The 56,470-nt window shown below is 64.9% G+C and carries 55 protein-coding genes, 2 tRNA genes and 1 riboswitch (2 of these 58 running past the window's edge); of the genes, 24 read left to right on the plus strand and 33 right to left on the minus strand.

The features are described from left to right. Positions 1–121, plus strand: partial view of a succinate--CoA ligase subunit alpha gene (gene sucD, locus RFM41_RS16970; protein WP_320248266.1) — the final stretch only. 779 nt of this gene lie to the left of the window's left edge; only the last 121 of its 900 coding nucleotides appear in the window; the start codon falls outside the window, past its left edge; the stop codon is at positions 119–121. 152 nt (positions 122–273) lie between these two features. On the opposite strand, the gene RFM41_RS16975 is transcribed toward sucD, so the two are convergent. Continuing rightward, positions 274–358: transfer RNA gene (locus RFM41_RS16975), tRNA-Leu, on the minus strand. A 182-nt stretch (positions 359–540) separates the two neighbouring features. Between RFM41_RS16975 and lipB the strand changes: the two genes are divergently transcribed. After that, a complete protein-coding gene (gene lipB, locus RFM41_RS16980) occupies positions 541–1,284 on the plus strand; it encodes a lipoyl(octanoyl) transferase LipB (protein ID WP_320248265.1) in 744 nt (247 codons plus the stop codon). Between the two features lie 216 nt (positions 1,285–1,500). Here the strand turns inward: lipB and RFM41_RS16985 are convergent, their stop codons facing one another. The 24 genes from RFM41_RS16985 to RFM41_RS17100 all read right to left on the minus strand — a co-directional run bounded on the left by RFM41_RS16985 (position 1,501) and on the right by RFM41_RS17100 (position 26,699). Beyond that, entirely contained in the window at positions 1,501–2,754 is a 1,254-nt protein-coding gene (locus RFM41_RS16985; RefSeq protein ID WP_320248264.1) for a site-2 protease family protein, read from the minus strand. 555 nt (positions 2,755–3,309) lie between these two features. Further along, positions 3,310–3,462 (minus strand): hypothetical protein, encoded by a 153-nt coding sequence (locus tag RFM41_RS16990; protein WP_320248263.1) that lies wholly within the window; start codon positions 3,460–3,462, stop codon positions 3,310–3,312. Between the two features lie 122 nt (positions 3,463–3,584). Beyond that, a complete protein-coding gene (locus RFM41_RS16995) occupies positions 3,585–4,265 on the minus strand; it encodes an ABC transporter ATP-binding protein (protein WP_320248262.1) in 681 nt (226 codons plus the stop codon). Then, positions 4,265–5,551, minus strand: a complete 1,287-nt coding sequence (locus RFM41_RS17000; protein WP_320248261.1) for a lipoprotein-releasing ABC transporter permease subunit — start codon at positions 5,549–5,551, stop codon at positions 4,265–4,267. Before RFM41_RS17000 ends, RFM41_RS16995 begins: the two co-directional genes overlap by 1 nt. Continuing rightward, entirely contained in the window at positions 5,551–6,876 is a 1,326-nt protein-coding gene (gene proS, locus RFM41_RS17005) for a proline--tRNA ligase (RefSeq protein ID WP_320248260.1), read from the minus strand. The genes RFM41_RS17000 and proS overlap by 1 nt, the downstream gene beginning before the upstream one ends. 574 nt (positions 6,877–7,450) lie before the next feature. After that, positions 7,451–7,735: a DUF1467 family protein gene (locus RFM41_RS17010; RefSeq protein ID WP_320248259.1), complete on the minus strand. Its 285-nt coding sequence runs from the start codon at positions 7,733–7,735 to the stop codon at positions 7,451–7,453. Further along, positions 7,732–8,136 (minus strand): methylmalonyl-CoA epimerase, encoded by a 405-nt coding sequence (gene mce, locus RFM41_RS17015; protein ID WP_320248258.1) that lies wholly within the window; start codon positions 8,134–8,136, stop codon positions 7,732–7,734. The genes RFM41_RS17010 and mce overlap by 4 nt, the downstream gene beginning before the upstream one ends. A 127-nt stretch (positions 8,137–8,263) precedes the next feature. Beyond that, positions 8,264–9,934 carry a ribonuclease J gene (locus tag RFM41_RS17020; protein WP_320248257.1) on the minus strand — a complete coding sequence of 557 codons (1,671 nt, stop codon included), beginning with the start codon at positions 9,932–9,934 and terminating at the stop codon, positions 8,264–8,266. Positions 9,935–10,026: 92 nt separating this feature from the next. Continuing rightward, positions 10,027–10,848: a biotin--[acetyl-CoA-carboxylase] ligase gene (locus RFM41_RS17025; protein ID WP_320248256.1), complete on the minus strand. Its 822-nt coding sequence runs from the start codon at positions 10,846–10,848 to the stop codon at positions 10,027–10,029. 4 nt (positions 10,849–10,852) lie between these two features. Next, entirely contained in the window at positions 10,853–12,289 is a 1,437-nt protein-coding gene (gene nuoN / locus RFM41_RS17030) for an NADH-quinone oxidoreductase subunit NuoN (RefSeq protein ID WP_320248255.1), read from the minus strand. 14 nt (positions 12,290–12,303) lie between these two features. Continuing rightward, entirely contained in the window at positions 12,304–13,809 is a 1,506-nt protein-coding gene (locus RFM41_RS17035; protein ID WP_320248254.1) for an NADH-quinone oxidoreductase subunit M, read from the minus strand. Further along, the gene (gene nuoL / locus RFM41_RS17040; RefSeq protein ID WP_320248253.1) at positions 13,809–15,782 is read right to left on the minus strand and encodes an NADH-quinone oxidoreductase subunit L; all 1,974 of its coding nucleotides are present in this window, start codon (positions 15,780–15,782) and stop codon (positions 13,809–13,811) included. The genes RFM41_RS17035 and nuoL overlap by 1 nt, the downstream gene beginning before the upstream one ends. A gap of 11 nt (positions 15,783–15,793) precedes the next feature. After that, positions 15,794–16,102 carry an NADH-quinone oxidoreductase subunit NuoK gene (gene nuoK / locus RFM41_RS17045; protein ID WP_320248252.1) on the minus strand — a complete coding sequence of 103 codons (309 nt, stop codon included), beginning with the start codon at positions 16,100–16,102 and terminating at the stop codon, positions 15,794–15,796. A gap of 1 nt (position 16,103) precedes the next feature. After that, a complete protein-coding gene (locus tag RFM41_RS17050) occupies positions 16,104–16,724 on the minus strand; it encodes an NADH-quinone oxidoreductase subunit J (protein ID WP_041007645.1) in 621 nt (206 codons plus the stop codon). 127 nt (positions 16,725–16,851) lie between these two features. After that, a complete protein-coding gene (gene nuoI / locus RFM41_RS17055; protein ID WP_040982026.1) occupies positions 16,852–17,343 on the minus strand; it encodes an NADH-quinone oxidoreductase subunit NuoI in 492 nt (163 codons plus the stop codon). Then, positions 17,343–18,386: an NADH-quinone oxidoreductase subunit NuoH gene (gene nuoH, locus RFM41_RS17060; protein ID WP_217569188.1), complete on the minus strand. Its 1,044-nt coding sequence runs from the start codon at positions 18,384–18,386 to the stop codon at positions 17,343–17,345. The genes nuoI and nuoH overlap by 1 nt, the downstream gene beginning before the upstream one ends. Positions 18,387–18,388: 2 nt before the next feature. Further along, positions 18,389–20,470, minus strand: coding sequence for an NADH-quinone oxidoreductase subunit NuoG (gene nuoG, locus RFM41_RS17065; protein WP_320248251.1), 2,082 nt, complete (start codon positions 20,468–20,470; stop codon positions 18,389–18,391). Between the two features lie 74 nt (positions 20,471–20,544). Next, positions 20,545–21,228 (minus strand): helix-hairpin-helix domain-containing protein, encoded by a 684-nt coding sequence (locus tag RFM41_RS17070; protein WP_320248249.1) that lies wholly within the window; start codon positions 21,226–21,228, stop codon positions 20,545–20,547. Between the two features lie 76 nt (positions 21,229–21,304). Beyond that, on the minus strand, positions 21,305–22,609 hold the full coding sequence (gene nuoF, locus RFM41_RS17075; RefSeq protein ID WP_320248247.1) for an NADH-quinone oxidoreductase subunit NuoF: 1,305 nt from the start codon (positions 22,607–22,609) through the stop codon (positions 21,305–21,307). A gap of 10 nt (positions 22,610–22,619) precedes the next feature. Continuing rightward, positions 22,620–23,951 (minus strand): NADH-quinone oxidoreductase subunit E, encoded by a 1,332-nt coding sequence (locus RFM41_RS17080; RefSeq protein ID WP_320248245.1) that lies wholly within the window; start codon positions 23,949–23,951, stop codon positions 22,620–22,622. Then, entirely contained in the window at positions 23,952–25,142 is a 1,191-nt protein-coding gene (locus RFM41_RS17085; RefSeq protein ID WP_320248243.1) for an NADH-quinone oxidoreductase subunit D, read from the minus strand. Positions 25,143–25,151: 9 nt separating this feature from the next. After that, the gene (locus RFM41_RS17090) at positions 25,152–25,757 is read right to left on the minus strand and encodes an NADH-quinone oxidoreductase subunit C (RefSeq protein WP_320248241.1); all 606 of its coding nucleotides are present in this window, start codon (positions 25,755–25,757) and stop codon (positions 25,152–25,154) included. A gap of 4 nt (positions 25,758–25,761) precedes the next feature. Beyond that, positions 25,762–26,343, minus strand: coding sequence for a NuoB/complex I 20 kDa subunit family protein (locus tag RFM41_RS17095; protein WP_015317338.1), 582 nt, complete (start codon positions 26,341–26,343; stop codon positions 25,762–25,764). Beyond that, positions 26,334–26,699: an NADH-quinone oxidoreductase subunit A gene (locus tag RFM41_RS17100; RefSeq protein WP_040982049.1), complete on the minus strand. Its 366-nt coding sequence runs from the start codon at positions 26,697–26,699 to the stop codon at positions 26,334–26,336. Before RFM41_RS17100 ends, RFM41_RS17095 begins: the two co-directional genes overlap by 10 nt. A 335-nt stretch (positions 26,700–27,034) precedes the next feature. Between RFM41_RS17100 and RFM41_RS17105 the strand changes: the two genes are divergently transcribed. The 8 genes from RFM41_RS17105 (at position 27,035) to RFM41_RS17140 (ending at position 37,170) form a co-directional block, all read left to right on the plus strand. Beyond that, positions 27,035–28,234: a winged helix-turn-helix domain-containing protein gene (locus RFM41_RS17105; protein ID WP_320248239.1), complete on the plus strand. Its 1,200-nt coding sequence runs from the start codon at positions 27,035–27,037 to the stop codon at positions 28,232–28,234. A gap of 29 nt (positions 28,235–28,263) precedes the next feature. Beyond that, positions 28,264–28,467, plus strand: a riboswitch (cobalamin riboswitch). A 40-nt stretch (positions 28,468–28,507) separates the two neighbouring features. Further along, complete coding sequence (locus RFM41_RS17110; RefSeq protein WP_320248237.1) at positions 28,508–28,933, plus strand: DUF1636 family protein; 426 nt, start codon at positions 28,508–28,510, stop codon at positions 28,931–28,933. A 2-nt stretch (positions 28,934–28,935) separates the two neighbouring features. Continuing rightward, positions 28,936–29,973 (plus strand): cobalamin biosynthesis protein CobW, encoded by a 1,038-nt coding sequence (gene cobW, locus RFM41_RS17115; RefSeq protein ID WP_320248236.1) that lies wholly within the window; start codon positions 28,936–28,938, stop codon positions 29,971–29,973. A gap of 18 nt (positions 29,974–29,991) precedes the next feature. Next, on the plus strand, positions 29,992–33,495 hold the full coding sequence (gene cobN, locus RFM41_RS17120; protein WP_320248235.1) for a cobaltochelatase subunit CobN: 3,504 nt from the start codon (positions 29,992–29,994) through the stop codon (positions 33,493–33,495). Then, entirely contained in the window at positions 33,492–35,021 is a 1,530-nt protein-coding gene (cobG, locus tag RFM41_RS17125) for a precorrin-3B synthase (RefSeq protein WP_320248233.1), read from the plus strand. Before cobN ends, cobG begins: the two co-directional genes overlap by 4 nt. Further along, complete coding sequence (locus tag RFM41_RS17130) at positions 35,022–35,654, plus strand: precorrin-8X methylmutase (protein ID WP_320248231.1); 633 nt, start codon at positions 35,022–35,024, stop codon at positions 35,652–35,654. Further along, entirely contained in the window at positions 35,651–36,409 is a 759-nt protein-coding gene (locus tag RFM41_RS17135) for a precorrin-2 C(20)-methyltransferase (protein WP_320248229.1), read from the plus strand. The genes RFM41_RS17130 and RFM41_RS17135 overlap by 4 nt, the downstream gene beginning before the upstream one ends. Further along, complete coding sequence (locus RFM41_RS17140; protein WP_320248227.1) at positions 36,406–37,170, plus strand: precorrin-3B C(17)-methyltransferase; 765 nt, start codon at positions 36,406–36,408, stop codon at positions 37,168–37,170. Before RFM41_RS17135 ends, RFM41_RS17140 begins: the two co-directional genes overlap by 4 nt. Here the strand turns inward: RFM41_RS17140 and RFM41_RS17145 are convergent. Next, a complete protein-coding gene (locus tag RFM41_RS17145) occupies positions 37,134–37,901 on the minus strand; it encodes a cobalt-precorrin-6A reductase (RefSeq protein ID WP_320248226.1) in 768 nt (255 codons plus the stop codon). The two genes, RFM41_RS17140 and RFM41_RS17145, sit on opposite strands and share 37 nt — an antisense overlap. A 1-nt stretch (position 37,902) precedes the next feature. Between RFM41_RS17145 and cbiE the strand changes: the two genes are divergently transcribed. The 7 genes from cbiE to cobT are packed head-to-tail and all read left to right on the plus strand — an operon-like array spanning position 37,903 to position 44,341. Beyond that, positions 37,903–39,144, plus strand: a complete 1,242-nt coding sequence (gene cbiE, locus RFM41_RS17150; RefSeq protein ID WP_320248224.1) for a precorrin-6y C5,15-methyltransferase (decarboxylating) subunit CbiE — start codon at positions 37,903–37,905, stop codon at positions 39,142–39,144. Beyond that, positions 39,141–39,641 (plus strand): cobalamin biosynthesis protein, encoded by a 501-nt coding sequence (locus tag RFM41_RS17155; RefSeq protein ID WP_320248222.1) that lies wholly within the window; start codon positions 39,141–39,143, stop codon positions 39,639–39,641. The genes cbiE and RFM41_RS17155 overlap by 4 nt, the downstream gene beginning before the upstream one ends. Beyond that, positions 39,638–40,402 carry a precorrin-4 C(11)-methyltransferase gene (gene cobM / locus RFM41_RS17160; protein WP_320248221.1) on the plus strand — a complete coding sequence of 255 codons (765 nt, stop codon included), beginning with the start codon at positions 39,638–39,640 and terminating at the stop codon, positions 40,400–40,402. Before RFM41_RS17155 ends, cobM begins: the two co-directional genes overlap by 4 nt. After that, positions 40,399–41,214 carry a uroporphyrinogen-III C-methyltransferase gene (cobA, locus tag RFM41_RS17165; RefSeq protein ID WP_320248219.1) on the plus strand — a complete coding sequence of 272 codons (816 nt, stop codon included), beginning with the start codon at positions 40,399–40,401 and terminating at the stop codon, positions 41,212–41,214. The genes cobM and cobA overlap by 4 nt, the downstream gene beginning before the upstream one ends. After that, entirely contained in the window at positions 41,211–42,527 is a 1,317-nt protein-coding gene (locus RFM41_RS17170) for a cobyrinic acid a,c-diamide synthase CobB (RefSeq protein ID WP_320248216.1), read from the plus strand. Before cobA ends, RFM41_RS17170 begins: the two co-directional genes overlap by 4 nt. Beyond that, positions 42,524–43,291 (plus strand): adenosylcobinamide-GDP ribazoletransferase, encoded by a 768-nt coding sequence (locus tag RFM41_RS17175; RefSeq protein WP_320248214.1) that lies wholly within the window; start codon positions 42,524–42,526, stop codon positions 43,289–43,291. Before RFM41_RS17170 ends, RFM41_RS17175 begins: the two co-directional genes overlap by 4 nt. A gap of 24 nt (positions 43,292–43,315) precedes the next feature. Further along, on the plus strand, positions 43,316–44,341 hold the full coding sequence (gene cobT / locus RFM41_RS17180; protein ID WP_320248212.1) for a nicotinate-nucleotide--dimethylbenzimidazole phosphoribosyltransferase: 1,026 nt from the start codon (positions 43,316–43,318) through the stop codon (positions 44,339–44,341). A 135-nt stretch (positions 44,342–44,476) separates the two neighbouring features. On the opposite strand, the gene RFM41_RS17185 is transcribed toward cobT, so the two are convergent. Continuing rightward, positions 44,477–45,418: an AraC family transcriptional regulator gene (locus RFM41_RS17185; protein ID WP_320248211.1), complete on the minus strand. Its 942-nt coding sequence runs from the start codon at positions 45,416–45,418 to the stop codon at positions 44,477–44,479. Between the two features lie 207 nt (positions 45,419–45,625). Here RFM41_RS17185 and RFM41_RS17190 point away from each other — a divergent pair, with 207 nt between their 5' ends. Together RFM41_RS17190 and RFM41_RS17195 are read left to right on the plus strand one after the other, a co-directional pair. Continuing rightward, positions 45,626–46,756, plus strand: coding sequence for a methyltransferase (locus RFM41_RS17190; RefSeq protein WP_320248210.1), 1,131 nt, complete (start codon positions 45,626–45,628; stop codon positions 46,754–46,756). 30 nt (positions 46,757–46,786) lie between these two features. Beyond that, positions 46,787–47,314 (plus strand): c-type cytochrome, encoded by a 528-nt coding sequence (locus RFM41_RS17195; RefSeq protein WP_430691524.1) that lies wholly within the window; start codon positions 46,787–46,789, stop codon positions 47,312–47,314. Positions 47,315–47,585: 271 nt separating this feature from the next. Here RFM41_RS17195 and RFM41_RS17200 read toward each other — a convergent pair. Both RFM41_RS17200 and RFM41_RS17205 read right to left on the minus strand, forming a co-directional pair. Continuing rightward, a tRNA-Lys gene (locus RFM41_RS17200) sits at positions 47,586–47,661 on the minus strand. Positions 47,662–47,766: 105 nt separating this feature from the next. After that, entirely contained in the window at positions 47,767–48,669 is a 903-nt protein-coding gene (locus RFM41_RS17205) for a PhzF family phenazine biosynthesis protein (protein ID WP_320248209.1), read from the minus strand. Positions 48,670–48,802: 133 nt separating this feature from the next. Between RFM41_RS17205 and RFM41_RS17210 the strand changes: the two genes are divergently transcribed. From RFM41_RS17210 to RFM41_RS17220, 3 genes are read left to right on the plus strand one after another with little or no spacing between them, the layout of a single operon-like run. Then, positions 48,803–50,089, plus strand: coding sequence for an efflux RND transporter periplasmic adaptor subunit (locus tag RFM41_RS17210; protein ID WP_320248207.1), 1,287 nt, complete (start codon positions 48,803–48,805; stop codon positions 50,087–50,089). A 4-nt stretch (positions 50,090–50,093) separates the two neighbouring features. Next, entirely contained in the window at positions 50,094–50,801 is a 708-nt protein-coding gene (locus RFM41_RS17215; protein ID WP_320248205.1) for an ABC transporter ATP-binding protein, read from the plus strand. Then, positions 50,798–52,015 carry an ABC transporter permease gene (locus RFM41_RS17220; protein ID WP_320248203.1) on the plus strand — a complete coding sequence of 406 codons (1,218 nt, stop codon included), beginning with the start codon at positions 50,798–50,800 and terminating at the stop codon, positions 52,013–52,015. Before RFM41_RS17215 ends, RFM41_RS17220 begins: the two co-directional genes overlap by 4 nt. Positions 52,016–52,085: 70 nt before the next feature. Here the strand turns inward: RFM41_RS17220 and RFM41_RS17225 are convergent, their stop codons facing one another. Continuing rightward, on the minus strand, positions 52,086–52,802 hold the full coding sequence (locus RFM41_RS17225) for a hypothetical protein (RefSeq protein WP_320248774.1): 717 nt from the start codon (positions 52,800–52,802) through the stop codon (positions 52,086–52,088). A 5-nt stretch (positions 52,803–52,807) separates the two neighbouring features. Beyond that, on the minus strand, positions 52,808–53,920 hold the full coding sequence (locus RFM41_RS17230) for an endonuclease/exonuclease/phosphatase family protein (RefSeq protein WP_320248201.1): 1,113 nt from the start codon (positions 53,918–53,920) through the stop codon (positions 52,808–52,810). Positions 53,921–54,086: 166 nt separating this feature from the next. On the opposite strand from RFM41_RS17230, the gene RFM41_RS17235 reads away from it, so the two are divergent. Both RFM41_RS17235 and RFM41_RS17240 read left to right on the plus strand, forming a co-directional pair. Beyond that, positions 54,087–54,662: a BA14K family protein gene (locus RFM41_RS17235; protein WP_320248199.1), complete on the plus strand. Its 576-nt coding sequence runs from the start codon at positions 54,087–54,089 to the stop codon at positions 54,660–54,662. Positions 54,663–54,840: 178 nt separating this feature from the next. Further along, positions 54,841–55,125 carry a PilZ domain-containing protein gene (locus RFM41_RS17240; RefSeq protein ID WP_320248773.1) on the plus strand — a complete coding sequence of 95 codons (285 nt, stop codon included), beginning with the start codon at positions 54,841–54,843 and terminating at the stop codon, positions 55,123–55,125. A 278-nt stretch (positions 55,126–55,403) separates the two neighbouring features. Here the strand turns inward: RFM41_RS17240 and ilvC are convergent, their stop codons facing one another. Together ilvC and RFM41_RS17250 are read right to left on the minus strand one after the other, a co-directional pair. Further along, on the minus strand, positions 55,404–56,423 hold the full coding sequence (gene ilvC / locus RFM41_RS17245) for a ketol-acid reductoisomerase (protein WP_320248197.1): 1,020 nt from the start codon (positions 56,421–56,423) through the stop codon (positions 55,404–55,406). Positions 56,424–56,448: 25 nt separating this feature from the next. Beyond that, positions 56,449–56,470: the final stretch of a TetR/AcrR family transcriptional regulator gene (locus tag RFM41_RS17250; protein WP_320248192.1), read on the minus strand. It continues 632 nt past the right edge of the window; 22 of the gene's 654 nt are visible here — the last part of the coding sequence; the start codon falls outside the window, past its right edge — the gene reads right to left on this strand; its stop codon occupies positions 56,449–56,451.

Below are 56,470 nucleotides of genomic sequence, written 5' to 3' on the forward strand. Positions count from 1 at the left end.
CGAGTCGGCGCAGGAGAAGGTCGAGATCCTGAAGGAAGCCGGCGTCATCATCGTGCCGACCCCTGCCTCCTTCGGCGAAGTGGTGGCCGATACGCTGGCGCGGACGAAGAAGGCTGCTTGATCCAGCGCGACAGCTTTGGATCAGCTAGGAATACCAGGCGGTGGCGCAGTCTTCATGACCCGCCGCCGTTTTTCGTTTGGCGAACGAGCACCGCAGGCAGTAACGACAACAGTCGCTTGGCAGCGCTAATTCCAATGCCTTTGGAGAAGGTTTGGTGCGGTCGAGAAGACTCGAACTTCCACGGGTTGCCCCACAGCGACCTCAACGCTGCGCGTCTACCAATTCCGCCACGACCGCACGTGGTAGGAGCCGGAACCGTCCGGCCCGGGGCCTGTAGCAAATCGTTTCCGGCGAAACAAGTGCGCTGAGCGGAATATTCGTGAGCTTCTGGCACAATGCCTCGCAACCGCGCAGTGAGGCCACCGAACTGGACGTTTCGGCCGTTTGCCGCCATATGAAGGGCAAGTCGAGATCATGCCATGACAGAACGCAGCCAGATCGCCACGTCGTTCCTTCCTCTCCCCGGTTCGGCGCCGGTGGAATGGGTGATCGAACCCGGCCTAACGTCCTATCCCGATGCGCTGGCCTTCATGGAGGCCCGCGCCGAGGCGATCCGCAGCGGTGCTGCCGGCGAGATGGTCTGGCTGGTCGAGCATCCGCCGCTCTACACCGCCGGCACCAGCGCCCGAATCGAGGACCTGATCGATCCCGACCGCTTTCCGGTCTTTGCCGCGGGCCGCGGCGGCGAATACACCTATCACGGTCCGGGACAGCGCGTGGCCTATGTCATGCTTGATCTTAAGCGCCGGCGCGAGGATGTGCGCGCCTTTGTGGCGGCGCTCGAGCAATGGATCATCTCAACCCTCGCCGCCTTCAACGTGCGCGGCGAGCGGCGCGAGGACCGAGTCGGCGTCTGGGTGGTGCGGCCGGATCGCCCTGCCCTGCCCGACGGCACGCCGGCCGAGGACAAGATCGCGGCGATCGGCATCCGGCTGCGACGCTGGGTGAGCTTTCACGGCATCGCCATCAATGTCGAGCCGGACCTCGGCCATTTCAGCGGCATCGTGCCCTGCGGCGTCTCAGACCATGGCGTGACCAGCCTCGTCGATCTCGGCCTGCCCGTCACCATGGCCGATCTCGACCTGGCGCTGAAATCCGCGTTCGAGGATGTGTTCGGGCCTGCTGCGGTTCCGACTGCGGAGCCTGCTCGCAAGGTCGGCTGAACTTCGCCCCGCCTGGAGTGTGTTGAGATTCAGGTCAGGCCGAGTCGAAAACGGCAGGTTCCGAGAACCGGCCTACGCCGGCCGTAGCCTTCACAGAGCGGATACGCTTGTGAGGGCTTCGGCCGGCGTAGGCCGGAGCGTACTTGAAGTACGTGAGCACCGGAAGCGCAGGAAGCCGCCATTTGCAGGCCGGCCTCACCTGAATATCGACACACCCTACATGAGCTGCGCCGAGGCCCACAGCATGCCATAGCCATGGATGGCAAAGACGGCGAGCAGCGCGCCGGCCATGACCAGCCGGTCGAAGGTCTTGATCGGCTTCAACTCGTGACGCGGCTTCACGCCGCTGCCCACGGTGATCAGGCTGAGGGTCGCGAACACCGCGCCCGCGATCAGCAGGAAGCTCGGCGAGAAACCGGCCCGCCAGCCAAGCGCCAGAAGCGCCGACAAAAGCAGGAAGGACGCCAGCGCGAGCGCGACCGGCCCCGGGCAGATCTGGCGCAGCACCTGGCCACCGTCGAATTTCCACACCGGCACCAGATTGGCGATGTTGAACAGCGACGCGCAGCCGGCAAGCGTGGCCAGAAGCATGGCGGCAAGCCGATGCCCTTCACCATTGGCGAAGCCGCTGGCGGCGATCAGCACCAGCACCAGGAAAGCGGAGAAGCCGGCACCCATCAGCGCCACGAACGCCACCTCGAAGCGGCTGTCATAGGGCCTGCCGCCGATGGCGATGCCGCCAAGCAGCGGTATGAAGATCATCCGCGCCCGGCGATGCCCTGTCAGGCGGAAGGCCGCCATATGGCCGAGCTCATGCAGGGCGACCACCGAGGTCAGGATCGCGGCGAGTGCCAAGCCGCCGAGGTTGAGGCCGAAGAACGGCCACAGGATCAGGGCCGAAAGCACGGCAAAGCCGATCTGGCTCAGCGGATGCTCGAACCAGCCGCCCTTGCGATATGTGCCGGTTGCCGCCCAGACGCCCAGCTTGCGCAATTCGCGGCGCATGGCGAAGAAACGGAAGATAAGGAACGCGACGCCGCGATAGCGATCGGTCTGGGTAAGCGTGACCCGCGTGGCATCAGCACCCTCAGGCACGAGCTCGGCGGTCTCGCGATAGCTCGCCCAGAACGAAGGATCGAGCGCCGTGTCCTCGATGACGGTCATCGAGAAGCGGCTGCCCTCGCTGACGTCCTCGAACCGCGCCTTGCGTTCGATCGGCCGGCCGTCCCGGCCGTCCCAGGACAATCTGACCAGAGCCGTCCGCTCGCCGTCCAGGGGCTGGGCGGAAAGGATTTCGCCGGACCACCCGGCATCGCTGCCGAACGGCCACAGCGCCTGCCAGAGGCGCTCGCGGTCGGCCTTGATCACGCGGCTGACCGCCACCGTACGCAGTCCGAGCGGCACGGTCATCAAAAGAAAGATCAGTCCGAGATTGCCGGTCACGAGAGTGACCGTGACGATGACCGACACCGAATTCGCTCCCTGTCTTGAAGGAGCAGCCTAGCGTCAGCGCGGCAAGAAAGACTTAACAGAGGGCGAGCTCTTACTCGTCCCGAGCGGCCCTTGCGGTCCCAAATATGGGCGGGCTCTTGCCCGTCCCAAGGCGGCACTTCCCTATTCCAGGGCGGGATCAGGCCCGCCCGAACCACGGGCGGGCATTTGCCCGTCCCGTACGGCGGCCAAGCCGCCCGATCACATGGCGCCGATCCAGATCGCCATGGAAACGAGGAAGGTGCTCATGCAAACCAGCGAGACGACATCCTGAACCAGATCAGACATAACTCTCTCCGTTGTTGGTATGTTCGTAATTTGTTCTAATTTTGTTCGAATGTCAACGACCGTCTTGGCGCGACGTCAGGCAGAGAATTCCGCACAGTAAATGAAAGATTAATCGTTCGCCGGGAGGCAAGCGCTGCGCTGCGAGAGCCTTGGAAGGCCACAAGATCAAACGCTATCGGTTGCCAACCGCCGCGCCCAACGTGCTGATGTATGCCTGTTGTCTTGGCGGCAGAGAGCGCCCGAAACCTACGCCTGCGGGCAGCCACAGGTTTCCCGATTGAAGCCCTGGACGCACCGGTATGAGCCGCCATGCGGACATCCGAAAAGCAGGGAATATGCGGTCGACAAGGCGACCGCCAGGAACAACAGCACGACAATCCCGAGAACGACCTTCTTCACGGCGGCCTCCGACCGGCGGGAGGTCGCATCCTATCACGTTCGTGACAGAGGCGTCGCGCTGACAGGCGTTGCCGTCTAAACGCCGGCTCCGGGCCCGCGCTGGATAGATTGTCGGTCTGGCCTCAGAGAGGCACCACCTTGCCCTCGGCCAGCGTCACGCGCCGGTCCATGCGCGAGGCAAGCTCATGGTTGTGGGTGGCGATGAGCGCCGCGAGGCCCGACTGCCTGACCAGGGCCTCCAGCGCATCGAACACATAGGACGCGGTGACCGGATCGAGATTGCCTGTCGGTTCGTCGGCCAGGAGCACCAGCGGCGCGTTGGCGACCGCGCGGGCAATGGCGACACGCTGCTGCTCGCCGCCCGAAAGCTCGGCCGGCCGGTGCTGCGCGCGCTTGCCGATCTGCATGTAGTCGAGGAGCTGGGCGGCCCGTTCCGAGGCGTCCTTGGCGGGAAGCCCCTTGATCAGCTGCGGCATCATGATGTTCTCGAGCGCCGAGAACTCCGGCAGCAGATGATGGAACTGATAGACGAAGCCGACGTCGTTGCGGCGGATCGCGGTGCGCTCCTCGTCCGACAGCCGTCCGCACGCACGGCCGGCGAGGATCACGTCGCCCGCATCGGGCCGCTCCAGCAGGCCGGCCGTGTGCAAAAGGGTAGACTTGCCGGTGCCCGACGGTGCCACCAGCGCCACCATCTCGCCGCGCCGGAGCGAAAAGTCGGCGCCGTTCAGGATGGTGAGCTTGCGCGGCCCCTGGACGTAGTGCCGCTCGACGCCCTTCAGCTCAATAATGGCCTCGGCCATCATTCGTACCTCAAGGCTTCGACGGGATCGAGCCGGGCGGCACGCCAGGCCGGGAACACCGTCGCGAGGAACGACAGGGCCAGCGCCATGATCACGACATAGGTCGTCTCGCGCGGGTCCATCTTCGCCGGCAGTTGGCTGAGGAAATAGAGTTCGGGATTGAACAGGATCCTGCCGGTCATCCAGGAGAAGAACTGGCGGATCGATTCGATGTTGATGCAGATGACGACGCCAAGCAGCACGCCGGCGATCGTGCCGGTGACGCCGATCGCCGCCCCGGTCATCAGAAAGATGCGCAGGATCGCTCCACGCGAGGCGCCCATCGTGCGCAGGATGGCGATGTCATGGCCCTTGTCCTTCACCAGCATGATGAGGCCGGAAATGATGTTGAGCGCCGCCACCAGCACGATCAGCGTGAGGATCATGAACATGACGTTGCGCTCGACCTGCAGCGCCGAGAAGAAGGTCTCGTTGCGCTGGCGCCAGTCGACGAGATCGACCGGTCGCTGCGCCGCCTGCTCGACCAGCGGCTTCAGCGCGTCGACATTGTCAGGATTGTCGACATAGATCTCGATCGTCTGCGCGCGCCCATCCATGTTGAAATAGAGCTGCGCTTCGGAAAACGGCATGTAGACGATCGAGCTGTCATATTCCGACATGCCGACCTCGAAGATCGCCGCCACCTTGTAGCCTTTCATGCGCGGCGTGGTGCCGAGCGGCGTCACGTCGCCGTCCGGCGAGATCAGCGTGATGGTGTCGCCGAGCACCAGCCCGAGGCTTTCCGCCATGCGCTTACCGATCGCCACGCCGTCGCCGGTGTCGAAGCCGTCGAGCGTGCCCTGCTTGATGTTGCCGGCGACGATCGAAATCTTGCCGAGGTCCTCGCCGCGGATGCCGCGCACCAAGGCGCCGGTGCCACCGCCGACATTACCTTGCGCCAGCACCTGGCCGTCGATCAGCGGTATGGCGTATTTGACGCCGGGGACGCCGTTGATGCGGCTCGCCACCTGGGCGTAATCCTCCAGCGGCGAATCGAGCGGCTGCACGATGAGGTGGCCGTTGACGCCGAGGATGCGGGTCAGCAACTCGGCGCGGAACCCGTTCATCACCGCCATGACCACGATCAGCGTCGCGACGCCGAGCATGATGCCGAGGAACGAGATCGAGGCGATGACCGAGATCACCGTCTCCTTGCGGCGCGAGCGGAGATAGCGCCACGCCACCATGCGCTCGAAGCCGGAGAAAGCGCCCGCCCCTGATCTGGCCGCTGCCGCCGCCTCGCTCATCAGGCGATACCCAGGCGCTTCTTGGCTTCCGCGATCGTCAGCGTCTCGCGCTCGCCCGACTTGCGGTTCTTGATCTCGACCTCGCCGGCGGCCACGCCGCGCGGACCGACGATCACTTGCCACGGCAGGCCGATCAGGTCGGCGGTGGCGAACTTGCCGCCCGGACGCTGGTCAGTGTCGTCATAGAGCACGTCCTTGCCGGCCGAGGTCAGCGCCGCATACAGCTCACCGCAGACGCGGTCGCATTCGCCATCGCCGACCTTCATGTTGATCAGGCCGATGTCGAAGGGCGCGACCGCTTCCGGCCAGATGATGCCGTTCTCGTCATGGCTGGCCTCGATGATCGCCGCGACCAGCCGCGACGGACCGATGCCGTAGGAACCGCCCGAGGCGTAGTGATCCTTGCCGTCGGGGCCGGTCACCTTGGCGTTCATCGGCTTGGAGTATTTCTCGCCGAAATGGAAGATGTGGCCGACCTCGATGCCGCGCGCCGAGAGCCGGTCGCCTTCGGCGACTTTCTCCCAGGCCGCCTCGTCATGCATTTCGTCAGTGGCGGCGTAAGGAGTCGTCCATTTCTTCACGATGTCGCCGATCTCGGCATCGTTGGAAAAGTTGGTGTTCGCGCCGGGCACGTCGAGCGCGAGATAAGCCCGATCGCAGAACACCTGACTCTCGCCGGTCTCGGCCAGGATGATGAACTCATGGCTGAGATCGCCGCCGATCGGGCCGGTGTCGGCGCGCATCGGAATGGCCTGCAGCCCCATGCGCGTGAACGTCCTGAGATAGGAAACGAACATGCGGTTATAAGCGGCCCTGGCGCCCTCGAAATCGAGGTCGAAGGAATAGGCATCCTTCATCAGGAACTCGCGCGAACGCATCACGCCGAAGCGCGGGCGCACCTCGTCGCGGAACTTCCACTGAATGTGGTAGAGATTGAGCGGCAGATCCTTGTAGGACTTCACGTAAGCGCGAAAAATCTCGGTGACCATCTCTTCGTTGGTCGGGCCGTAGAGCACGTCGCGGTCCTGGCGGTCCTTGATGCGAAGCATCTCCTTGCCGTAGTCGTTGTAACGGCCGCTTTCGCGCCACAGATCGGCCGACTGGATGGTCGGCATCAGGATTTCCAGCGCGCCGGCGCGGTTCTGTTCCTCGCGGATGATCTGGCAGACCTTGTCCAGCACGCGCTTGCCCAATGGCAGCCACGAAAAGCTGCCCTGTCCTTGCTGGCGGATCATGCCGGCGCGCAGCATCAACCGGTGCGAGACGATCTCGGCCTCGCGGGGATTTTCTTTGAGAATGGGCAGGAAGTAGCGCGACAAACGCATGGACTGGTCCGTGAATGAAGATGGCGGCGCGGGAATCGGCGCGCCTCAGGCTGCTTGCCCGGGCTTCATAGCCATTTCATGACGGAATTGAAACCCGAGTGCCCCAAAGTATCGGGGCCTTCTGCACCTTACCAAAAAGGCGATTTTGGCTGCAAAGTGCCGCAAATGGCTTTTTGATCGATTCACAAGCAAGCCCTGCCGCACTATTGTGCAGTGCAGCACGATATTGCCCGTTTCGAGGCAAAATTCTTCGTGACATTTTCACCTGCCTTGGTCTAGTGTGCGCCGATAACCGAGAGGGCGGAGAAAAATCTGCTCTCCTACGCGGTCAAAGTCTTGGGAGGATGCGATCTAGGCGCGGTAACTCGCTGCCGCCGGACACCGGAAACGGATCGGACGCGTTTAAATTGCAAGGCCTCGTGCCTTGCATTTTTTTTGTGCAATCATCTGCTTAGCACGAGCACCTGCCAAACAGCGTGAGCGATGGATAGCCGCCTAATTCGGAAGCCGGCTTCCGATTTCAACCTTGGCGCGCGTATGCAGCCCAATACTTGCTGAGACTGTATCTTCAGCGTCAGTGATGGGTATTCGGACTAAAGTCCGGCATGATCCGCATGATATCGTCGAAGCTGAATCCCAGCCCCATCGTAAGACCGTAGAGAGTGCCCATGACGATCACCGTCACGATCGTCGCGCGGATGAAAGCGCGCAGCATATGCGGGCCGCGCGGCGCGCTGGAAACGGTGCCCAGCGTGACATCCTGATCGTCATCTTGCGTGCGCAGGCTGAACGGCAGAACGACGAACAGCACCAGCCACCAGGTGACGAAGAACAGCGCGGCGAACAGTATCCAGTTCATGCCTGCTCCAGTTCGACAAGCGTGCCGAAGAAATCCTTGGGATGCAGGAACAGCACCGGCTTGCCATGCGCGCCGATCTTCGGGTTGCCGTCGCCCAGCACGCGCGCGCCGCTTGACTTCAGATGGTCGCGGGCAGCCAGGATATCGTCGACCTCGTAGCAGAGGTGGTGCATGCCGCCGGACGGATTCTTCTCGAGGAACGCGGCGATGGGCGATGTCTCCCCCAGCGGCTCCAGCAATTCGATCTTGGTATTGCCGACATCGACGAACACCACGGTCACGCCATGCTCCGGCAGCGCCTGCGGCTCGCCCACTCGCGCGCCAAGTGTATCGCGATAGGCGGCCACCGCCGCGACCAGATCCGGCACGGCAAGCGCGACATGGTTCAGGCGTCCAAGCATAAAGCGCTCCGCTTTTAGGGGAGTAAGGCAGTAGGGCAGTAAGGGAGTAGGGGAAAAACCAAACTGAAGACAACCATTTGTTCTTTCCCTACTCCCCTACTGCCTTACTCCCCTACTCCCTTGTTCGTCACCGCGTGACGAACACAGTCACCAGCGGCTTCTTTCCCCAAGCTTCGTTGGCGGCGCTGCGCACAGCACGGCGCACCGCTTCCTGCACCAGGTCGAGGTCTTTTCGGCGTTGGCGAGGGATCGAGTCCACCGCGCCGATTGCCGCATCGAGCATCAGGTCCTCCAGCGTCTCGCCGCTGGCATCGGCCTCGGCCACGCCGATCGCCACCAGGTCGGGGTCGCCGGCGAGCTCATATTTGTCGTCGAGCACGACATTGACCGCGACATGGCCGGCGAAGGAGAGCTTGCGGCGGTCGCGTATGCCCATCGCCTGGTCGGTGCCGATCAGATTGCCATCCTTGTAGAGCAGGCCGAACGGCACCTGGTCGATGATCGTCGCCGGGCCGGGCCAGAGCCTCAGCATGTCGCCATCGCGCACCTGCGCCACCTGGCCGATGCCGGACATCGACATCAGCGAGCCCTGCGCCACCAGATGCGCCGCCTCGCCATGTACGGGAACGCCGATCTGCGGGCGCACCCATTCATACATCTTGCGCAATTCGCTGCGGCGCGGATGGCCGGAGACATGCACCAGCGCGTCGCCGTCTTCGATGATCTTCATGCCGAGATCGATCAGCCGGTTCTTGATCTCGAGGATCGCCTTTTCGTTGCCCGGAATCGTGCGCGAGGAAAACACCACCGTGTCGCCGGCCGTCAGCGCCACCGACTTCATCTCGTCGCGCGAAAGCTTGGCGAGCGCCGCCAGCGGCTCGCCCTGGCTGCCGGTGCAAATGATCACCAGGTTCTCGCGCGGGATATAGCCATAGTCCTCCTCGGCGATGAACTCCGGCAGGCCGTCCATGTAGCCGAGCTCGCCCGCCACATCGATGACGCGCTTCAGCGAGCGGCCGAGCACCAGGCACTGCCGGCCGGCATCGCGCGCCGCCCTGGCGATCGAGACGATGCGCCCGACATTGGAGGAGAAGGTGGTGACGGCGACGCGGCCCTTGGCTTTCTCGATGACGCCCTTGAGGCCTTCGCCGACCGCCACTTCCGAGGGCGACTCCCCTTCCCTCAACGCATTGGTCGAATCGCAGATCAGCGCCAGCACGCCCTTGTCGCCATAGGCGCGGAAACGCGCCTCGTCGGTCTTCGGACCGATCGTCGGCGCCGGGTCGATCTTCCAGTCGCCGGTGTGGATCACCGTGCCGGCGGGCGATGTGATCGCCAGCGACATCGGCTCAGGGATCGAATGCGCCACCGGAATGGCCTCGATCTCGAACGGCCCGATGGTGAATTTCTCGCCGGCCCGGTAGATCGACGCCGGAACCTTCGGGGCGTTCTGCTCGCCCTGCCGCTTGGCCTCGAGCAGGCCGGCGGTGAACGGCGTCATCCAGACCGGAACTTTAAGCTTCGGCCAGATATCGAGCAGCGCGCCGTAATGGTCCTCATGCGCATGGGTGATGACGATGCCGCGCAAGCCGTCGAGGTTCTCCTCGATGAAGCGCGTATCGGGCAGGATGAGATCGACACCGGGATGCGCCGAGTCCGGAAAGGTGACGCCGACATCGACGATAATCCATTCACGCGCGTCGGCGGGTCCATAGCCGTAAAGGGCGAAGTTCATGCCGATCTCGCCGACGCCGCCGAGCGGCGCGAAGACGAGTTCGGCGTTTTCCTTATTCGCCATGAATTCTTTCCTTCCTGACCGTCAGGCCAAGTCGTTGGAGCAATTCCGGGAAAAGCGTCACGGTTTTCCGTCCGGAATGGCGCAAAACAAAACTATACCCGGGCCGAAGCGACAGCGCCGAAATGCACGTCGCCGGCCGCGATCGTCAAAACTGATCCCTCATCGTCGCGGATCACGAAACGGCAGTCCTCGTCAATGGTCTCGAAGACGCCGCGCACCACATTGCCGTCAATTCTGACAGCAACCTCGCCGCCGAGCCCTGCCGCGCGGTCCAGCCACCGCTTTCTGATGGCATTGAGCCCGCGCCCATCGTCCCACATCCTGGCATTTTCGCTCCAGGCGTCCGAAAGCGCCAGGAACAACGTCTCGGCATCGCAAGTGGCGCCCAGCGCCTGCAGCGACGTCGCCGGATAAGGCAGATCTTCCGGATAGGCCACGACGTTGACACCGATGCCGATCGCAACCGCGAAGCGGCCACCTTCCAGCATCGTCGATTCCAACAGGATACCGGCAAGCTTGGCGCCCGAAGCCAGCACGTCGTTAGGCCATTTCAGCTCAAAGCGGTTGCGGCCCTGGCTTGCGCCATCGACGGCAACGGCGATCCGGCCTTTCGGCACGACGGCGTCGAGCGCGTCGGCCAGCGCCAGGCCCGCGACGAAGCCGAGCGTCGCCGCAAGCCGCAGCTCGCCGCCCGGAACCAGGAGCAGCGTCGCGGCAAGATTGCCCTCGGGCGTCGCCCAGGCGCGGCCACGCCGGCCGCGGCCGCTTTCCTGCTTCTTCGAAACGACCCAGAGTTTTCCCGCATCGCCGGCGCGCGCATGGTCCAGCGCCAGCGCGTTGGTCGAGCCTACGCTGTCATGCGCCTCGAGCCGGAACCCCTCCGACGCCGCGGTTGGAGCCAGCCGAAATGCCATCCCGTCAGAAGAAGGTCTTGGCGGCGGCTTCGGCATAATTGCCGATCGGCCCGCCGATCAGCACATAGAACAGCACGAAGGCGCCGCTGACGCCGAGCACGAGGCGCAGCTCGCTCGCCATCGGCACGAAGCCGCCGACCGGCTCGTCGAACCACATGATCTTGATGATGCGCAGGTAATAGTAGGCACCCACCACCGAGGCGAGCACGCCGATGATCGCCAGCGCGTAGAGATGCGCGTTGATGGCGGCGAGGAACACGTACCACTTCCCCCAGAAACCGGCGAGCGGCGGAATGCCGGCCAGCGAAAACATGAGGATGGTGAGGATGGTGGCCATGATCGGGTTGGTCGAGGCGAGACCGGCCAGATCGCTGATCTGCTCGACATTGCCTTCCTTGCGCCGCATGGCGAGGATGAAGGCGAAGGTGCCAAGCGTCATCACCAGATAGATCAGCATGTAGATGGCAACGCCGCGCACGCCGGCCTGGCTGTTGGCGGCAAGGCCGACCAGCGCGTAGCCCATGTGGCCGATCGAGGAATAGGCCATCAGGCGCTTGATGTTGGTCTGGCCGATGGCCGCGAAGGCGCCAAGCGCCATCGAGGCGATCGAGATGAAGACGACGATCTGCTGCCAGTCGGCGGCGATCGGCTTGAAGGCGCCCATGGTGACGCGCACGATCAGCGCCATCGCCGCCATCTTCGGCGCGGCGGCCAGGAAGGCGGTGATCGGCGTCGGCGCGCCTTCATAGACGTCCGGCGTCCACATATGGAACGGCACCGCCGAGATCTTGAAGGCGAGGCCTGCGAGCACGAACACCAGGCCGAAGACGAGGCCGAGCTGGCGCTCGCCGCCGCCCAGCGCCGTCGCGATCTCCTGGAAGCCTGTGTTGCCGGTGTAGCCGTAGACGAGGCTGATGCCGTAGAGCAGCATGCCCGACGACAGCGCGCCGAGGACGAAGTATTTCAGGCCGGCCTCGGTCGAGCGCAGATTGTCGCGGTTGATCGCCGCCAGCACATAGATCGCCAGCGACTGCAGCTCGAGGCCGAGATAGAGCCCGATCATGCCGTTGGCCGAGATCATCAGCATCATGCCGAGCGTGCAGAGCAGCACCAGCACCGGGAATTCGAACTTGTCGAAATGCTCCTGCCTGGCAAAGCGCATCGACATGACCAGCGTCACCGCCGAGCCGATCAGCGCCAGCATCTTCATGAAGGCGCTGAAGGAATCCTGCACGAAGGCGCCGCCAAAGGCAGCGCCCTTTCCGCCGGAGAAGGCGAGCCACAGGCCGGCCACCACCAGCACCAGGACGGCCAGTCCGGTCACGGTCATGGTGCTGTTGGAGCGCGAATAGGCTCCGATCATCAGGAGCACCAGCGCGCCGACGGCCAGGATCAGTTCCGGCGTAGAGAGCGAAAGGCTGGAGAGAAGGTCCGGCGTCATGGTCTATTCCCCAGTCAGTTCGCCGCCGCGGTCTGCGCGGAATTGATGGATGCGGTGACGTTGGTGACGAGCGTCTTGACCGATTGGGCCGTCGCGTCGAACACCGGCGCCGGATAGACGCCGAAGAAGATGACCAGCACCACCAGCGGATACATGATCGCCTTCTCGCGCGGCGACAGATCGAGCAGGTTCTTCAGGCTGTCCTTGGTCAGCGCGCCGAAGATCACGCGGCGATAGAGCCACAGCGCGTAAGCCGCCGACAGGATGACGCCGGTGGCGGCGAAGAAAGCCACCCAGGTGTTGACCCGGAAGACGCCGAGCATGGTCAGGAATTCGCCGATGAAGCCACTGGTGCCCGGAAGGCCGACATTGGCCATGGTGAAGATCATGAACACGGTGGCGTATTTCGGCATGTTGTTGACGAGGCCGCCATAGGCGTCGATCTCGCGCGTATGCATGCGGTCGTAGATGACGCCGACGCACAGGAACAGCGCGCCCGAGACGAGACCGTGGCTGAGCATCTGGTAGATCGCCCCCTGCACGCCTTCCTGGTTCATCGCGAAGATGCCCATGGTGACGAAGCCCATATGGGCGACCGACGAATAGGCGATCAGCTTCTTCATGTCCTCCTGCATCAGCGCCACCAGCGAGGTGTAGATGATGGCGACGACGGAGAGCGTGAACACCAGCGGCGCGAACATCGCCGAGGCTTCCGGGAACATCGGCAGCGAGAAGCGCAGGAAGCCGTACCCGCCCATCTTCAGCAGGATGGCGGCCAGGATGACCGAGCCCGCCGTCGGCGCCTCGACATGCGCGTCGGGCAGCCAGGTGTGCACAGGCCACATCGGCATCTTCACCGCAAAGGAGGCGAAGAAGGCAAGCCACAGCCAGGTCTGCATGTTGGCCGGGAAGTGATGCGTCAGCAGCGTCGGGATGTCCGTGGTGCCCGACTGGAAGAACATCGCCATGATGGCGAGCAGCATCAGCACCGAGCCGGCGAGCGTATAGAGGAAGAACTTGAACGAAGCATAGACGCGCCGCTTGCCGCCCCAGACGCCGATGATGATGAACATCGGGATCAGGCCGGCCTCGAAGAAGACGTAGAACAAGACGATGTCGAGCGCGCAGAACACGCCGATCATCAGCGTCTCAAGGATCAGGAAGGCGATCATATAGGCCTTGACCCGCTTCTCGATCGCTTCCCACGAGGCGAGGATGGAAAGCGGCATCAGGAAGGTCGTCAGGATGACGAACAGCATCGAGATGCCGTCGACGCCCATGTGATAGGAAATGCCCGAATCCAGCCAGGCGTGCTTCTCGACAAACTGGAAGCCGGCCTGCGAATTGTCGAAGCCCGTCCAGATGAACAGCGAGATGACGAAGGTGAACGCCGTCGTGATGAAGGCGATGGCGCGGATGTTGCGGCGCGCATTTTCGCTGTCGTCGCTGATCGGCAGAATAAGGAGAACACCAACCAGCGGCAGGAAGGTGACCAGCGAGAGGATTGGCCAGTCGGTCATCAGAGCATCATCCAGGTGACGAGAGCGGCCACACCGATCAGCATGGCGAAGGCATAGTGGTAGAGATAACCGGTCTGCAGCTTGACGACGCGGTTGGTGACGTCAATGACGCGCGCCGAGACACCATCGGGGCCGAGGCCGTCGATGATGGCGCCGTCACCGGTCTTCCACAGGAACCTGCCGAGGCGCTTGGCCGGCTGCACGAACAGGAAGTCGTAGAGCTCGTCGAAATACCACTTGTTGAGCAGGAAGGCATAGAGGCCGCGATGCTGCGCCGCCAGTTCCTTCGGCATCTCCGGCTTGCGGATGTAGAACTGCCAAGCGACCAAGAGGCCGATCACCATGGCGACGAACGGCGCCAGTTCCACCCAGAGCGGCAGCTCGTGGATCTCGTGCAGGATGTGGTTCTCCGGCAGCGTGAACAGCGACGCCTTCCAGAATTCGGCATAGCCCTCGCCGATGAAGGCGCCGTGGAAGATGACGCCGGCAAACAGCGCGCCGGCCGCCAGTATATAGAGCGGCACCAGCATCACCGGCGGCGATTCATGGACATGATGCATGACCTCGTGGCTGGCACGCGGCTCGCCGTGGAATGTCATGAAGATCAGCCGCCAGGAATAGAAGCTGGTGAAGCAGGCGGCGACCACGAGCAGGATAAAGGCGAAGCCCGCGACCGCATTGTGGCTGGCAAACGACGTCGAGATGATGGCGTCCTTGGAGAAGAAGCCGGCGGTGCCGATCACCGTTGCGGGAATGCCGACACCGGTCAGCGCCAGCGTGCCGATGATCATCATCCAGTAGGTCGCCGGAATGAGCTGGCGAAGGCCGCCCATCTTGCGCATGTCCTGCTCGTCGGACACGGCATGGATGACCGAGCCGGAGCCGAGGAACAGCAGCGCCTTGAAGAAGGCGTGCGTGAACAGATGGAAGATCGCCGCGCCGTAGGCGCCGACGCCGAGCGCCACGAACATGTAGCCGAGCTGCGAGCAGGTCGAATAGGCGATGACGCGCTTGATGTCGTTCTGGACGAGGCCGACGGTCGCCGCGAAGAAGGCGGTGAAGGCGCCGATGAAGGTGACGACGGTCAGCGCCGTATGCGACAGCTCGAACAGCGGCGAGAGCCTTGCCAGCATGAAGACGCCGGCGGTCACCATGGTCGCCGCATGGATGAGCGCGGAGACTGGGGTCGGACCTTCCATGGCGTCCGGCAGCCAGGTGTGCAGCGGCACCTGCGCCGACTTGCCCATGGCGCCCATGAAGAGCAGCAGGCAGACCACCGTCAACGCCGTCTGCTTGTCGAGCGCATGGCCGAGGAAGGTGAGCACGGCGCCCCCCGCCGGCGCGCCTTCCGCGGGCAGGAACGAGGCGGCATTGGCAAAGACGGTGCTCAGATTGACCGAGCCGAACAGCACGAACACGCCGAAGATGCCGAGCGCGAAGCCGAAGTCGCCGACGCGGTTGACGACGAAAGCCTTGATGGCGGCGGCATTGGCCGACGGCTTCTTGTACCAGAAGCCGATCAAGAGATAGGAGGCCAGCCCCACGCCTTCCCAGCCGAAGAACATCTGGATGAGGTTGTCCGCCGTCACCAGCATCAGCATCGCGAAGGTGAACAGCGACAGATAGGCGAAGAAGCGCGGCCGGTTCGGATCGTGGTGCATGTAGCCGATCGAATAGATGTGAACCAGCGCCGACACCGTGTTGACGACGACCAGCATCACCACTGTCAGCGTGTCTATCCTGAGCGCCCAGGAGGCATCGATGCCGCCCGACTGGATCCAGCGCAGCACCGGCACGGTGAACACTTCGCCATGGCCGAAACCGACGGTGAAGAAGGCGATCCACGACAGCACCGCCGCGATCACCAGGAAGCCGGAGGTGATGTATTCGGAAGCCTTGGCGCCGAGCGAATTGCCGAACAGGCCGACAATCAGGAAGCCAAGCAGCGGAAGGAAGGCGATAGCCTGATACATGATGGTTCCCGTCAACCCTTCATCGTGCTCACGTCTTCGACCGCGATCGAGCCGCGGTTGCGGAAGAAGACGACAAGAATGGCAAGACCGATCGCCGCTTCCGCGGCCGCGACCGTCAGCACGAACAGGGCGAAGACCTGTCCGACGAGGTCATGCAGCGCCGCCGAGAAGGCGACGAAATTGATGTTGACCGCAAGCAGGATGAGCTCGATCGACATCAGGATGACGATGATGTTGCGGCGGTTCAGGAAGATGCCGAACACGCCGAGCGTGAACAGGATCGCCGATACGGTCAGATAATGTGCAATGCCGACGACCATCTCAGATGCCCTCGCCCGATTTGACCTTGCGGATTTCCATGCCCGTCGCCGGCGTGCGGCCCACCTGCGCGGCGATCGACTGCCGCTTGACGCCTTCCTTGTGGCGCAGCGTCAGCACGATGGCGCCGATCATGGCCACCAGCAGCACCAGGCCGGAAATCTGGAAATAATAGAGGTAGTCCGTATAGAGGATGTCGCCGAGCGCCGCCGTGTTCGAGCGCGTGGCGAGATCCGGAGTTGCCTTGGCGACCGTCGAGGCCAGCTGCGGCGCGAAAGTGTAGCCGCCGAGCACGATGATCAGTTCCGCCGCCAGGATCAGCCCGACCAGCGCGCCGATCGGCGCATATTGCAGCGCGCCCTGCTTCATCTCGGCGAAGTCGACGTCGAGCATCATGACGACGAACAGGAACAGCACCATCACCGCGCCGACATAGACGACGAGCAGGATCATCGCCAGGAACTCGGCGCCGGTCAGCATGAACAGGCCGGCTGCGTTGAAGAAGGTGAGGATCAGGAACAGCACGGAATGCACGGGGTTGCGCGACGAAATGACCATGAAGGCCGACGCCACGGCGATAAAGGCGAAGAGGTAGAAAAAGGCCGCCTCTAGTCCACTCAGCATGGGTTCCCCCGGGTTCCTGTCGGATCGGACATCCGCCCTCTCCGTTGTCTCTGGCTTGGTTCCGCCTGCGGTACCGAAGCCGCGTGTTCCTTAGACGAGGCCCCTCGCCCCGTCCATGCGTCAAATGTCAGCGATAGGGCGCATCCAGCGCGATGTTGCGCGCCAGCTCACGCTCCCAGCGATCGCCATTCGCGAGCAGCTTTTCCTTGTTGTAGTAAAGCTCCTCGCGCGTCTCGGTCGCGAACTCGAAATTCGGCCCCTCGACGATGGCGTCGACCGGGCAGGCTTCCTGGCAGAAGCCGCAATAGATGCACTTCACCATGTCGATGTCGTAGCGCACGGTGCGGCGCGTGCCGTCATTGCGGCGTGGGCCGGCCTCGATGGTGATGGCCTGCGCCGGGCAGATCGCTTCGCACAGCTTGCAGGCGATGCAGCGCTCCTCGCCGTTCGGATAACGGCGCAGGGCATGCTCGCCGCGGAAGCGCGGGCTGGTCGGCCCCTTCTCGTGCGGATAGTTGATCGTTTCCTTCGGCGCGAAGAACTGGCGCATCGAAAGGAAAAAGGCGCTGACGAAATCCTTCAGCAGCAGCGACTTTGCGGCCTGGGCCAGAGCGGACATCACGCAAACCCCGTTATCTTGAGGAAGGCCGCGGTGGCGACGACCATGAACAGCGAGATCGGCAGGAAGACCTTCCAGCCCAGCCGCATCAGCTGGTCGTAGCGGTAGCGCGGCACAAAAGCCTTCACCATCGAGAACATGAAGAACATCAGGCAGATCTTCAGCACGAACCAGATCACCCCTGGTACCCAGGTGAAGGGCGCGAAGTTGAACGGCGGCAGCCAGCCGCCGAGGAACAGGATGGTCGCCAGCGCGCACATCAGGACGACGGCGACATACTCGCCGAGGAAGAAGAGCAGGAACGGCGTCGACGAATACTCAACCATGTGGCCGGCGACGAGTTCCGATTCCGCCTCGACCAGGTCGAAAGGCGGGCGGTTCGTCTCGGCAAGCGCGGAGATGAAGAACACCACGAACATCGGCAGCAGCGACAGCCAGTGCCAGTCGAGGAAGGTGTTGGGCAGGCCGAGCCTGGTGCCGAGGCCGTCCTGCTGCGACATGACGATGTCGGAGAGGTTGAGCGAGCCGACGGTGAGCAGGACGGTGACGATGACGAAGCCGATCGAGACTTCGTAGGACACCATCTGCGCGGCCGAGCGCAGCGCGCCGAGGAACGGATATTTCGAGTTGGACGCCCAGCCGCCCATGATCACGCCATAGACCTCGAGCGAGGAGATGGCGAAGACATAGAGGATGCCGACATTGATGTTGGCGATCGCCCAGCCCTCATTGACCGGAATGACCGCCCAGGCCGAGATCGCCAGCACCGCTGACACCAGCGGCGCCAGAAGGAACACGCCCTTGTTGGCGCCCGACGGGATCACCGGCTCCTTGAAGACGAATTTCAGGAGGTCGGCAAAGGCCTGCAGCGTTCCCCACGGACCGACCACGTTCGGGCCGCGACGCAGCTGCACCGCCGCCCAGATCTTGCGGTCGGCATAGAGCAGGTAGGCGACGCCGATCAGAAGCACGACGATCAGCACGACCGACTTCAACAGGATCAGCAGCGCCGGCAGCACGTAGAAGGAGAAGAAGGTTTCCATGCTTATTCCGCCGCCTGCTTGAAGCCGCTCTTGGCCAGCGCCGAGCATTCGGCCATCACGGCCGACGCCCGCGCGATCGGGTTGGTGAGATAGAAGTCCTTCACCGGCGAGGTGAAGGTGCCCTTGTTCAGACGGCCGCCGAGCTTCGCCACCTTGATGATGTCGTCGCCGCTGCCCGCCTGCACCTGGTCGATGCGGGCGAGATGCGGGAATTCGCCATAGAGCTTGGCGCGCAGCTGCGCCAGCGAATCGAAGGGCAGCTTCTTGCCGAGCACATCCGACAGCGCCCGCAGGATCGCCCAATCCTCGCGCGCTTCGCCCGGAGCGAAACCGGCGCGGTTGGTCTGTTGCACACGACCTTCCGTGTTGACATAGGTGCCCGATTTCTCGGTGTACGCTGCGGCCGGCAGGATGACATTGGCGCGGTGCGCGCCGGCATCGCCATGCGTGCCGATATAGACGACGAACGCGCCGCCGGTCTTGGCCATGTCGATTTCGTCGGCGCCGAGCAGGAAGAGCACATCGGTGTCGCCCAGCATGCCGGTGACGTCCTTGCCGCCCTCGCCCGGCACGAAACCGAGATCGAGGCCGCCGACTCTCGCCGCGGCGTTGTGCAGCACCGCAAAGCCGTTCCACTCGGCCGTGACCGCGTTGACGGCGGCCGCGAGCTTCGCCGCCTGGCCGAGCACCGCCGCGCCATCGGCGCGCGCCAGCGCGCCCTGGCCGACGATGATCAGCGGATGCGTGGCCTTGCTCAGCACCTCGAAGAACTTGCCGTTGCCGTCGGCGAGATCCTTGAGCGATTCTGGGCCGGCGCCGAGGAGGTCGTAGTCATAGCGCGTATCGCCGATCTCGCCGATCACGCCGACCGGCAGATTGCCGAGGCGCCAGCGCTTGCGGATGCGGGCGTTGAGCACCGAGGCCTCGAAGCGCGGATTGGCGCCGATGATCAGCACCGCATCGGCCTGCTCGATGCCTTCGATGGTCGGATTGAAGATGTAGCTGGCGCGGCCGAGCGACGGATCGAGCGCAGCGCCGTCCTGGCGGCAGTCGATGTTCTTCGAGCCGAGCGCATTCATCAGAAGCTTGAGCGCGTAGATCTCTTCGACCGCGGCGAGATCGCCGGCGATGGCGCCGATCCGCTCAGGGGCCGTCTTCGATACCTGTTCCTTGATCGCGGCGAAGGCTTCAGCCCAGCTTGCCGGCGCAAGCTTGCCGTTCTTGCGCACATAGGGGCGATCGAGGCGCTGCGTGCGCAGGCCGTCCCAGATGAAGCGGGTCTTGTCGGAGATCCACTCCTCGTTCACCTGTTCGTTGACGCGCGGCAGGATGCGCATCACTTCGCGGCCTCTGCTATCGACGCGGATCGCCGAGCCGACAGCATCCATCACGTCGATCGATTCCGTCTTGGTCAATTCCCACGGCCGCGCCTGGAAGGCGAAGGGCTTGGAGGTCAGCGCGCCGACCGGGCAAAGGTCGATGACATTGCCCTGCAGCTCCGACGTCATCGCCTGCTCGAGATAGGTGGTGATCTCGGCATCCTCGCCACGGCCGATCAGGCCGAGCTCGGAAATGCCGGCGACCTCTGTGGTGAAGCGGACGCAGCGCGTGCAGTGGATGCAGCGGTTCATCACCGTCTTGACCAGCGGGCCGATATACTTGTCTTCGACCGCGCGTTTGTTCTCGTGATAGCGCGAGGAATCGACGCCGAAGGCCATCGCCTGGTCCTGCAGGTCGCATTCGCCGCCCTGGTCGCAGATCGGGCAGTCGAGCGGATGGTTGATCAGCAGGAATTCCATCACGCCTTCGCGGGCCTTCTTGACCATCGGCGTGTTGGTGAAGATTTCCGGCGGCTCGCCGTTCGGGCCGGGGCGCAAGTCACGCACGCCCATGGCGCAGGACGCTTGCGGCTTGGGCGGGCCGCCCTTCACCTCGATCAGGCACATGCGGCAATTGCCGGCGATGGACAGCCGCTCATGGAAGCAGAAGCGCGGCACTTCCGCGCCGGCGTCCTCGGCCGCCTGCAGCAGCGTGTAATGGTCGGGTACCGTGATCTCTTTCCCGTCGACCTTTAGCTTTGCCATTCGCCTCAAACCTCTGCGGATGTCCCGCAATCTATCTTTCCGGGCGCGGCTCGAGCCGCGCCCGGCATTTTAATTCACTTCTTCGCGGCGAGCGCCGCCGCCTGTGCGGTCCAGTCGTCGCGGCCGATGCGGCCGGCGAGCGACAGGTAATCCTCCACCCAGGCGATCTCTTCCGACGTCCAGGCGGCGATCTGGCCATAGGTCCAGATGCCGAGACCGTTGAGCACCTTCTCCAGCTTCGGTCCGATACCCGAAATCGCCTTCAGGTCCGACGCCTTCGCCGGCTTGTCGATTGCCTTCGGCTGCCTGAAATCCTCGGGCATCAGCCCGGTCGCGGCCGGTTGGGCGACGATGTCTGCCCCGGTCGCGTCGAGCGCCTTCTCGGTCGCGTTCGCCGCGATGTCGGTCACGTCCCTGGCGAAGGTCTGCGCCCTGGCGATCAGCGTCTCGGTCGCCTTGCGCGCCTTTGACGCATTGGCGGCCGCTTCGTTCTGCGCCTCGAGGTCGTCGAGGAAAGGCTGGAACATGCGCTGCGAGGCTTCCAGCGCGCCGGTGAACGCGCCCATCCACATGCCGACGGCGTGGTTGGCAAGACCGATGCTGAGCGCCGACATCGCGGCGGCGCCCGCAACCGGATGCGCCAGAAGGTTGACGGCGCTGGCCATCTCCTTCGGCATCATCTTGGTCAGATCCTGGTTCATCTTCTCGAGTTGGTCCAAATCAGGCATGAACGGAAAGGGTATCGAATACGGCGCCATAGAGATCTCCTGGTCGTTTCTTCGTATGCCCCGCCCCTGCTTTCAGTCTTCGGGCCGAGCCCGTATTTCGAAGTCCTTATTCCGCCGCCACCATCACCGGCTCGACCCGGTGCGCGTTGCGCGAAAACTCGTCGATGCGGCGTTCCACCTCGCCGCGGAAATGCCGCATCAGGCCCTGGATCGGCCAGGCCGCCGCGTCGCCCAGCGCGCAGATCGTGTGGCCCTCGACCTGCTTGGTGACGTCGAGCAGCATGTCGATCTCGCGCTTCTGCGCTTCGCCGCGCACCAGCCGCTCCATCACCCGCCACATCCAGCCGGTGCCTTCGCGGCAAGGCGTGCACTGGCCGCAGCTCTCATGCTTGTAGAAGTAGGAGAGCCTGGCGATCGCCTTCACGATATCCGTCGACTTGTCCATGACGATGACAGCCGCCGTGCCGAGGCCGGATTTCAGGTCGCGCAGCGCGTCGAAATCCATCGGCGCGTCCATGATCTGCTCGGCCGGCACCAGCGGCACCGAAGCGCCGCCCGGGATGACCGCGAGCAGATTGTCCCAGCCGCCGCGGATGCCGCCGCAATGCGTCTCGATAAGTTCCCGGAACGGGATCGACATCGCTTCTTCGAAGGTGCACGGATTGTTGACGTGGCCGGACACGCAGAACAGCTTGGTGCCGGCATTGTTCGGGCGGCCGAAGGACGAGAACCAGGCAGCTCCCCGGCGCAGGATGGTCGGCGCCACGGCGATCGATTCGACGTTGTTGACCGTGGTCGGGCAGCCATAGAGGCCGACATTGGCCGGGAATGGCGGCTTCAGCCGCGGCTGGCCCTTCTTGCCTTCGAGGCTTTCGAGCAGCGCGGTCTCCTCGCCGCAGATATAAGCGCCGGCGCCGTGATGCATGTAGACGTCGAAGTCGTAGCCGGAGGTGTTACCCTTGCCAATCAGCTTGGCCGCGTAGGCCTCGTCGATGGCGCGCTGCAGCGCCTCGCGCTCGCGGATGAACTCACCGCGCACATAGATGTAAGCCGCGACCGCGCCCATGGCGAAGCCGGCGACCAGCGCGCCCTCGACCAGCGTGTGCGGATCGTTGCGCAGGATATCGCGATCCTTGCAGGTGCCGGGCTCGGATTCGTCCGCATTGATGACGAGGTAGCTCGGCCGGCCGTCGCTCTGCTTGGGCATGAACGACCATTTCAATCCGGTCGGGAAGCCGGCGCCGCCGCGGCCGCGCAGGCCGCTGGCCTTCATCTCGTTGACGATCCAGTCGCGCCCCTTGGCGATCAGGCCGGGCGTATCGTCCCAGATGCCGCGCGACTGCGCGCCGGCCAGCGACTTGTCGAAGAGGCCGTAGATGTTGGTGAAGATGCGGTCTTTGTCCTGAAGCATTTTTCGTCCCTCAGACCGGCTTCTTGCCGAAGACGCGGATGTATTCGGCGACGCCGCCCTTGGCGAGCGCCTTGGCCTGCCTCACCCAGTCGTCGCGATCGATGCGGCCGTGGAAGCTGAGATAGCCGTCGACCCATTCGCGCTCGGCCTTCTTCCAGGAGGCGACCTGCGCGAAGGTGTAGATGCCCAGCGACTGCAGGGTCGCTTCGATCTTCGGACCGACGCCGGAGATCAGCTTGAGATCGTCAACGGTAGCCGGCCGCTCGATGCCGGCGGGCCGGCTCTTATCGTCGAGCGAAGGTTTCGCCGTCTTGGCGACAGGCTGCTTGGTTTCCGGCGCCTTGAAAGCGCTGGCCGGTTCGGACTTCATCTTCGGCCCGCTGCGCGGCTTGGAAACGGCCTCGACTTCCGGAGAAGCCTGATTGGCGTTGGCCGCCGAATGGCGCGGCGCCCTGACGCTCGCCGCCTTCTCGGTGGCCGGGGCGACCTTCACCGGCGACGGCGTCGTCAGGGCCGGGCTGGTCTCCGGCGCATCGGTCTTCGGCTTGCTGGATTTGGACGGCGCAACCGGGCCGGAGGCTGGCGGCGCAGCGGGTGCTGGAGCCGCTGGGGCCGGCGCCGCCTGCGAGGCGACAGCGGCAGGAGCGGCAGCCGGCGCAGCCGCGGCGGCATCCTTGGCAGCCTTCGCGGCCGCCTTGGCTTCCTTGTCGCGCGTCGACTTCAGGATCGCCTTTTCATTTGTCAGCGTCTTCAAGCCATCGGCCGGCTCGGAGCCGTGGCGCGCGTTCTGCGGACCGGGCTTCACCTCGGCGCCCTTGCCGGCGTCGTAGAGATCGATGATCTCGGCCAGCCGCTCGGGCGTCAGGTCCTCGAAAGTGTCCTTGAAGATCATGACCATCGGCGCGTTGACGCAGGCGCCGAGGCATTCGACCTCCTCCCACGACAGCGTGCCCTTGTCGTTGGTGTGGAACTGGTCGTGATGGATTTTTGACCGGCACACATCCATCAGCGCTTCCGAGCCGCGCAGCATGCAGGGCGTGGTGCCGCAGACCTGGATATGCGCGCGGGTGCCGACCGGATTGAGCTGGTACTGCGTGTAGAAGGTCGCGACCTCGAGGCCGCGGATGCGCGGCATGCCGAGCATGTCCGAGATCGTCTCGATCGCCGCCTTGGTGACCCAGCCTTCCTGCTCCTGCGCGATCATCAGCAGCGGGATGATGGCCGACTGCTCGCGCCCCTTCGGGTATTTGGCGATCCACTGCTGAGCGGCTGCCGCGTTCTCCTTGTTGAAGGCGAACGAGGCTGGCTGGACGCTGGCATCTGCGAGACGGCGGACTGACATTTAGCGATCGACCTCACCAAACACGATGTCGAGGGAGCCAAGCACGGCGGTGACGTCGGCCAGCATGTGGCCGCGGCACAGGAAATCCATGGCCTGCAGATGCGCGAAGCCTGGCGCGCGCAGCTTGCAGCGATAGGGCTTGTTGGTGCCGTCGGAGACGAGATAGACGCCGAATTCGCCCTTCGGCGCCTCGACGGCCGCATAGACCTCGCCGGCCGGCACGCGATAGCCCTCGGTATAGAGCTTGAAGTGATGGATCAGCGCTTCCATCGAACGCTTCATCGCCGCGCGCTTCGGCGGCACCACCTTGCCGTCGAGGTTCGACACCGGGCCGGCGCTTTCCTTGCCCAGCAGCAGATCGACGCACTGGCGCATGATCTTGGCCGACTGGCGCATCTCTTCCATGCGCACCAGGTAACGGTCGTAGCAGTCGCCGTTCTTGCCGATCGGGATGTCGAAATCCATCTCGGAATAGCATTCGTAGGGCTGCGCCTTGCGCAGGTCCCAAGCAGCGCCCGAGCCGCGCACCATCACGCCCGAAAAGCCCCAGGCCCAGGCATCGGCCAGCGACACCGTGCCGATATCGACATTGCGCTGCTTGAAGATGCGGTTGGGCGTGAGCAACGCGTCGAGATCGTCGATCGACTTCAGGAACGGGTCGATCCACGTGCCGATGTCCTCGACCAGCTTCTGCGGCAGGTCCTGGTGCACGCCGCCCGGCCGGAAATAGGCCGCGTGCATGCGCGAACCGCTAGCCCGCTCATAGAACACCATCAGCTTTTCGCGCTCGACGAAGCCCCACAGCGGCGGGGTCAGCGCACCAACGTCCATCGCCTGCGTCGTCACATTGAGGATGTGCGACATGATGCGGCCCATCTCGGAATAGAGCACGCGGATCAGTTGCCCGCGCTTCGGCACCTCGATGCCGAGCAGGCGCTCGGCCGCGAGCGCGAAGGCATGCTCCTGGTTCATCGGCGCGCAATAGTCGAGCCGGTCGAGATAGGGCACGGCCTGCAGATAGGTCTTGGCCTCGATCAGTTTCTCGGTGCCGCGGTGAAGCAGCCCGATATGCGGATCGACGCGATCGACCACCTCGCCGTCCAGCTCCAGCACCAGGCGCAAAACGCCATGCGCCGCAGGGTGCTGCGGACCGAAGTTGATGTTGAAGTTGCGGACGGAGGTTTCAGCCATTGTGGCGCCTCAATTTGCCTTCGCCTTCTCGTCCCCCGGAAGGACGTAATCCGTCCCTTCCCACGGGCTCAAGAAGTCGAAGTTTCTGAATTCCTGCTTCAATTCCACCGGCTCGTAGATCACGCGCTTGGCCTCGTCGTCGTAGCGGACTTCGACGAAGCCGGTCAGCGGGAAATCCTTGCGCAGCGGGTGCCCCTCGAAACCGTAATCCGTGAGGATGCGGCGCAGATCCGGGTGGCCGCTGAACAGCACGCCGTAGAGGTCGTAGGTCTCGCGCTCATACCAGTCGGCGCCGGGATAGACGGCGGTCAGCGACGGCACCAGGGTCTCCTCGTCGGCCTGGACCTTGAGGCGGATGCGCACATTCTGCTTCGGCGAGAGAAGGTGGTAGACGACATCGAAGCGCCTGGCGCGCGAGGGATAGTCGGCGCCGGAAATGTCGATGATCGAGATGAACTGGCAGCGCGGATCGTCGCGCAGGAAGGTCGCCACTTCGATCAGATTGCCCGGCTCGACGGACACCGTCAGCTCGCCATAGGCAAGCACGGCTTCGCCGATGCGGCCGGAGAGCTTCTCGCCGAGATAGGTGGAGAGTTCGTTCAACGCCAGGGTCATCGGCTCACCGTTCGATCGTGCCGGTGCGGCGGATCTTCTTCTGCAGAAGGAGAATGCCGTAGAGCAGCGCTTCCGCGCTCGGCGGGCAGCCGGGCACATAGATGTCGACGGGCACGACGCGGTCGCAGCCGCGCACCACCGAATAGGAATAGTGGTAGTAGCCGCCGCCATTGGCGCAGGAGCCCATCGAGATGACGTAGCGCGGCTCCGGCATCTGGTCGTAGACCTTGCGCAGTGCCGGCGCCATCTTGTTGGTCAGCGTGCCGGCGACGATCATGATGTCGGACTGGCGCGGGGACGCGCGCGGCGCGACGCCGAAACGCTCCGAGTCATAGCGCGGCATCGAGGTGTGGATCATCTCGACCGCGCAGCAGGCGAGGCCGAAGGTCATGAACATCAGCGAGCCGCTGCGCGCCCAGGTGATCAGCGCTTCGGTCGAGGTGACAAGGAAACCCTTGTCGGCCAGCTCATTATTGATCTCGAGGAAGAAGGGATCGTCCTCCCCCACCGGCCTGCCGGTGTTGGGGTCGATGATGCCCTTGGGCTTCGGCGCGACGAGGGTGCCTGAACTGTCGTTCAATCCCATTCCAGCGCTCCTTTTTTCCATTCATAGGCAAAGCCGATGGTCAGCACCGCCAGAAACACCATCATTGACCAGAAGCCGAGCATGCCGAGCTTCGAGAAGGACACCGCCCACGGGAACAGGAAGGCGACCTCGAGATCGAAGATGATGAACAGGATCGACACCAGGTAGAAACGGATGTCGAACTTCATGCGGGCGTCGTCGAACGAGTTGAACCCGCATTCATAGGCGGAAAGCTTTTCCGGGTCGGGATTGCGGTAGGCCACCAGGAAAGGAGCGACGATAAGCGCCAGACCAACGATCATCGCCACGGCGATGAAAAGGACGATAGGCAGGTAAGAACTCAGGAGTGCGCTCATGCGGCGGCTTTCCTTCGGCGGGGCAGTTCACTTTGATTACAGCAACGGACTCTAATGCGGAAGCGTGACAGTTTAACCGCTGAACCGTTTTAAGGGGCCCTATGCTGCAACGCGGCGAGGGTTAGCGCAGCGGTTTCGGTGACGCAAGTCAAACCTTGTTCAAATCGCGGCCCTGGACGCCTTATCGGAAGAAACTGGTCCGATCCGCTCCTGTTTGATTTCTTTCACTTTTTACTCCACTTTTCTCTCCTGACATATCTCCCGCCATCTGCCTGCTAGCATGGCCGGAATCACCGGCTAAAAATCCAACGGACGATCGGGGCAAGGACACCTTGATGAAGGAGAAAATCTCGCTCGCCATGGCCAGGCGCATTGCGCTGGGCGCGCAAGGGTTTAACGATCCTCGCCCCGGAGGGGTTCCGGATCGCCGCCACCTTGCCCGTGTGCTTTCCCGGACCGGCCTGTTACAGATCGATTCCGTCAGCGCGGTGGTGCGCGCGCATTATATGCCGCTCTATTCGCGCCTCGGCCCCTACCCGCTTGCGCTGCTCGACAACGCCGCCGTCACCCGCAAGCGCGCGGTCTTCGAATATTGGGCGCATGAGGCGTCATTCCTGCCCGTCGAGACCTACCCTCTGCTGCGCTGGCGCATGCAGCGCGCCGAGCAGGGCGACGAGATGTATCTCGGCCTTGCGAAATGGGGCCGTGAACGCAAGGCGATGATCGACGAGATCTATAGAGAAGTCGCCGATCGCGGGCCGATCGCCGCGTCCGATATCGAAGGCCACAAGGGCAATGGCGGCTGGTGGGGCTGGAGCGAGGCCAAGCATGCCTTCGAATGGCTGTTCTGGGCCGGACGCATCACCACCGCCTACCGGCGCGGCTTCGAGCGCTATTACGACCTGCCCGAGCGCGTTTTGCCGCAGGCTGTGCTTGACCTGCCGGTACCCTCGATCGAGGACGCGCATCGCGAATTGCTGCGCATTTCCGCCCGCGCCCACGGCATCGCCACCTATGGCGACCTGCGCGACTATTTTCGTCTCGCGCCAGGCGACACGAAGGACAGGATCGAGGAACTGGTCGAAGCCGGCGAACTGCTGCCGGTGAAGGTCGAAGGCTGGGACAAAACTGCCTATCTCCACAAGGACGCCCGTTTCCCGCGCCGTATCAGGGCGCGCGCCCTGCTCGCCCCCTTCGATCCCGTCGTTTTCGAGCGCACCCGCACCGAAAAGCTGTTCGATTTCCGCTATCGCATCGAAATCTACACGCCGGCCGAAAAGCGCCAATACGGCTATTATGTGCTGCCCTTCCTGCTCGGCGACCGGATCGTCGCCCGCGTCGATCTCAGGGCCGACCGCCCGGCCAGCGTGCTGCGCGTCCACGCCGCCTATGCCGAGGCTGGGGCGCCGCCTGAAACCGCCGCCCAGCTCTTCGACGAGCTGAAGCAGATGCAGGCCTGGCTCGGCCTGGAGGCGATCGAAGTGACGCCGGCCGGCGACTTGGGTCCGGCGCTGGCCGACATCAAGGTGTCGTAGCCGCGCGTTGACAGGCGCCTAGCCATAAGCCTAAATCCGCCGCAGACGGTCTTCTCCCGGCAAAGGGAGGAGCCAAGAGGGAATGCGGTGCGGGTCAAAAACCCAAATCCGCGGCTGTCCCCGCAACTGTGAGCGACGAGCCCCGGCCGAAAACCACTGGGATGTTCCCGGGAAGGCGGCATTCAAGGCGACGACCCGCGAGCCAGGAGACCTGCCGTCTGAGACTTTAAGTATCCGAATGCCCGGCGGGTTTTCCGGGCAAGGAGCCTGGTTTTGGATCGCAACGACAGTTTCCCGGCAAACAGTGCGGATATTTCGTCCGAGCCCGACGCGCTCGCCGGTGTGACCGTCATCGTCTGCTCGTCCTGTCGCGACGAGACCGGCTCGGACGCGCATCCGCGCGCCGGCGCGCTGCTGGCCCAAGATACGCGCCGTGCCGCTTCGGCCGAAAACATCCGCATCCACACCGTCGAATGCCTCGGCAACTGCAAGCGCCGGCTGAGCGCCGCACTCCTGCGCGACGGCTGCTGGAGCTACGTCTTCGGCGATCTGGACACGACCAGCGGCGCCGATCTTGTCGCCGGCGCAAAGCTGTTCGCCACCTCGACCGATGGCCTGATCCCCTGGCGCGGTCGGCCCGATTCCCTCAAGCGCGGCCTGGTTGCCCGCATCCCTCCCCTCGACATGCTGAAGGACTGACCATGAACGCATCCGTTTCCCGTGTTCCCTGCACCGTCGTCACCGGCTTCCTCGGCGCCGGCAAGACGACGCTGATCCGCAACCTGCTCGAAAATGCCAAGGGCAAGCGGCTGGCGATCATCGTCAACGAATTCGGCGATGTCGGCATCGATGGCGAGATTCTCAAAGGCTGCGGCATCGACACCTGTCCGGAAGAAAACATCGTCGAGCTCGCCAATGGCTGCATCTGCTGCACCGTGGCCGACGACTTCGTGCCGGCCCTCGACCAGATCCTGTCCCGCACACCGAAGGTCGATCATATCCTGATCGAGACCTCGGGCCTCGCTCTGCCGAAGCCGCTGGTCCAGGCCTTCCAGTGGCCGACGGTGAAGAGCCGCGTCACCGTCGACGGCGTCGTCGCCGTGGTCGATGGGCCTGCCCTGGCCGACGGCCGCGTCGCCTCCGACATGGACGCCCTGCAGGCCCAGCGCGCGGCAGACGATTCGCTCGACCATGACGATCCGGTCGAAGAGGTGTTCGAGGACCAGATCGCCTGCGCCGACCTGATCATCCTGTCGAAGAGCGACCTGATGGATGCGGCGGGCTCGGAACGCGCCAACGCCGTCATCGGTGAGCATGTCGCGCGCGCCGTGAAAGTGGTGCCGACCGCGCAGGGCAAGGTCGATCCGTCCGTGCTGCTCGGCCTCGGCCTCGCCGTCGAGGACGACATCGAGAACCGCAAGACCCATCACGATGATGAGCTCGACCACGAGCACGACGATTTCGATTCCTTCGTCATCGACATCCCGTCGATCGCCAATCCCGACGAGCTGGCAAAGCGCGTTGCCTTGGCCGCCGAGCAGGAAAACGTTTTGCGCGTCAAAGGCTTCGTCGAGGTCGGCGGCAAGCCTATGCGGCTTCTGCTCCAGGCCGTCGGCCCGCGCGTCAACCATTACTATGATCGGGCCTGGACGGCCGAGGACGACCGCTGCTCGCGGCTCGTCGTCATCGGCCTCAAGGGGCTGAACCGCCCAGCGATCGAGCGTATCCTCGCCGGCTGAGGCCAACACGAAAAAGCGATGCATATCCTCGCCACCACATCCGCTTCGCTCGACGATCTCGCCGAGCCGATCGACCTCAGGCAGACGCCTGCGGATATCGTGGCTTTGTCCTTTACCGACAGCGACCTCGCCGGCCTGGCCGCCGCCTGGAAGGCCGATGCGGAGCAGCTACCCTCGATGCGGCTGGCAGCACTTCGCGACCTTCGCCACCCGATGTCGGTGGACCTGTGGATCGACAGCGTCGCGCGCCACGCCAAGGTCATCCTCGTCCGCATCCTCGGCGGTTATGACTGGTGGCGCTACGGCTGCGACCAGCTTGCAGCGTTGGCGCGCATACGCGGCATCAAGCTGGCGTTGCTGCCCGGCGAAAGCCATGACGAGGACCAGCGGCTGATCGAAGGCTCGACCCTGCCGCGCGCCGAATTGGATGCCCTCCTCGGCTATTTCCGCGAAGGCGGCCCGGCGAACATGGCGGCCCTGGTGCAAAGGCTGGCGAGGCTTGCCGGGTCGGAAACGGCCGTGGCCGAGCCGGTGAGCGTGCCGAAGGCGGGGTATTATCTGCCGGGCCACGGCGTGGTCCCCCTCCCCCTTGTGGGGAGGGTCCGGCCGCAGGCCGGGGGTGGGGTCCTCCGCGACACAAGCCGACATCAAGAAGCGCCGAGCACTGCCGAGGCGACCCCACCCGGCCCTGCGGGCCACCCTCCCCTCGAGGGGGAGGGAAACGCCGCGTCCATCATCCCCATCCTCTTCTACCGCTCTATGTTGCTAGCCGCCGACGTCGCGCCCATAGACGCACTCGTTGACGCATTGCGGACGCAGTGTCTCGCCCCAGTGCCGATCTTCGTGTCCAGTCTCAAGGATCCGACATCTCTCGCCTTCGTCGAAAACGCCATCGCCTCGCTCAACCCGGCCGCCATCATCACCGCCACCGCATTCGCCTCCGGCGCCGAACCGGGCGCCGAGACCTTGTTCGACCGCGCTGGCATACCCGTCTTCCAGGTTATCGTCGCCACGACGAGGCGCGAGATCTGGGAAAAGAACCAGCGCGGCCTCGCGCCCGCCGATCTCGCCATGCATGTGGTCCTGCCGGAGCTCGACGGCCGCATCCTCGCCGGCGCGATCTCCTTCAAGGGCGAGATCGAAACCGATCCGGCGCTGGCGTTTCGTGCTTTCGCCAACCGGCCCGAGGCGGACCGGGTCGCGCAGGTCGCCATGCGGATCGCGGCGTTCATCCGCCTGCAGCGGACGGAGCGGGCCGAGCGCAAGCTGGCGATCCTGATCCCGGATTATCCGAGCGCGCCTGGACGGACCGGCTACGCCGTCGGCCTGGACGTGCCGTCCAGCGTGCTCGCCATGCTGCATGACCTGAAGGAACAGGGCTATGCGGTTGAAGGGATTCCGCAATCGCCGCGCGAACTGCTCAATGCGCTTGAGGTGGGTGGGCCTGGCCTCTCCATAGAGGACTACTTCGCCTTTTCGGCCGAGCTGCCACAGGCCGCGCACGATGCAATAGAGGCCGCGTGGGGCAAGGCAGAAGGGACAGGTTCGCGCGAGGCGACAGAACGCCGGCCTGCACAAGCAAGCCCCGAAAATCACTTCCCCTTCCGCGCCGCCACCTTCGGCAACGTCACCGTGGCGCTGGCTCCCGACCGCGGCCGCTCCGCCGACCGGCGCGCCGACTACCACGACCCGACGCTGCCGCCGCGCCACGAGCTGATCGCCTTCGGCCTGTGGCTGCAAAAGTCGCTCGGCGTGCACGCCATCGTCCATGTCGGCGCGCACGGCACGCTGGAATGGCTACCGGGCAAGACGGTTGCGCTCTCCGACGCCTGCTTTCCCGAGATCGTCACCGGCTCCCTGCCGGTCATCTATCCCTTCATCGTCTCCAATCCGGGCGAAGCTGCGCAGGCCAAGCGGCGCATTTCGGCGGTCACGCTCGGTCATCTGCCGCCGCCGCTCACCGGCGCCGGTCTCGACGAAGGCCAACAGAAGCTCGAAAGGCTGGTCGATGAGTATGCCCAGGCCGACGGCCTCGACCGCCGCCGCCGTGACCGCTTGGCGAAGCTGATCGTCGAGACGGCCCGGATGACCGGGCTTGCCTCGGAAGCCGGCGTCGCCAAGACCGATCAACCCGACGAGGCACTGCGCCGGATCGACGCCTGGCTCTGCGACCTCAAGGATTTCGCCGTCAAGGACGGGCTGCATGTCTATGGCCGCGCGCCGGAAGGCGAAACCGATCCGCTGCGCCGGCAAAGCGCCGAAGCCGAAAAAGCGAACCTGCTCACGGCCCTCGACGGCCGCCATATCAAGGCAGGTCCCGCCGGCGCGCCCGCGCGGGGACGTTCTGATGTCTTGCCCACCGGCCGCAATCTCTTCACCTCCGACCCGCGCACCATGCCGACCCCGACGGCTTACGATCTCGGCCAGGCAGCGGCGGAAGAAGTCGTGCGCAGCTACATGCAGAGCCATGGCGACTGGCTGCGCTCGCTGGTCATCGACCTCTGGGGCTCGGCCTCTTTGCGCACCGGCGGCGAGGAGATCGCGCAAGGCCTGGCGCTGATGGGCTGCCGGCCGCAATGGGATGCCGCCACCGGCCGCGTCACCGGGATCGAGGTGCTGCCGCCAGCAACGCTCGGCCGCCCGCGCGTCGACGTCACCTGGCGCATTTCCGGCCTGTTCCGCGACATGTTCCCGGCCCAGATCGCGCTGATCGATGCCGCCGCCAACGCGGTCGCCGGCCGCGACGAGGACGATTCGGAGAACCCGCTTGCCGCCGCGACCCGCGCACAAGGCAAGGTCGGTCCGCGCATCTTCGGCACATCGCCCGGCACCTATGGCGCCGGCGTCGAGGACCTGCTGTCGCGCGGTGAATGGGGCGCGCGCGAAGAGATCGGCCGCGCCTATCTCGACGCCACCTCGCATGCCTATGGCGGCGCCGACGGCGAGTCGATTGCCGCGCCCGGCGCTTTCGAAGGCCGCATCGCCGAAGCCGACCTTCTCGTCCATACCGGCGACGACCCGGGCCGCGACATCCTCGAAGGCTCGGCCGACGTCGCCTTCATCGGCGGATTTTCGGCGGCCCTTGCAGCGCTTGGCAGGAATGCCGACGTCATCGTGCTGGACACCACCGACCCGGCGAAGCCGAAGCCGCGTTCGGTCGGCGAAGCAGTATCGCGGGTGGTGCGGGCGCGCGCCGTCAACCCGCGCTTCATCGCCGGCCAGATGCGCCACGGCCCGCGCGGCGCCTCCGAATTCGCCGAGACGGTCGATCGCCTGGTCGGCTTCGCCGAGACAACGCACGCCATTTCCGGTGCGTTGATCGAGGCGGTTCACGACGCCTATCTCGGCGACGCGGAAGTCCGCGCCTTCCTGCTGCGCGAGAACCCGGTAGCCGCCAAGGTCATCGCCGAGCGCTTTCTCGCCGCGCGGCGGCGTGGCCTCTGGCATCCGCTCAGGAATTCGATCGACGACGATCTCGCGGCGTTGATTGCCGAGGCCCAGGCAAGCGGGGTGGCGGCATGAACGCCTTCTCGCGCCGCGGCGCCTGCCCGGCACTCAGCGCGCCTATGCAGACCGGCGACGGGCTCTTGGTGCGGCTCAATCCGGTCGCTGGAGGACTTTCGCCCGAGTCGCTGATCGGACTCGGCGAATCCGCGCTGCACCACGGCAACGGCATCATGGAAGTCACCGCGCGCGGCAGCCTGCAGATCCGGGGGCTTACAGCGGAAAGCGCGCGGCTGCTGGCGGACGAGGTCGCTGCGCTGGGCATCGCGGTGCGCAGCGGCGTGCCGGTCGAGACCGGGCCGCTGGCGGGGATCGATCCGCAGGAGATTGCCGATCCGAGACCGCTGGCGGAGCGGATCAGGGCGGCGATCGAAGAGGCCGGACTGACAACGAGGCTGGGGCCAAAGGTGTCGGTGGTCGTCGATGGTGGCGGACAATTGAACATGGACGCGGTGACGGCCGATGTACGGCTCAAGGCGGTGCGGGCCGGCACTGGCGTCCAGTGGAGGGTTGCGATTGCGGGCGATACGCGGAGCGCGAAGCCGCTCGCGACGGTCGATGAAGATGCTGCGCGTGACATCGCGGTGGCGGCGCTGAGGATGGTGGCCGAAAAAGGACGCGAGGCGCATACGCGGGATTTGTCGGAGCGGCAGCAGGCTTCGCTCGCAGGCTGGCATTCCTTCGCGCCCCCCTCTGTCCTGCCGGACATCTCCCCCTCTTGGGGGGAGATTGGCAGTTCCGCCGCCGGCGCCTATTCTGCGACAGACCAGCACGTTTCGACGTCGGCGATTGGCGAAACCGGTCGCGACAGGTCAATCTCCCCCCAAGAGGGGGAGATGTCCGGTCCACCCTCCGAAGCTGCAGCGCAGCTGCTGCGAAGGACGGGCAGGACAGAGGGGGGCGCCGTAGAGCACCATCGCCTGCCAATTGGCCTCTTCGACCTCGGCAACACCCAAGCCCTCGGCATCGCCGTGCCCTATGGCAGCATGCCGGCGCAGCCCCTCATCGACCTTGCCACACAAGCCTCAAGCCTCGGCGCCACCGAAATCCGCCTCGCCCCCGGCCGCGCGCTTCTCTTCCTCGGCCTCTCCGACCCCTCCTCGCTCCAATCTTCCGCCACAACCCTCGGCTTCGTCACCTCTCCCGCCGACCCGCGCACCCGCATCGCCGCCTGCCCCGGCACACCGGCCTGCGCCTCCGGCCGCATCGCCACCCGCGCCATCGCCGAGACAATCGCAGAACAAAGCCCGGAGCTCCTCGACGCCTCGCTGACCATGCACGTTTCCGGCTGCGCCAAGGGCTGCGCGCATCCCGGCACTGCCGCGCTCACCCTGGTCGGCGACGAAAACGGAGCCGGACTTGTCGTGGACGGGACGGCAAAGGCTCTTCCTGCCGCGTACAGGCCGGGCTATGACGCCGCGCGCGGGGTCGCCGCCATTGCGGTGGCGCTCCAGAACGCACGACATCCCGGCGAAACCGCTGCCGCCTGCCTGGCAAGGCTTGGCGCTGCCGGCATCGCTGAACTCTATCGACGGAACCAGTGAATGGCCGCCTACGACTATATCCATGACGGGATGGCGATCTATGAGCGCTCTTTCGCCATCATCCGCGCCGAGGCGGATCTGTCGCGCTTCTCCGAAGCCGAAGCCGATGTCGCGATCCGCATGATCCATGCCTGCGGCCAGGTCGAAGCCGCCAATCATTTCGTCTTCTCCAGCGATTTCGTCGCCGCGGCGCGCACCGCATTGGCTGCCGGCGCGCCGATCTTCTGCGACGCCGAAATGGTGGCCCACGGCGTCACCCGCGCCCGCTTGCCGGCCGGCAATGAGGTGATCTGCACTTTGCGCGACCCGCGCACGCATGAGATTGCCAAGGAAATCGGCAACACCCGCTCGGCCGCGGCCATCGACCTGTGGGGCGAGCGCGTGGCCGGATCGGTCGTCGCCATCGGCAACGCGCCGACCGCTCTCTTCTATCTCTTGGAAAAACTGCGGGACGGCGCCCCGAAACCCGCCGCGATCATCGGCATGCCCGTCGGCTTCGTGGGCGCCGCCGAATCCAAGGATGCGCTGGCCGAGAATTCCTACGGCGTGCCCTACGCCATCGTGCGCGGCAGGTTGGGCGGCAGCGCCATGACCGCCGCCGCACTCAATTCCCTGGCGAGGCCTGGCCTGTGAACGCGATCCTGAAAGGCCGTCTTGTCGGCGTCGGCACCGGCCCCGGCGATCCGGAGCTTTTGACGCTGAAGGCCGCGCGGGCCTTGGCTGAAGCCAACGTCGTCGCCTATTTCGCCAAGCGCGGCAACAACAGCAATGCGCGCGCCATCGTCGAGGCGCGCTTCCGGCAGGACATGGTCGAACTGCCGCTGCTCTATCCGGTGACGACCGAGATCGACAAGGATCACGACGACTACCGCGCGCAGATCACCGATTTTTATGAGCAATCGGCCGAGCAGGTCGCCGAGCATCTGGCCGCCGGCAAGATGGTGGCGGTGCTGTCGGAAGGCGATCCGCTTTTCTACGGCTCCTACATGCACCTGCATGTGCGCTTGGCGCACCGCTTCCCAACCGAGGTCATCCCCGGCATCACCGCCATGTCCGGCTGCTGGTCGCAGACCGGCGTGCCGATCGTCCAGGGCGACGACGTGCTGACCGTGCTGCCGGGCACGATGAGCGAGTTCGAGCTATCGCGTCGGCTGGCCGACACCGATGCCGCCGTCATCATGAAGGTGGGTCGCAACCTGCCGAAGATCCGTCGCGCGTTGGAAGCGACCGGCAAGCTGTCCAAGGCCGTCTATGTCGAGCGCGGCACCATGCCGGGCAGCGTCTCGATGCGGCTCGCCGAAAAGCCGGACGACAAGGCGCCCTATTTCGCCATCGTGCTGGTTGCCGGCTGGTCGACCCGCCCGGGAGCCCCCGGAGCAAAGCCATGAGCGGCCGTCTCACCGTCATCGGCCTCGGACCCGGCAACGCTGACCAGGTCACGCCGCAGGCTGCCAATGCCGTCGCCGAGGCTTCCTTCTTCTATGGTTACAAGCCCTATCTTGATCGCCTGGAGCTGCGGCCGGACCAGACCCGCATCGCCTCCGACAATCGCGAAGAGCTTGCCCGCTCCAACGAGGCGCTGGCCAAGGCCGCCGAAGGCCACAGCGTCGCCGTCGTTTCCGGCGGCGATCCTGGCGTCTTCGCCATGGCCGCGGCCGTTTGCGAAGCGATCGAGGCCGGCCCCGCCGAATGGCGGGCGATTGACCTCTCGGTCGTCCCCGGCGTCACCGCCATGCTCGCCGTCGCAGCCCGCATCGGCGCGCCGCTCGGCCATGATTTCTGCGCCATCTCGCTCTCGGACAATCTCAAACCATGGGAACTGATCGAGCTGCGCCTGCTGGCGGCGGCCGGCGCTGGTTTCGTCATCGCGCTCTACAATCCGATCAGCAAAGCCCGCCCCTGGCAGCTCGGCCGCGCCTTCGAATGCCTGAAGGCAATCCTGCCCGGCACCACGCCGGTGATCTTCGGCCGCGCCGCCGGCCGGCCCGACGAGCGCATCGAGGTTTTCCTGCTGGCGGACGCCGATGCGGCAAAAGCCGACATGTCGACCTGCATCATCATCGGCTCGCCCGAGACGCGCATCATCAAGCGCGGCGAAAAGCCGGCGTTGGTCTACACGCCGCGTTCGGCAACCGGGTCGAAAAAATGATCGACTTTTGCCGCCAGCGCATCGACGGTTTCAGCCGACGGCACGTCAGGCAAAGGCGGCCGGCGGATCATGATCACTTCGATGCCGAGCGCTCGTGCCGCGGCGATCTTGCCATAGGTCGCCTCACCGCCGCTGTTCTTGGAAACGATGGCGTCGATGCCGTATCTCTCGAGCAAGGCGCGTTCCTCCGCCTCCGCAAACGGCCCGCGCGCCAACAGGTAGAGCGCGTCGGGTACGGCGAGCTTCGGCTCGACCGGATCGACGCTGCGGATCAGGTAACGGTGCCGCGGCGCGACCTCGAAGGCGCCGGCCTCCTGTCGGCCGATGGCGAGGAACACGCGGCGCGGCACTGTGCCGAGAGCACTTGCCGCCTCGGCGGCACTGTCGACCACCATCCAGCGATCGCCGGCGACAGGCTCCCAGCCAGGACGCCGCAGCGCAAGGATCGGCACGCCGGACTGCCTGGCCGCTTGGGCGGCATTGGCCGAGATGCGGGAGGCGTAGGGATGCGTGGCGTCGATCAGCAGATCGACATGTTCCTCGCGAAGATGGGCGGCGAGCCCTGCCGCGCCGCCAAAGCCGCCGATCCGCACCGGCACGCCTTGCGCGACCGGGCTTTCGGTGCGGCCGGCAAGCGACAGCGTGACCGAGAACTCCTTGCGACGCGCGAGCTTTCCCGCGAGTTGCCGGGCTTCCGTCGTGCCGCCGAGGATCAGGATATGGTGGGTCATCATGCCTGCTAAGGGTCCGCGCGCCGCCAAGCCAGCCTCGAAATGGCTGACCGTCGTCGGCATCGGCGAGGACGGTGTAGCGGGTCTAGGCGACGAGGCCAAGCAGCGCATTGCCGAGGCTGAAGTCATCTTCGGCGGCAAGCGGCATCTCAGCCTTGTCGCGTCGCTGGCCAGGGGCCAAGCGCGCCCATGGCCGACACCCTTCGATGCTGAAATGCGCGACGTGCTGGCGCTGAAAGGCAAGAATGTGTGCGTGCTAGCCTCCGGCGACCCGTTTTTCCACGGTGTCGGCGTCACGCTGGCCCGCAAGGTGAAGCCGGAGCAAATGTTCGTCCTGCCGGCGCCCTCGTCTCTGTCGCTGGCCGCCTCCCGTCTCGGCTGGGCGTTGCAGGAGGTCGAGACCATCTCGCTGCACGGCCATTCGATCGATCTGATCCGGCCCCTGCTCCAACCCGGGGCGCGTATCCTCGCTCTTACCTCCGACGCCGCCGCGCCGGCTGCTATCGCCGCACTGCTCGACGAGCTCGGTTTCGGCCCTTCGCGAGTGACGGTCCTGGAGGCACTCGGCGGTGCGGATGAAGCGCGTCGAACCTCCCGTGCCGATGCGTTCGATCTCAAAAACATCAACCCGCTCAACGTGCTGGCGCTTGAAATTGAATCGACGCCAGATGCGCGGGTCCTGCCCTTGACCGTTGGCCTTGCCGATCATCTGTTCGAGCACGACGGCCAGATCACCAAGCGCGAGATCCGCGCCATCACGCTGTCGGCGCTGGCGCCAAAGCGCGGCGAATTGCTGTGGGATATCGGCGCCGGTTCCGGGTCGATCGGCATCGAATGGATGATGGCGCATCCTTCGCTGCGCGCCATCGCCATAGAGACCAACAGCGAGCGCGCCGCCCGCATCCACCGCAACGCCGCGCATTGCGGCGTGCCCGGCCTTGTCGTGGTCGAAGGCTCGGCACCCAAGGCGCTCGCGAAGCTCGAAACGCCGGATGCGATCTTCATCGGTGGCGGCGGCAGCGACGCCGGCGTGCTGGAGAAGGCGATCAAGGCGCTGCGTCCCGGCGGCCGGCTCGTCGCCAACGCGGTGACGCTGGAGATGGAGGCGTTGCTGCTCGATCAGTACAACAGGCGCGGCGGCGACCTCACCCGCATCGCGCTTTCCCGCGCGGCGCCTGTCGGCTCGATGCAATCATGGCGTCCGGCCATGCCGGTCACACAGTGGAGCTGGGTCAAGCCATGATGGTCGCGGGCATAGGCAGCCGCAAAGGCGTGAGCGTCGAGGAAGTGCTGGCGGCGATCGAGACCGCGCTCGAAGCGCATGGGCTGGCCCTGACGGCATTGTCCGCCTTGGCGACAACGGAATTCAAACGCAAGGAAGAAGCCATTTTTGCCGCCGGTCGTAAGCTCAGCCTCCCGGTGATAGTGGTGGATGGCGCTGGCGCCGAACCGCCGCGCCCCCTCACCCAGCCTCCGCTTCGCTCGGCTGACCTCTCCCCGAGGGGAGAGGAGGCTGCCAGCGCTGGCGCCGATCTCTTCTCCCCGCCGGGGAGAAGGTGGCCCGAAGGGCCGGATGAGGGGGTCGCCTCGCGCAACCTCTCGCAAGAACTTGCCGGCACGCCGTCGGTTTCAGAGGCATCGGCCCTCGCGGTTGCCGGGGCCGGCGCAAAACTGCTTGGGCCGCGTACCGTGGTCGGTCCGGTGACCTGCGCCATCGCCATCAGCGGAGATGCGCCATGACGGTCCATTTCATCGGCGCCGGTCCAGGCGCGGCCGACCTCATCACGCTGCGCGGCGCGCGGCTGCTGGCCAGTTGCCCGGTCTGCCTCCATGCCGGCTCGATCGTTGCGCCGGAGCTGCTCGAGCATTGCGCGCCCGGCACCAAGTTGATCGACACCGCGCCGATGTCTCTCGACGAGATCGAGGCCGAATATGTCGCCGCCCACAAGGCCGGGCAGGATGTCGCGCGCCTGCACTCGGGCGACCTTTCGGTGTGGAGTGCCGTCGCCGAACAGATCAGGCGGCTGGAAAAGCACGGCATCCCCTACACGCTGACGCCCGGCGTTCCGTCTTTCGCGGCGGCGGCGGCCGCACTTCGCCGCGAGCTCACCATTCCCGAGCTCGCGCAAAGCCTGGTGCTGACCCGCGTTTCCGGCCGTGCCTCGAAAATGCCGCCGGGCGAGACGCTCGCCGGCTTCGGCCGCACCGGCGCCACGCTTGCCATCCATCTTGCCATCCATGCCATAGACCGCGTCGTTGCCGATCTCACGCCGCTCTACGGTGCCGAATGCCCGGTCGCGGTCGTCTTCCGCGCCTCCTGGCCGGACGAGCGGATCCTGACCGGCACGCTCGGCACCATCGAAGCGCAATTGGCCGAAAACCCGATGGAGCGCACGGCGATCATCTTCGTCGGCAGTGCGCTCGCCGCGCAGGATTTCGGCGAAAGCTCATTGTACGACGCGCACTACCAGCGGCGTTTTCGCGGACGGGACGGGTTGTGAACGGCAGCGCCAACATAAACGGACGGGCAACTCTGGAGCAGGCGCTGGCGCGGCTGAACTTCAAGCCGCGCGAGCTGGAGCCTGGCCATGTCTGGCTGGCCGGCGCCGGCCCAGGCGATCCCGGCTCCCTGACCCTGGAGGTGCTGGCCGCGCTCGGCCAATGCGACGCGCTGGTCTATGACGCGCTGGTCTCGCCCGATGTCGTGGCGGTGGCCCAGGGCGCCGAGCTTTTCTACGCCGGGAAGCGCGGCGGCCAGCCCTCGATGAAGCAGGACGACATCAATGCCCTGCTGGTGCGGCTGGCGCGCGAAGGCCGCCGCGTCGTGCGGCTAAAGGGCGGCGACCCCTATATTTTCGGCCGTGGCGGCGAAGAGGCGCTGGCGCTCGCAGGCGAGAAAATTCCGTTCCGGGTGCTCTCCGGCCTGACCTCGGGCCTCAGCGCGCTTGCCGCCGCCGGCATTCCCGCCACCATGCGCGGCATCAACAAGGCCGTCATCCTGGCTACCGGCCACGCCGCCGGCACCGATGACGATATCGACTGGACGGCGATCGCCCGCACCGGCCAGCCGGTCGTCGTGTATATGGGCATGGCCAACCTGCCGGTGATCGCGGCAAAGCTGCTCGGCGGCGGCCTTGCGCCTTCGACCCCAGCCGCGGTGATCGTCGCGGCGACCACACCGCAGGAGCGTATCGTCGTCGCCACGCTCGCCACCATCGCCGAGGAAGCCTCGGCCGCCGGGCTCGCTTCCCCGGCGCTGATCGTGGTCGGCGGCATCGTCGCCATGCGCGCGGCACTGACGGGTGATTCGTGACCGCCCGCGCAATCATCATAGGCGCGCCGCGCTCCGGCTCAGGCAAGACCAGCGTCACCATCGGCCTGCTTCGCGCGCTCGCCCGGCGCGGCCTGAAAGTGCGCGGCGCAAAGTCCGGACCGGACTATATCGACCCGGGCTTCCACACCGCCGCCACCGGCCTTTCCGGCGTCAACCTCGACAGCTGGGCGATGTCGCCTTCCCTGCTCAACGCGCTGGCGGCCCAGGCTGCGGATGACGCGGAATACATCGTCCTCGAAAGCGCGATGGGCCTGTTCGACGGCATCCCTGCCCCGCAAGGCCGCTCGGGCTCAGCCGCAGATCTAGCCCGCCTCTACGGCCTGCCGGTGCTTTTGGTGCTCGACGTTTCCGGGCAATCGACCACTGCGGCGGCGGTAGCCAAGGGTTTCGCCACCTACGATCCGGATGTGCGCATGGCAGGCGTCGTGCTCAACCGGCTCGGCAGCGAACGCCACCGGCGGCTGTCGGGCGACGCGATCGAAGCGATCGGCCTGCCCGTGGTCGGCGCCATCCTGCGCGATCCGACGCTCAATCTGCCGGAGCGGCATCTCGGCCTCGTCCAGGCCGGCGAATATGAGAACCTGATGGCGCATCTCGACCGGCTGGCCGACATGGTTGAGAAGTCGCTCGATATCGACGCCATCCTGGCGCTGGCGGCTCCGCTGGAGCCGGCGACCGGCGACTTCGGCGATGCCTTGCAGCCACCCGGGCAGCGGATCGCGCTGGCGGAAGATGCCGCCTTCACCTTCCTTTATCCGCATGTCGCCACGCATTGGCACAAGGCCGGCGCCGAGATCGTGCCGTTCTCGCCGCTTGCCGACGAGGCGCCTGCGCAGGACTGCGATGTCTGCTGGCTGTCCGGCGGCTATCCGGAGCTGCATGCCGGCAAGCTCGCGGCCGCGACGAACTTCCAGGCGGGAATGGCGCGCTTTGCGGTGGCGAAGCCGGTTCATGGCGAGTGCGGCGGCTTCATGGTGCTGGGCGAAGTGCTGGAAGACGCCGACGGCGAGAGCCATAAGATGCTCGGCCTGCTTGGCCATTCGACCAGCTTCGCCAAGCGCAAGATGAACCTCGGCTACCGCGAGGCGCGGCTGCGCGCCGCTTGCCCGCTGGGGCCGGAGGGCACGCTGATCCGCGGCCACGAATTCCACTATGCGCAGATGCTTGCTGCCGGCAATGACGAGCCTTTGGCCGAACTTGCCGACGGCCAGGGCAATCCGCTTGGGCCGTCGGGCTACCGGCGCGGCCATGTCAGCGGCACCTTTTTCCATGCCATCGCGAGGGGCGCATGAACGGCCCTTCCGCATCCCGTCAAGTGCTCGACGATATCGGCCTCAGCCTCGTCTTCTTTACCCGGCTGAGGTTGCCATCGAGCGACTTCGGCGGCCGCAGCCTTGCCGACGCGATCTGGGCGGCGCCCTTTGCCGGCCTCGCCGTCGCGATCATTGGCGCGCTCGTCTACGCCATCGCCACCGTCCTCGGCCTTGCCACAGCACCGGCCGCGGCGCTCACGCTCGCCGCGACGATGCTCGCTACCGGCTGCCTGCATGAGGATGGGCTTTCCGACATTGCCGACGGCTTTTGGGGCGGTCGCACACGCGACAGGAAACTGGAGATCATGCGCGACAGCCGCATCGGCGCTTATGGCGCCGCTGCGCTTGGGCTGTCGCTGCTCATCCGCTGGAGCGCCTTGTCCCAGCTCACCGGTCCCGGCCACGTCGTCCTTGCGCTGCTCGCCGCGCATGCCGGCTCGCGCGGCCTGTTCGGCGCCTTCATGCATCTTCTGCCGCCGGCCCGCAGCGATGGCCTGTCGGCGGGCGCGGGCACCGTCACCACCGAAACCGCCATCATAGGTGCTGCGGTTGGTGCCGTGGCGCTGCTGGCGCTCGGCCTCGGCGGCGCGATCGCCGCGCTGATCCTGCTTGGCCTGCTTCTCGCGGCCTTCCGCTCGCTTTGCCTCAGCCAGATCGGTGGCCAGACCGGCGACACGATCGGCGCGCTCCAGCAGCTTGGCGAGATCGCCGTTCTTCTCGTCGCTTCCGTTTGCCTTTCCTGATTCTCTTTCGGAGACCTTGCCCCCATGTCCCCCCAATCAGCCTCCTTCAAATCGCTCGAAGACCTTCGCGCCGCCTGCCTCGATCTTCCGGCCGGCAATGACGCCGCCGCCAGCGCCGTCGCCCGCCGCCAGGACACGCTGACCAAGCCGCCAGGCAGCCTCGGTCGCCTGGAAACGATCGCCGCCTGGCTCGGTCGCTGGCAGGGCCGCGACATGCCGAAGCTCGACGCGGTGAAAGTCTTCGTCTTCGCCGGCAATCACGGCGTCACCGCGCAGGGCGTGTCGGCCTATCCTTCGGAAGTCACCGTACAGATGGTGGCGAATTTCGCCGGCGGCGGCGCGGCCATCAACCAACTGGCCCGTATCGCGGGCGCCAAGCTCGACGTCATCCCGCTCGACCTCGACCATCCGACCGGCGACTTCACGATAGCGCCGGCGATGGACGAGAAAGAGTTTCTCGCCGCCGTCTCCGCCGGCTATGATTCGGTAACCAGCGACCTCGACCTCGTCTGCTTCGGCGAGATGGGCATCGGCAACACCACGCCGGCCGCCGCCATCTCGACCGCCCTCTTCGGCGGCAGCGCTGAAAAATGGACCGGCCGTGGCACCGGCGTCGACGACGCCGGCCTGCAGCGCAAGGTCGTGGCCATCGAGGCCGGCCTCAAGCGCCATGCCGATTCGCTCTCCGACCCGCTCAAGATCGCCGCTGCGCTTGGCGGGCGCGAGCTTGCGGCCATTTTCGGCGCGACGCTTGCCGCGCGCAAGAACAACGTGCCGGTGCTGCTCGACGGTTTTGTCTGCACCGCTGCCGCCGCGCCATTGGCGAGGCTGCACCCGACCGGGCTTGCTCACACCATCGCCGCCCATGTCTCAGCCGAAGCCGGCCACCGCCGCCTGCTCGAAGCGCTCGGCCTGCCGCCGCTGCTCGATCTCGGCATGCGGCTCGGCGAAGGCTCCGGCGCCTGCCTTGCCGTCAACATCGTCCGCTCGGCGCTGGAATGCCATGCCCGTATGGCGAGCTTCGCCGAGGCCGGTGTTTCGGAAAAATAAACATCGGCCGAAATTTTCAGCGCTGTCGCAACGAAGGCTGCATCCGAAGGGAAACCGGTCGCGGCGGAACTGCGACTTTCCCCCCATTGCTCAAGTGGCCGGGACAAAGAATTTCAGATCTCGATGCTCGACTGATCACCGGTCATGAAAGCAGCGGCCAAACTGGCGTGGGGTCAATCCAGTTATTTCGCGGAAGCGAGCAGAAAAATGGCTTTGGCTGCCAAAGCCGCAGGCCTGTGCTACGTCAGGCAGCGACATCTTGCCTGCCGCAAGAAGCCGCTTTGCACGCTCGGTGCGCCTGCGCAGCACGTAGGCATAGGGGCCACAACCGGTTGAGCGTTTGAAGGTCCTGGCGAAGTGATAAGGGCTCAGACCGGCGACGGCCGCCAGGTCCTCAATCGCCAAATCCCGTTCCAAATTGGCTTCGACATACTCCTTCACCCGCCGCAAGACGACCGGCGCCAGCCCCCCGCGAATGAACAGGGCGCCCGGTGCGCGTTCGCTGCAGCGGGCCGCGAGGTAGGTTGTCAACATTTCGCCGGCCTCGGTAATGGCGATACGATCGGCCGGCTCCTCCCAAGACAGTGGCAATATTATTGAGCGGATGATGTTCTCAAGCGACGGATCGCGTTGGAGGCCCTCTTCGCGCAAGCTTATCAGGTTGGGATCGGCATCGAGGGTCTCCACCACCCTGGCTTCGAACACTTGCTTCGGGATGTAGAAGTGGAGAAGCCGGCCTTTCCCGGCAGCTTCCCAAGCGGTCGGCGCGCCGGCAGGCACAACCCAAAGGCTGCTTTCGCCGTGGATGGGGTCGTAGCCGCGTCCACGCAGCCGGCGAAAGCCAGCACCCTCGGCGACCCAGAAACTGAGCGTATGGTGGTTGGCCGGCTTGTAGCGGTAATGCCCGTGCCCTGCCCGCTCCCAGAGCGCGGCCGCCAAGCCCTCGCCGAGACGGGTCGAGGCCCGCAAAGGAGCGCCCGACTGCTGCAGATGGTTGAAGATTGCATAGTCCTGCAGTCTTAACATGCCAAAGTGAGTAAACAAAAATCTCGGCCGCCCAGCAAGTCCGCGGTCCATTCCGCAGCAAGATCAGGACAAAACCCGAAGCTTTTGAACTGACAGCACTGGTGTCCCTGCGTTATGCCTTGGCCTTGCAGAGGGCCTCGTAGTGCGAGGTTTGATCTTAATAAGATCAGTCCGTCCGGACTTGCGGCGGGTGTTTGGAAATCTCACGGCCAAGAACGCCTGGACCTGCAAAAACACGCCATCAGAAGGGATTGAACAATGAGAAACAATCTCCAGCGCGCTTCTCAGCGCACGACAACGCTTGCTCGTGAGCGCCCCAATCGGATTCCGCTCGCGCCGAACTTGACCGTTTCCGCGCAGCCGCGCGCCACCGAACCCGACCTTCCATCCGCCGTCCCGCTGATGGGGCTCGCGACCGGCTTCTGGGCCTTCAAGGCGCTGGCCGCCGCGCATGCACTGGATCTCTTCAGCCGCCTCGCAGGCGGCAAAGGCACGACTGCTGGCGAACTCGCGCAAACGCTCGGCCTCCATCAGCGCCCGGCCGAGATGCTGTTGACCGGTTGCGCCGCGCTCGGGCTCCTGGAGAAATCGCACGGCCGATACCGCAACACACCCTTGAGCGAAGCCTATCTCGTGCGGGGGAAGCCGTACTATTTCGGCGGCTTCGTCCAGATGGCCGATAAGCGGCTCTATCCTGGTTGGGACAAGCTTGAGGAGGCGCTGCGCAGCAACCGGCCAACCACATGGGACCCGGCAGTGCAATCCTCAGCGTTCGACGGTGAGGATCCGACGATGCTGGCACTCTTCTGGGAGGCGATGCATTCGCTTTCCACGATGACCGCGCGCAAGCTCGGCGAAGCCGTGGATCTCAGCCAATTCCGCCATCTTCTCGACATCGGCGGCGGATCGGCCGCCTACGACATCGAGCTTTCCAAGCAATATGCGGAGCTGCGCGCGACCGTGCTCGAGCTGCCGCACGTGGCCGCCATTGCCGCGGGGAAAATTGCCGAGGCAGGGTTGGCCGATCGCATCGAAACGGTGGGGGGCAGCTTCTTCGAGCAGCTTCCGGAAAATCATGACGTGCACCTCTTTTCGATGATCCTGCATGATTGGGATGAAGCGAAAAACCGGGCTCTCTTGCGCCGGTCCTTCGAAGCGCTGCAGAGCGGTGGCGCGGTCGTGATCAGCGAGCTTCTCGTCAATGACGAAAAGACCGGGCCGGCGCCGGCCGCTCTGATGAGCCTCAACATGCTGATTGAGACGGAGGGGCGGAACTACACGCCAGCCGAATATTCGGCCTGGTTGGAGGAAGCCGGTTTCCGCGACATCGAGACGATCTGGTTCGACGCCCCCGCCGCGAATGGCGCCGTGATCGGTCGAAAGCCGTGAGACGCAAAGCAAGTAGCGATGGAGAAAAGGTTGATCAGAACGTTGGTCTCGCTCGCATGTCTGGCCGCGTCTGCCGTCGGCGTAACAACGATCAAGGCCGGTGCCGACGATACGCAGGTCGCGCACGGCAAGTATCTCGTCAACCTCGGTGGCTGCAATGACTGCCACACACCGGGATATTTTCTCGGCAAGCCCGACATGGCGCGCTTTCTTGGGGGCTCGGATCTGGGCTTCGAGATACCCGGTCAGGGCGTCTTTGTCGGAAGCAACCTCACACCCGACAAAGAAACAGGCATCGGTACCTGGACGCAGGCACAGATCGTCACTGCGATCCAGACCGGCGAGCGGCCGGACGGCCGCATCCTCGCGCCGGTGATGCCCTGGCATGCCTTTGCAAAGCTCACCAAGGATGATGCCAAGGCGATTGCGGCATACCTCCAGTCGCTCGAACCTGTCAAAAATTCAGTCCCCGGCCCGTTCGCGCCCGGCGAAAAGACCTCGACTTTCATGTTCAGGATCCTGCCGCCGGGCCAGGTCGCCAAGACCGCGCCGAATTGATCTGCCCAGCGCACGGGCAAGTTCCCAATTGCCGCCATACTTTCGGTCAACGCGCGGCATCTGGCGTGAGCTATAAGCTCGGGTGTGCGTCGTGCACTAGCCCGCCTGCGGCGCCCACGCTGGAGAGACCGGTCGCGGAAACTCCCTGAATTTGTCGAGAAGTGGCGTAGAGATTGTTCTCGCAGATGAAGTCAGGCTCAAGCCCGCAGATATCACATTCAACATCGAAGGTTTTTGAGAACCAGCGGATTGCTGAAAAAAGGAGATTAAATGGTGGGTGTGCACAGGATCGAACTGTGGACCCGCTGATTAAGAGTCAGCTGCTCTACCAACTGAGCTACACACCCACACCGCCGGGAAAACCAGCGTCGGCGGCGCATATAGCCGCCGCTTTCGGGGATGTCTAGCCCTGCCAGATCATTTCCCGACAAATCGCTGAATTGCCGCAGGCATCACACAAAGAGCCGGCCTTCCGCCACCTTGATCGCATGGCCGCCGATGCGCGCGGATGCCAGCTTTCCGCCATCGACATTGAGCTCCAGCCGGATGCGCGACGGCCGGCCCATTTCCAGCCCCTGCTCGATCCAGAGCTGCGATATGCCGTCGGTCGGGGCGTCGAAATGCATGATGGCGCCGGCAAAGGCGGCAGCGGCCGAACCCGTTGCCGGGTCTTCGTAGGATGGCGTGCCGGGCACGATCATGCGCACATGGAAGGCGCTGTCGTGATGGACCGTCTCTCGGCAGTAGACATAGGGGCTGGCGAAAGCCCACTCGCTCTTGCGAGGCGCCAATTCCGACCATGCCTGGTTGTCGAGCCTGATCTTGGCCGCCTCCTCCAAACCGGCAACCGGAATCGTCACATAAGGCACGCCGGCCGACCAGAAGGAGACGCGGTGATTCTCAAAGCCGATCTCGTGCGGGGCAAGGCCGAGCGCCGCGCCGATCGCCTCCGGATCGGCCTCGAGCTCCAGCGGTTCCGGCAGCTTCGCCAGGTCGAACTCGGCGAAGGTCGAGCCGTCATGCTTGCTTACCGCGCAGCGCACCGGGCCGATATTCTCCTCCAGCACGAAGATGCCGGCGGGCTCCCCGGCGAGTTCGGCCAGCGCGATCGCCGAGCCGACCGTCGGGTGACCGGCGAAAGGCATCTCATAGTCCGGCGTGAAGATGCGGATCCGGTTGCGGTGCTTGGGATTGTCGGCAGGCAGCACGAACACCGTCTCGGACAGATTGAATTCGCGGGCGATCGCCTGCATGCCGGCAGTGTCGAGCCCGTCGCTATCGAGCACCACCGCAAGCGGATTTCCGGCCAGCCTTTCAGTGGTAAACACATCGTAAAGCAAGTAATTGCGCGCCATGGAGAAAACCTTTCGCCTCGCCTCGAATTTCTGCCTCAATCCCAACATGAGGGAAATTTAATTTGAAATTCGAACCTTAAGGCCTGATTTGTGCACCGATAGGGATGTCGATTTTTCATTATAGGGGTCTGGGGTGGACCAGCTTGTCAATCCGTCAAACGCGGAATCCGATACTTCCATAGAGGCTGCGCTCGGGCTCGACCGCAAGGGCGTAAGCCGCAAGCGACGCCGCTTCCGGCTCTATGGGCTGCTGGCGGTAGCGATCGTCGCGGCCGGCATTGCCCTCTATCGATGGTATGCCGCAGCACCACCCAGGATTGATTACACCACCGCCCCTGCGGCGATCGCCGATCTCACCGTCGAGGTCTCCGCCACCGGCACGCTGCAGCCGCTGACGCAGGTCGACATCTCCAGCGAGCTTTCCGGCATCGTCCGCTCGGTCGCAGCCACTGAAAACCAGCAGGTCAAGAAGGGCGACGTGCTGGCAACGCTCGATACCGCCAAGCTGGAGGTCCAGATCGAGCGCGCCACGGCTTCGGCAAAAGCGGCGGCCGCCGCCGTCGAGGACGCCAAGGTGACCTTGCAGGAGAACGAGAACGCGGTTGTGCGCGCCAGCGCGCTGACCAAGCGCGGCATGGCGACGGATCAGTCGCTCGAAGCGGCGACCGCGACGCGCGACCGTTCGAAGGCAGCGCTCGACAGCGCCGAAGCCAATCTCGCCATCGCCCAGGCCGATCTCAAGGCGCAGCAGACCGACCTCGCCAAAAGCACCATCTATGCGCCGATCGACGGCATCGTGCTGACACGCTCGGTCGATCCCGGCCAGACGGTCGCGTCCTCGCTGCAGGCACCGGTGCTCTTCGTCATCGCCGCCGACCTGAGGAACATGGAATTGCAGGCCGCGGTCGACGAGGCCGATATCGGCCAGGTCAAGCCCGGCCAGCATGCCCGTTTCACCGTCGACGCCTTCCCGGACCGGCCCTTCGACGCCGAGATCCGCGACATCTCCTACGCCTCGGTCACCACCGACGGCGTCGTCACCTACAAGGCGCGCCTCGAAGTGGACAATGGCGAGCTCCTTCTGCGGCCCGGCATGACGGCGACGGTCTCCGTCGTCACAAGGCAGGCCAAGGGCGTCCTCACCGTTCCCTCGACCGCCTTCCGCTATCGCCCGACGCAACAGCAGGCGCGCGGCTGGAGCTTCAGCGATCTGTTCACCGGCCGCATGGGCCGTCCCAACCGGCAGCGCGAGGGGGCGAAGGCCCCGACCGACGGCTCGCGCACGCTCTATGTGCTGGAGAACGGAAGGCCGCGCCCGGTCAACATCAGGATCGGCTCGACCGACGGCGAGTTGACCGAGATCACGTCGGGCCTCGACCAGGGCGCTGAGGTCATCACCGACGCGCAGCAGCGGAGCTGACGCCATGTCGGCTCCCCTGCTCATCACCTTCGACAAGGTCTGGAAGAGCTATGGCGAGGGCGAGGCCCGCGTGCATGCGCTGGCCGGCGTCGATCTCGCCATCCGGCGCGGCGAGTTCGTCGCCATCATGGGCCCCTCGGGGTCGGGCAAGTCGACGGCGATGAACATCATCGGCTGTCTCGACACGCCGACGGCTGGAACCTACTCGTTCATGGGCGTCGATGCGGGCCGCCTCGACCGCAACCGCCGCGCGCTTTTGCGCAACCTCTATGTCGGCTTCGTCTTCCAGGGCTACAATCTCCTGCCGCGCACCACGGCGGCGGAAAATGTCGAGCTGCCTCTGATCTATCGCGGCGTCGCCGCGCGCGAGCGCCGCGACCTCGCCATGCAGGCGCTGGCTGAGGTCGGGCTTGTCGGGCGCGAGCACCACACGCCGGCCGAGCTTTCGGGCGGCCAGCAGCAGCGCGTGGCGATCGCCCGCGCCATCGTCACCCGGCCGACGCTGCTGGTTGCCGACGAACCGACCGGCAATCTCGACACCGCGCGCACGCATGAGATCATGGACCTGCTGACCAGGCTCAACGCCGACCTTGGGCTCTCCATCGTCATGGTCACGCATGAGGCCGATGTCGCCGACTATGCCGGCCGCACCATCCGATTCCTCGACGGCCATGTCGCCTCCGATACGTTGAAAGCGGAGGAAGCGGCTTGATCTGGGAAACCGTCCGCCTCTCGCTGCGCTCGATCCGCCGCAACGTCTTGCGCTCATTCCTGACGCTGCTTGGCATCGTCATCGGCGTCGCCGCCGTCATCGCCATGCTCACCATCGGCTCCGGCACGACCGAGAAGGTCAAGGCCGACATTTCCAAGCTCGGCAGCAACTTGCTCGTCGTTCGCGCCGGCCGGCCCGCGGGGCCCGGCGGCCCGGGAGGCCTCGACCAGGCAGTGCGGCCGCTGGCCGAAAAGGATGTGACCGCGCTCGTCGCGCATCTCAGCGGCGCGCGTGCGATTTCGCCGGCGTCGCAAAAACAGGTCCGCGTTATTTTCGGCACCGAAAGCCTGACCTCGGGCGTCACCGGCACCGACAGCGCCTATCTCGACGCCCGTGACTGGAAGCTGGTCTCGGGCCGTCCGTTCAGCGATTCCGAAACGCGTGCCGGCACAGGCGTATGCCTGATCGGCGAAACCGTGCGCCAGCAATTCTTCGGCGCCGGCGATCCGGAGGGCGAGATCATCCGCGTCAATCGCACCTCCTGCAAGATCATCGGCCTGCTCGAGCCCAAGGGCTATACCGGCTTCGGCCAGGACCAGGACAATGTCGTGCTGATGCCGCTGCACGCCTATCAGCGGCGCATCGCCGGCAACCGCGACATCGACAACATCTATATCGCCGCCGACGATCGCACCCCGACAACCGAACTGCAGCCGCGCGTCGAGGACATCTTGCGCGACACGCGCCGCATCACGCCGGACCGCGATCCCGATTTCGCCATCCGCGACATGACCCAGATCGCCGACGCGATGACCAGCGCCACCACGACCATGACCGGCATGCTGGGCGCCGTCGCCGGCGTCAGCCTGCTTGTCGGTGGCATCGGCATCATGAACATCATGCTGGTGTCGGTCACCGAACGCACGCGCGAGATCGGCATCAGGCTGGCCATCGGCGCGCATGAAAAGCACATCCTCATTCAGTTCCTGGTCGAGGCGACGGTGCTGTCGCTCCTTGGCGGCATCATCGGCATCCTGATCGGGCTATCGCTGGCCGGCCTCGCCTCGATGGCGCTGACGATACCCTTCGCGCCAAGCCCCGCCGTCATCCTGCTCGCCGTCGGCTTCTCGGCGCTGATCGGCATGGTGTTCGGCTTCTTCCCGGCGCTGCGTGGCGCCAGACTCGATCCGATCGACGCGCTCAGGCACGAATAGTCGGAGGCAGCGTTCCGGCCTGCGCTCCAATTCTGCGGGGACGCGGCGCTGAAAGATCGGGTAAGTGGCGCTAACGATGACCGGCGAAATGCCACTCGATCAGCGGCTTCATGTGAGGCATCAAGCCGTCGGGCATATCGCCGGCACTACGGATGATGACCGGCCCTTCGATCTCCGGCTCGGCCTCGGCCGCGACGAAGGCGCTGATGCGCCGCGCCAGTTCGTCGGCGGGCTCAGTCACACGGTAGCGGCGGAAGATCACGGTGCCGCTCGCCGTCGACAGCGCGTGATAGTGCTGCCCGCGTTCGGCCGTCGAAAGATCGAGCCCTGTCTCCTCGCCTACCTCGCGGATCATGTTGAAGTCGACATCGACCATGCCGTCGCGGAAATCGATCGGCTCGAACGATCCGGCAGCGAAATAGACGCGGCCGGCATTGACCGTGTGACGGCCCATGCGGATCGCCACCAGCGCGTTGTCGCCGGCAACCAGCACGGCATGCGCATAGGCATGCTCGGCGCCGGAATTCTCGCGCCGTTTGCGCCAGAGCAGGAACGTCGAATACTTGACCGCATGGCAGCGCCCGATGAGGCGGCCGTCCCGGTAAGCAAGCTCGGAAAGCAGCACCACCGTGCCGTCAAACAGCGCCGCATTGGCCGTCGTCTCCTGCCGCCAGTTCTCGGCGATCGCCGCCGCATTGCCCAGTGCGAAGGGGTGCGGGTCGGGATCGAGCCGCACGTCGATCGCATCGACCGGCAGGATGACGTTGCGTGGCAGGTCGAAACTCAAGAGGGTCACGCCATGTCCAGTGTGATCGCCACCGGGCAATGGTCCGACGCTTTCGGCCTGTCCCAGCCGGCGCGCGGGAAACGCTCCACCTCCTGTCCGGGCGGGAAGATGGTGCGCCAGGGCTGGCCATTGCGGACGATATCGGGAACGGCGGTGGCATTCTTCGCGGCCAGCGCCCTAGACAGCAGGATATAATCGAGCTGGCAAAGATGCCGCTCCTCCGGGCCGCGCGTGTGGTAGAAGCTCCAGCGATCCATCTCCGGCCGCCGCTCGACGACATTCTCGCAAAAGCCGCCTGCGGTAAGCACATCGATCGAGGACCGGGCTTCGTCGACAATTTCGAAACGGTAGCCGTCGATGGCGTCGCCCTCGATCTTCACGCGCTGCCGGTAGTCGTTCAGGTCGCCGCAGATCGCCCAGCGCTTGTCGGCGGCGTGATCCTTGCCGAAACGCTCCTCGATGATGCGGCGCACGGCTAACGCCTCGGCGATGCGCAGCGGCATCGACGCTTCGCGGCCGTCCAGCCCGTTGCGCGGCGGGCCCATCGATTTGAAATGCACGAGATAGAGCGTCAGCGGCACGCCGCCGACCCTCAAGTCGATCTCCAGGCAATCGCGGCGAAAGATACGCTCATTGGCAAGATAGCCGAGCGTGGCGAGTTCCGGCGTGAACAGCCCGAACTCCTCGAAGGTGACATAGGCGTGGCTGGTCATGCGCACGAATTCGATCGGCTGCCCTTGCGCGGTCTCGTTGCGCATCATCACCGCGACATCGATGCCGCGCGAGTCGTTGCCGGCGGTGGTGTATTTCTGCCGGTAGCCCTGCCCGACCATCTTGAACAGATAGCCATATTCGAAGGCCTTCAGCGCCTCGATATTGTCGACCTCCTGCATGCAGATGATGTCGGCGCGGGTGGCCGCGATGGCGAGCGCCGTCAACTGGCGGGTGTCGTCGGACTGGGCGATCGTGCGGGCCTGTTCGAGAATCCGGTATTCGGCCTCGTTCTGGATGTCGAACAGGGCCAGCGTTCGGTCTTCGTTGAGCTGGTTGCGATAGCCCGAGAAATCGAACCTGCTCATGAGGTTCTCGACATTGAAGGTGGCGAGGCGCAGCGACATGGCCGTGACCTTTGCCCGCAAGCGCCAGCGAAAACAAGAGCCAGGCCGATGCTCGTCATGGTTGATGGAACCTTTCCGTTCATCCCCCGTTCAGACGAAAAGTTCCAACAATGGGCCTTTCCCCGGGGTGCTCTGGGCGTGGGGCCTTTACTCCTTGGAGAGTGAAATGAAACCGCTTTTTTCTTCCCTTCGATCCGGGCTCCTGGCCCTGGGTCTCGTTGCCGGCGTGACGGCACCGTCGGTAGCCGGCCCGATCCTGCAGCCCGATCTCGGCGTCGCGACGAATGCCCCGCCGAAGATCATTCCCGTGCGCGACAGTTGGGCCGGCGGCAACGACAGAGGCAGCTTCCAGGACTGGCGCTGGCGTCGCGGCGGTGACTTCAGATGGCGCGGCGGCAACCGCCATTTCTCCCGCAACTGGGACGGCGGCAGGTGGAATGGCGGCGGCGACTGGCGCTGGCGGCATCACCACCGCCGGCACTTCGGTGGCGGCGACGCGGCGCTCCTAGGGCTGGGCCTTGGACTTGGCTTGGGCAGCTTGGCCTATGATAACTACTATGACCCCTACTACTACGATCCCTACCCGCGCTACGTCCAGCCGCGGCGCATCTACCGGACCGAGCGGCTGTCCAGCGCGCATGTCCGCTGGTGCTATGACCGCTACCGGTCGTATCGCGCCTGGGATAATACTTTCCAGCCCAACTATGGCCCTCGCAAGCAATGCTGGTCACCCTATAGCTGAGCGGATTGCCGGCACAGACCAAGGAACGGCGCCCGTTGCGGGCGCCGTTTTATTTTACCGCAACCCTGTGCCCGCCATCGGCCGCTATAACCTTAAATTCATCGGCGGCTTCTATTCATCCATGCCGATGTCCCCCAGTATGACGATTCGCGCGAACGAGGTGCGAGACGTGCTCGCCATGGCCGAAAACGAACATAGAAACCAACACAGGCAACGCGTGCTGAAGGGCGCCGCGATCCTGACCGGCATCAACAATTCCGAGGTGAGATGCACGGTGCGCAACATGCATTCCAACGGCGCGGAGCTGAAAGTGCCGATCGACGCGCGCGTGCCGGACGAATTCCTGCTCTACGTGCCGGTCGACGGCATCGGCTACAGGGCGGTGGTGCGTTGGCGCCGCGAGGATCGCATCGGCGTCGAGTTCACGGGCACCGAGCCCAAGCCGCACTGGCACTACGGCTGAGCAGCGGCGACGCTACGCGCCGGCAAAGGAAAAGCCGGCGGATCGCTCCGCCGGCTTAAAACTACAGCAACCGGAAGCTTGATGACAATTCGCCCTGCCGAGTCAGCTGGTGCGGGTTCGAGAACCGGCCTACGCCGGCCGTAGCCTTCATAGAGCGGATACGCTTATGAGGGCTTCGGCCGGCGAAGGCCGGAGCGGAGCGGACATAAAGTCCGCGAGCACCGGAAGCGCAGAAACCTGCGGCAGATGGCCGGCAGGGTAGAATTGGCGCGAGCTTCCTAGTTCTTCGCCTTGTCGACCAGCTTGTTCTTTGCGATCCACGGCATCATGGCGCGCAGCTTGGCGCCGACCTCTTCGATCTGGTGGCCGTCATTCATGCGGCGGATACCCTTGAAGCGCGACAGGCCGGCCCGGTATTCCTGCATCCATTCCGAGGTGAACTTGCCGGTCTGGATGTCCTTCAGGATACGCTTCATCTCGGCCTTGGTGTCGGCGGTGATGATGCGCGGGCCCGAGACATACTCGCCCCATTCGGCGGTGTTCGAGATCGAGTAGTTCATGTTGGCGATGCCGCCTTCATAGATCAGGTCGACGATCAGCTTCACTTCGTGCAGGCACTCGAAATAGGCCATTTCCGGAGCGTAGCCGGCCTCCACCAGCGTCTCGAAGCCGGCGCGGATCAGCTCGACCAGGCCGCCGCACAGCACAACCTGCTCGCCGAACAGGTCGGTTTCGCATTCCTCGCGGAAATTGGTCTCGATGATGCCCGAACGGCCGCCGCCGACGCCGCAGGCATAGGAGAGCGCCAGGTCGAGCGCGTTGCCCGAAGCATCCTGGTTGACGGCGACCAGGCACGGCACGCCGCCGCCCTTCTGGTATTCGCCGCGCACCGTGTGGCCCGGGCCCTTCGGCGCGATCATGACGACGTCGACCGAAGCTTTCGGCTCGATCAGGCCGAAATGCACGTTGAGGCCGTGCGCGAAGGCGATCGCGGCGCCGTCGCGGATGTTCGGCGCGATCTCTGATCTGTAGATGTCGGCCTGCAGTTCGTCGGGCGTCGCCATCATCATCAGGTCGGCCCATTTGGCGGCGTCCGCCACGCTCATCACCTTGAGCCCATCGGCCTCGACCTTCTTGGCGGTCGCCGAGCCGGCCTTGAGACCGATGGCGATCTCCTTGACGCCGGAATCCTTGAGGTTGAGCGCATGCGCCCGGCCCTGGCTGCCGTAGCCGATGATGGCGACCTTCTTGCCCTTGATCAGATTGAGATCGGCGTCACGATCGTAATAGACACGCATTTTCGTCTTCCTTCCCTTTTGAAGATCAGAGGCTTTGCAGCCGGTTG

Origin of the sequence: Mesorhizobium vachelliae (assembly GCF_033977325.1) — a bacterium.
In the GTDB taxonomy this organism is placed as follows: domain Bacteria; phylum Pseudomonadota; class Alphaproteobacteria; order Rhizobiales; family Rhizobiaceae; genus Mesorhizobium; species Mesorhizobium vachelliae.

Excerpts from the sequence above, each read along its gene's own strand:
- RFM41_RS17105 (WP_320248239.1), top strand. The coding sequence starts at position 27,035 with ATGAAGGAGAAAATCTCGCTCGCCATGGCCAGGCGCATTGCGCTGGGC.
- nuoL (WP_320248253.1), bottom strand. The coding sequence starts at position 15,782 with ATGTATCAGGCTATCGCCTTCCTTCCGCTGCTTGGCTTCCTGATTGTC.
- RFM41_RS17215 (WP_320248205.1), top strand. The coding sequence starts at position 50,094 with ATGTCGGCTCCCCTGCTCATCACCTTCGACAAGGTCTGGAAGAGCTAT.
- RFM41_RS17085 (WP_320248243.1), bottom strand. The coding sequence starts at position 25,142 with ATGGCTGAAACCTCCGTCCGCAACTTCAACATCAACTTCGGTCCGCAG.
- cbiE (WP_320248224.1), top strand. The coding sequence starts at position 37,903 with ATGCCTGCTAAGGGTCCGCGCGCCGCCAAGCCAGCCTCGAAATGGCTG.
- RFM41_RS17035 (WP_320248254.1), bottom strand. The coding sequence starts at position 13,809 with ATGACCGACTGGCCAATCCTCTCGCTGGTCACCTTCCTGCCGCTGGTT.
- RFM41_RS17140 (WP_320248227.1), top strand. The coding sequence starts at position 36,406 with ATGAGCGGCCGTCTCACCGTCATCGGCCTCGGACCCGGCAACGCTGAC.
- RFM41_RS17095 (WP_015317338.1), bottom strand. The coding sequence starts at position 26,343 with ATGGGATTGAACGACAGTTCAGGCACCCTCGTCGCGCCGAAGCCCAAG.
- mce (WP_320248258.1), bottom strand. The coding sequence starts at position 8,136 with ATGCTTGGACGCCTGAACCATGTCGCGCTTGCCGTGCCGGATCTGGTC.
- RFM41_RS17000 (WP_320248261.1), bottom strand. The coding sequence starts at position 5,551 with ATGAGCGAGGCGGCGGCAGCGGCCAGATCAGGGGCGGGCGCTTTCTCC.
- RFM41_RS17050 (WP_041007645.1), bottom strand. The coding sequence starts at position 16,724 with ATGCTGAGTGGACTAGAGGCGGCCTTTTTCTACCTCTTCGCCTTTATC.
- proS (WP_320248260.1), bottom strand. The coding sequence starts at position 6,876 with ATGCGTTTGTCGCGCTACTTCCTGCCCATTCTCAAAGAAAATCCCCGC.
- RFM41_RS17130 (WP_320248231.1), top strand. The coding sequence starts at position 35,022 with ATGGCCGCCTACGACTATATCCATGACGGGATGGCGATCTATGAGCGC.
- cobM (WP_320248221.1), top strand. The coding sequence starts at position 39,638 with ATGACGGTCCATTTCATCGGCGCCGGTCCAGGCGCGGCCGACCTCATC.
- RFM41_RS17145 (WP_320248226.1), bottom strand. The coding sequence starts at position 37,901 with ATGACCCACCATATCCTGATCCTCGGCGGCACGACGGAAGCCCGGCAA.
- nuoH (WP_217569188.1), bottom strand. The coding sequence starts at position 18,386 with ATGGAAACCTTCTTCTCCTTCTACGTGCTGCCGGCGCTGCTGATCCTG.
- cobN (WP_320248235.1), top strand. The coding sequence starts at position 29,992 with ATGCATATCCTCGCCACCACATCCGCTTCGCTCGACGATCTCGCCGAG.
- nuoG (WP_320248251.1), bottom strand. The coding sequence starts at position 20,470 with ATGGCAAAGCTAAAGGTCGACGGGAAAGAGATCACGGTACCCGACCAT.
- cobW (WP_320248236.1), top strand. The coding sequence starts at position 28,936 with ATGAACGCATCCGTTTCCCGTGTTCCCTGCACCGTCGTCACCGGCTTC.
- RFM41_RS17025 (WP_320248256.1), bottom strand. The coding sequence starts at position 10,848 with ATGGCATTTCGGCTGGCTCCAACCGCGGCGTCGGAGGGGTTCCGGCTC.
- RFM41_RS17010 (WP_320248259.1), bottom strand. The coding sequence starts at position 7,735 with ATGAACTGGATACTGTTCGCCGCGCTGTTCTTCGTCACCTGGTGGCTG.
- nuoI (WP_040982026.1), bottom strand. The coding sequence starts at position 17,343 with ATGTCCGCTCTGGCCCAGGCCGCAAAGTCGCTGCTGCTGAAGGATTTC.
- RFM41_RS17155 (WP_320248222.1), top strand. The coding sequence starts at position 39,141 with ATGATGGTCGCGGGCATAGGCAGCCGCAAAGGCGTGAGCGTCGAGGAA.
- RFM41_RS17100 (WP_040982049.1), bottom strand. The coding sequence starts at position 26,699 with ATGAGCGCACTCCTGAGTTCTTACCTGCCTATCGTCCTTTTCATCGCC.
- nuoN (WP_320248255.1), bottom strand. The coding sequence starts at position 12,289 with ATGACGCCGGACCTTCTCTCCAGCCTTTCGCTCTCTACGCCGGAACTG.
- RFM41_RS17020 (WP_320248257.1), bottom strand. The coding sequence starts at position 9,934 with ATGGCGAATAAGGAAAACGCCGAACTCGTCTTCGCGCCGCTCGGCGGC.
- cobT (WP_320248212.1), top strand. The coding sequence starts at position 43,316 with ATGTCCCCCCAATCAGCCTCCTTCAAATCGCTCGAAGACCTTCGCGCC.
- RFM41_RS17205 (WP_320248209.1), bottom strand. The coding sequence starts at position 48,669 with ATGGCGCGCAATTACTTGCTTTACGATGTGTTTACCACTGAAAGGCTG.
- lipB (WP_320248265.1), top strand. The coding sequence starts at position 541 with ATGACAGAACGCAGCCAGATCGCCACGTCGTTCCTTCCTCTCCCCGGT.
- nuoK (WP_320248252.1), bottom strand. The coding sequence starts at position 16,102 with ATGGTCGTCGGCATTGCACATTATCTGACCGTATCGGCGATCCTGTTC.
- RFM41_RS17080 (WP_320248245.1), bottom strand. The coding sequence starts at position 23,951 with ATGTCAGTCCGCCGTCTCGCAGATGCCAGCGTCCAGCCAGCCTCGTTC.
- nuoF (WP_320248247.1), bottom strand. The coding sequence starts at position 22,609 with ATGCTTCAGGACAAAGACCGCATCTTCACCAACATCTACGGCCTCTTC.
- RFM41_RS17090 (WP_320248241.1), bottom strand. The coding sequence starts at position 25,757 with ATGACCCTGGCGTTGAACGAACTCTCCACCTATCTCGGCGAGAAGCTC.
- RFM41_RS17230 (WP_320248201.1), bottom strand. The coding sequence starts at position 53,920 with ATGTCGCTGCGCCTCGCCACCTTCAATGTCGAGAACCTCATGAGCAGG.
- RFM41_RS17070 (WP_320248249.1), bottom strand. The coding sequence starts at position 21,228 with ATGGCGCCGTATTCGATACCCTTTCCGTTCATGCCTGATTTGGACCAA.
- RFM41_RS17240 (WP_320248773.1), top strand. The coding sequence starts at position 54,841 with ATGGCCGAAAACGAACATAGAAACCAACACAGGCAACGCGTGCTGAAG.
- RFM41_RS16995 (WP_320248262.1), bottom strand. The coding sequence starts at position 4,265 with ATGGCCGAGGCCATTATTGAGCTGAAGGGCGTCGAGCGGCACTACGTC.
- RFM41_RS17190 (WP_320248210.1), top strand. The coding sequence starts at position 45,626 with ATGAGAAACAATCTCCAGCGCGCTTCTCAGCGCACGACAACGCTTGCT.
- RFM41_RS17185 (WP_320248211.1), bottom strand. The coding sequence starts at position 45,418 with ATGGACCGCGGACTTGCTGGGCGGCCGAGATTTTTGTTTACTCACTTT.
- cobG (WP_320248233.1), top strand. The coding sequence starts at position 33,492 with ATGAACGCCTTCTCGCGCCGCGGCGCCTGCCCGGCACTCAGCGCGCCT.
- ilvC (WP_320248197.1), bottom strand. The coding sequence starts at position 56,423 with ATGCGTGTCTATTACGATCGTGACGCCGATCTCAATCTGATCAAGGGC.
- RFM41_RS17175 (WP_320248214.1), top strand. The coding sequence starts at position 42,524 with ATGAACGGCCCTTCCGCATCCCGTCAAGTGCTCGACGATATCGGCCTC.
- RFM41_RS17235 (WP_320248199.1), top strand. The coding sequence starts at position 54,087 with ATGAAACCGCTTTTTTCTTCCCTTCGATCCGGGCTCCTGGCCCTGGGT.